The 54,517-nt window shown below is 63.1% G+C and carries 57 protein-coding genes, 1 tRNA gene and 1 pseudogene (1 of these 59 cut by a window edge); 19 read left to right on the top strand and 40 right to left on the bottom strand.

What is annotated here, in order from left to right:
• Positions 1 to 513, top strand: partial view of a hypoxanthine-guanine phosphoribosyltransferase gene (locus V7778_RS00295; protein WP_211521742.1) — the 3' portion only. The gene continues 72 nt to the left of window position 1, outside the view; only the last 513 of its 585 coding nucleotides appear in the window; its start codon lies beyond the left edge, outside the window; it ends in the stop codon at positions 511 to 513.
• A gap of 85 nt (positions 514 to 598) precedes the next feature.
• Here the strand turns inward: V7778_RS00295 and V7778_RS00290 are convergent, their stop codons facing one another.
• The 3 genes from V7778_RS00290 to V7778_RS00280 form a co-directional block, all read right to left on the bottom strand.
• Positions 599 to 1,552, bottom strand: coding sequence for an NAD(P)H-dependent flavin oxidoreductase (locus V7778_RS00290; RefSeq protein ID WP_335551365.1), 954 nt, complete (start codon positions 1,550 to 1,552; stop codon positions 599 to 601).
• A gap of 83 nt (positions 1,553 to 1,635) precedes the next feature.
• Complete coding sequence (locus V7778_RS00285; protein WP_335551364.1) at positions 1,636 to 2,544, bottom strand: MBL fold metallo-hydrolase; 909 nt, start codon at positions 2,542 to 2,544, stop codon at positions 1,636 to 1,638.
• Positions 2,535 to 2,729 (bottom strand): DUF1289 domain-containing protein, encoded by a 195-nt coding sequence (locus V7778_RS00280; protein ID WP_335551363.1) that lies wholly within the window; start codon positions 2,727 to 2,729, stop codon positions 2,535 to 2,537. The genes V7778_RS00285 and V7778_RS00280 overlap by 10 nt, the downstream gene beginning before the upstream one ends.
• 113 nt (positions 2,730 to 2,842) lie before the next feature.
• Between V7778_RS00280 and V7778_RS00275 the strand changes: the two genes are divergently transcribed.
• Positions 2,843 to 3,322 carry a hypothetical protein gene (locus V7778_RS00275; RefSeq protein WP_335551362.1) on the top strand — a complete coding sequence of 160 codons (480 nt, stop codon included), beginning with the start codon at positions 2,843 to 2,845 and terminating at the stop codon, positions 3,320 to 3,322.
• Here the strand turns inward: V7778_RS00275 and V7778_RS00270 are convergent.
• On the bottom strand, positions 3,319 to 3,765 hold the full coding sequence (locus V7778_RS00270) for a nuclear transport factor 2 family protein (RefSeq protein ID WP_335551361.1): 447 nt from the start codon (positions 3,763 to 3,765) through the stop codon (positions 3,319 to 3,321). The genes V7778_RS00275 and V7778_RS00270 overlap by 4 nt on opposite strands.
• Before the next feature lie 357 nt (positions 3,766 to 4,122).
• Between V7778_RS00270 and V7778_RS00265 the strand changes: the two genes are divergently transcribed.
• Complete coding sequence (locus V7778_RS00265) at positions 4,123 to 5,454, top strand: hypothetical protein (protein WP_335551360.1); 1,332 nt, start codon at positions 4,123 to 4,125, stop codon at positions 5,452 to 5,454.
• A gap of 28 nt (positions 5,455 to 5,482) precedes the next feature.
• Here V7778_RS00265 and V7778_RS00260 read toward each other — a convergent pair whose 3' ends face one another.
• Complete coding sequence (locus V7778_RS00260; RefSeq protein WP_335551359.1) at positions 5,483 to 5,938, bottom strand: thioesterase family protein; 456 nt, start codon at positions 5,936 to 5,938, stop codon at positions 5,483 to 5,485.
• A gap of 124 nt (positions 5,939 to 6,062) precedes the next feature.
• On the opposite strand from V7778_RS00260, the gene V7778_RS00255 reads away from it, so the two are divergent.
• Positions 6,063 to 7,103: an extracellular catalytic domain type 1 short-chain-length polyhydroxyalkanoate depolymerase gene (locus tag V7778_RS00255; RefSeq protein ID WP_335551358.1), complete on the top strand. Its 1,041-nt coding sequence runs from the start codon at positions 6,063 to 6,065 to the stop codon at positions 7,101 to 7,103.
• Here the strand turns inward: V7778_RS00255 and V7778_RS00250 are convergent.
• Positions 7,100 to 7,291, bottom strand: coding sequence for a cysteine-rich CWC family protein (locus V7778_RS00250; RefSeq protein ID WP_335551357.1), 192 nt, complete (start codon positions 7,289 to 7,291; stop codon positions 7,100 to 7,102). The two genes, V7778_RS00255 and V7778_RS00250, sit on opposite strands and share 4 nt — an antisense overlap.
• Before the next feature lie 180 nt (positions 7,292 to 7,471).
• Between V7778_RS00250 and argB the strand changes: the two genes are divergently transcribed.
• The 5 genes from argB to pabB all read left to right on the top strand — a co-directional run bounded on the left by argB (position 7,472) and on the right by pabB (position 11,819).
• A complete protein-coding gene (gene argB, locus V7778_RS00245) occupies positions 7,472 to 8,401 on the top strand; it encodes an acetylglutamate kinase (RefSeq protein ID WP_335551356.1) in 930 nt (309 codons plus the stop codon).
• A gap of 67 nt (positions 8,402 to 8,468) precedes the next feature.
• A tRNA-Thr gene (locus V7778_RS00240) sits at positions 8,469 to 8,543 on the top strand.
• Between the two features lie 93 nt (positions 8,544 to 8,636).
• The gene (locus V7778_RS00235; RefSeq protein ID WP_335551355.1) at positions 8,637 to 9,380 is read left to right on the top strand and encodes a pyrimidine 5'-nucleotidase; all 744 of its coding nucleotides are present in this window, start codon (positions 8,637 to 8,639) and stop codon (positions 9,378 to 9,380) included.
• Positions 9,381 to 9,407: 27 nt separating this feature from the next.
• Entirely contained in the window at positions 9,408 to 9,986 is a 579-nt protein-coding gene (gene slmA / locus V7778_RS00230; protein ID WP_335551354.1) for a nucleoid occlusion factor SlmA, read from the top strand.
• Positions 9,987 to 11,819 (top strand): aminodeoxychorismate synthase component I, encoded by a 1,833-nt coding sequence (gene pabB / locus V7778_RS00225; protein WP_335551353.1) that lies wholly within the window; start codon positions 9,987 to 9,989, stop codon positions 11,817 to 11,819. It abuts the gene before it with no gap.
• Between the two features lie 7 nt (positions 11,820 to 11,826).
• Here pabB and V7778_RS00220 read toward each other — a convergent pair whose 3' ends face one another.
• The 3 genes from V7778_RS00220 to V7778_RS00210 form a co-directional block, all read right to left on the bottom strand.
• On the bottom strand, positions 11,827 to 12,438 hold the full coding sequence (locus tag V7778_RS00220) for an OmpW/AlkL family protein (protein ID WP_335551352.1): 612 nt from the start codon (positions 12,436 to 12,438) through the stop codon (positions 11,827 to 11,829).
• 112 nt (positions 12,439 to 12,550) lie between these two features.
• Complete coding sequence (locus V7778_RS00215) at positions 12,551 to 13,138, bottom strand: glutathione peroxidase (protein ID WP_335551351.1); 588 nt, start codon at positions 13,136 to 13,138, stop codon at positions 12,551 to 12,553.
• A 2-nt stretch (positions 13,139 to 13,140) separates the two neighbouring features.
• Positions 13,141 to 13,563 carry a CoA-binding protein gene (locus tag V7778_RS00210; protein WP_335551350.1) on the bottom strand — a complete coding sequence of 141 codons (423 nt, stop codon included), beginning with the start codon at positions 13,561 to 13,563 and terminating at the stop codon, positions 13,141 to 13,143.
• 112 nt (positions 13,564 to 13,675) lie between these two features.
• Between V7778_RS00210 and V7778_RS00205 the strand changes: the two genes are divergently transcribed.
• On the top strand, positions 13,676 to 14,299 hold the full coding sequence (locus V7778_RS00205) for a peptidoglycan recognition protein family protein (RefSeq protein WP_335551349.1): 624 nt from the start codon (positions 13,676 to 13,678) through the stop codon (positions 14,297 to 14,299).
• A gap of 182 nt (positions 14,300 to 14,481) precedes the next feature.
• Here V7778_RS00205 and V7778_RS00200 read toward each other — a convergent pair whose 3' ends face one another.
• The 15 genes from V7778_RS00200 to V7778_RS00130 form a co-directional block, all read right to left on the bottom strand.
• Positions 14,482 to 14,841 (bottom strand): hypothetical protein, encoded by a 360-nt coding sequence (locus V7778_RS00200; protein ID WP_335551348.1) that lies wholly within the window; start codon positions 14,839 to 14,841, stop codon positions 14,482 to 14,484.
• Between the two features lie 167 nt (positions 14,842 to 15,008).
• Positions 15,009 to 15,431 carry a F0F1 ATP synthase subunit epsilon gene (locus V7778_RS00195; RefSeq protein WP_335551347.1) on the bottom strand — a complete coding sequence of 141 codons (423 nt, stop codon included), beginning with the start codon at positions 15,429 to 15,431 and terminating at the stop codon, positions 15,009 to 15,011.
• A 150-nt stretch (positions 15,432 to 15,581) separates the two neighbouring features.
• Positions 15,582 to 16,985, bottom strand: a complete 1,404-nt coding sequence (atpD, locus tag V7778_RS00190) for a F0F1 ATP synthase subunit beta (RefSeq protein ID WP_159699287.1) — start codon at positions 16,983 to 16,985, stop codon at positions 15,582 to 15,584.
• A gap of 101 nt (positions 16,986 to 17,086) precedes the next feature.
• Positions 17,087 to 17,962, bottom strand: coding sequence for a F0F1 ATP synthase subunit gamma (gene atpG, locus V7778_RS00185; protein ID WP_335551346.1), 876 nt, complete (start codon positions 17,960 to 17,962; stop codon positions 17,087 to 17,089).
• A 56-nt stretch (positions 17,963 to 18,018) separates the two neighbouring features.
• On the bottom strand, positions 18,019 to 19,560 hold the full coding sequence (gene atpA / locus V7778_RS00180) for a F0F1 ATP synthase subunit alpha (protein ID WP_335551345.1): 1,542 nt from the start codon (positions 19,558 to 19,560) through the stop codon (positions 18,019 to 18,021).
• A 72-nt stretch (positions 19,561 to 19,632) separates the two neighbouring features.
• Positions 19,633 to 20,166: a F0F1 ATP synthase subunit delta gene (locus V7778_RS00175; protein ID WP_335551344.1), complete on the bottom strand. Its 534-nt coding sequence runs from the start codon at positions 20,164 to 20,166 to the stop codon at positions 19,633 to 19,635.
• 2 nt (positions 20,167 to 20,168) lie between these two features.
• On the bottom strand, positions 20,169 to 20,639 hold the full coding sequence (locus tag V7778_RS00170; protein WP_335551343.1) for a F0F1 ATP synthase subunit B: 471 nt from the start codon (positions 20,637 to 20,639) through the stop codon (positions 20,169 to 20,171).
• Positions 20,640 to 20,717: 78 nt separating this feature from the next.
• A complete protein-coding gene (gene atpE / locus V7778_RS00165; RefSeq protein WP_211521739.1) occupies positions 20,718 to 20,963 on the bottom strand; it encodes a F0F1 ATP synthase subunit C in 246 nt (81 codons plus the stop codon).
• Between the two features lie 87 nt (positions 20,964 to 21,050).
• Positions 21,051 to 21,890 carry a F0F1 ATP synthase subunit A gene (atpB, locus tag V7778_RS00160; RefSeq protein WP_335551342.1) on the bottom strand — a complete coding sequence of 280 codons (840 nt, stop codon included), beginning with the start codon at positions 21,888 to 21,890 and terminating at the stop codon, positions 21,051 to 21,053.
• 2 nt (positions 21,891 to 21,892) lie between these two features.
• Complete coding sequence (locus V7778_RS00155; RefSeq protein ID WP_335551341.1) at positions 21,893 to 22,231, bottom strand: ATP synthase subunit I; 339 nt, start codon at positions 22,229 to 22,231, stop codon at positions 21,893 to 21,895.
• 423 nt (positions 22,232 to 22,654) lie between these two features.
• A complete protein-coding gene (locus V7778_RS00150; RefSeq protein ID WP_335551340.1) occupies positions 22,655 to 23,530 on the bottom strand; it encodes a ParB/RepB/Spo0J family partition protein in 876 nt (291 codons plus the stop codon).
• A 20-nt stretch (positions 23,531 to 23,550) separates the two neighbouring features.
• Entirely contained in the window at positions 23,551 to 24,321 is a 771-nt protein-coding gene (locus V7778_RS00145) for a ParA family protein (RefSeq protein WP_335551339.1), read from the bottom strand.
• 121 nt (positions 24,322 to 24,442) lie between these two features.
• A complete protein-coding gene (rsmG, locus tag V7778_RS00140) occupies positions 24,443 to 25,090 on the bottom strand; it encodes a 16S rRNA (guanine(527)-N(7))-methyltransferase RsmG (RefSeq protein ID WP_335551338.1) in 648 nt (215 codons plus the stop codon).
• Positions 25,087 to 27,018, bottom strand: a complete 1,932-nt coding sequence (gene mnmG, locus V7778_RS00135) for a tRNA uridine-5-carboxymethylaminomethyl(34) synthesis enzyme MnmG (RefSeq protein ID WP_335551337.1) — start codon at positions 27,016 to 27,018, stop codon at positions 25,087 to 25,089. The genes rsmG and mnmG overlap by 4 nt, the downstream gene beginning before the upstream one ends.
• Before the next feature lie 194 nt (positions 27,019 to 27,212).
• Entirely contained in the window at positions 27,213 to 27,983 is a 771-nt protein-coding gene (locus V7778_RS00130; RefSeq protein WP_335551336.1) for a sulfite exporter TauE/SafE family protein, read from the bottom strand.
• Positions 27,984 to 28,097: 114 nt separating this feature from the next.
• Between V7778_RS00130 and V7778_RS00125 the strand changes: the two genes are divergently transcribed.
• Positions 28,098 to 29,255: an iron-containing alcohol dehydrogenase gene (locus tag V7778_RS00125; RefSeq protein WP_335551335.1), complete on the top strand. Its 1,158-nt coding sequence runs from the start codon at positions 28,098 to 28,100 to the stop codon at positions 29,253 to 29,255.
• On the opposite strand, the gene V7778_RS00120 is transcribed toward V7778_RS00125, so the two are convergent.
• From V7778_RS00120 to V7778_RS00090, 7 genes are all read right to left on the bottom strand, one after another.
• Entirely contained in the window at positions 29,250 to 30,077 is an 828-nt protein-coding gene (locus V7778_RS00120) for an alpha/beta fold hydrolase (protein ID WP_335551334.1), read from the bottom strand. The genes V7778_RS00125 and V7778_RS00120 overlap by 6 nt on opposite strands.
• 35 nt (positions 30,078 to 30,112) lie before the next feature.
• Positions 30,113 to 31,090 (bottom strand): branched-chain amino acid ABC transporter permease, encoded by a 978-nt coding sequence (locus tag V7778_RS00115; RefSeq protein WP_211518797.1) that lies wholly within the window; start codon positions 31,088 to 31,090, stop codon positions 30,113 to 30,115.
• A gap of 1 nt (position 31,091) precedes the next feature.
• Positions 31,092 to 31,976 carry a branched-chain amino acid ABC transporter permease gene (locus tag V7778_RS00110; RefSeq protein WP_335551333.1) on the bottom strand — a complete coding sequence of 295 codons (885 nt, stop codon included), beginning with the start codon at positions 31,974 to 31,976 and terminating at the stop codon, positions 31,092 to 31,094.
• Between the two features lie 104 nt (positions 31,977 to 32,080).
• The gene (locus V7778_RS00105; protein WP_335551332.1) at positions 32,081 to 33,283 is read right to left on the bottom strand and encodes an ABC transporter substrate-binding protein; all 1,203 of its coding nucleotides are present in this window, start codon (positions 33,281 to 33,283) and stop codon (positions 32,081 to 32,083) included.
• Positions 33,284 to 33,309: 26 nt separating this feature from the next.
• Positions 33,310 to 34,017, bottom strand: coding sequence for an ABC transporter ATP-binding protein (locus V7778_RS00100; RefSeq protein WP_335551331.1), 708 nt, complete (start codon positions 34,015 to 34,017; stop codon positions 33,310 to 33,312).
• Positions 34,014 to 34,787, bottom strand: a complete 774-nt coding sequence (locus V7778_RS00095) for an ABC transporter ATP-binding protein (protein ID WP_335551330.1) — start codon at positions 34,785 to 34,787, stop codon at positions 34,014 to 34,016. Before V7778_RS00095 ends, V7778_RS00100 begins: the two co-directional genes overlap by 4 nt.
• Positions 34,788 to 34,969: 182 nt before the next feature.
• A complete protein-coding gene (locus V7778_RS00090; protein ID WP_335551329.1) occupies positions 34,970 to 36,604 on the bottom strand; it encodes a GMC family oxidoreductase in 1,635 nt (544 codons plus the stop codon).
• A gap of 1,241 nt (positions 36,605 to 37,845) precedes the next feature.
• Here V7778_RS00090 and aac(6') point away from each other — a divergent pair.
• A complete protein-coding gene (gene aac(6') / locus V7778_RS00085) occupies positions 37,846 to 38,289 on the top strand; it encodes an aminoglycoside 6'-N-acetyltransferase (protein ID WP_335551328.1) in 444 nt (147 codons plus the stop codon).
• Between the two features lie 22 nt (positions 38,290 to 38,311).
• Positions 38,312 to 39,106 carry a 5'-methylthioadenosine/adenosylhomocysteine nucleosidase gene (locus V7778_RS00080; protein WP_335551327.1) on the top strand — a complete coding sequence of 265 codons (795 nt, stop codon included), beginning with the start codon at positions 38,312 to 38,314 and terminating at the stop codon, positions 39,104 to 39,106.
• On the opposite strand, the gene ald is transcribed toward V7778_RS00080, so the two are convergent.
• On the bottom strand, positions 39,076 to 40,191 hold the full coding sequence (gene ald / locus V7778_RS00075) for an alanine dehydrogenase (protein ID WP_335551326.1): 1,116 nt from the start codon (positions 40,189 to 40,191) through the stop codon (positions 39,076 to 39,078). The two genes, V7778_RS00080 and ald, sit on opposite strands and share 31 nt — an antisense overlap.
• A gap of 204 nt (positions 40,192 to 40,395) precedes the next feature.
• Positions 40,396 to 44,052, bottom strand: coding sequence for a trifunctional transcriptional regulator/proline dehydrogenase/L-glutamate gamma-semialdehyde dehydrogenase (putA, locus tag V7778_RS00070; RefSeq protein ID WP_335551325.1), 3,657 nt, complete (start codon positions 44,050 to 44,052; stop codon positions 40,396 to 40,398).
• A 212-nt stretch (positions 44,053 to 44,264) separates the two neighbouring features.
• Here putA and V7778_RS00065 point away from each other — a divergent pair, with 212 nt between their 5' ends.
• Positions 44,265 to 44,720, top strand: a complete 456-nt coding sequence (locus V7778_RS00065) for an Lrp/AsnC ligand binding domain-containing protein (protein ID WP_211518786.1) — start codon at positions 44,265 to 44,267, stop codon at positions 44,718 to 44,720.
• 65 nt (positions 44,721 to 44,785) lie between these two features.
• On the opposite strand, the gene V7778_RS00060 is transcribed toward V7778_RS00065, so the two are convergent.
• Entirely contained in the window at positions 44,786 to 45,742 is a 957-nt protein-coding gene (locus V7778_RS00060; RefSeq protein ID WP_211522523.1) for a LysR family transcriptional regulator, read from the bottom strand.
• Positions 45,743 to 45,881: 139 nt separating this feature from the next.
• Here V7778_RS00060 and V7778_RS00055 point away from each other — a divergent pair, with 139 nt between their 5' ends.
• A complete protein-coding gene (locus V7778_RS00055; protein WP_335551324.1) occupies positions 45,882 to 46,166 on the top strand; it encodes a hypothetical protein in 285 nt (94 codons plus the stop codon).
• 525 nt (positions 46,167 to 46,691) lie between these two features.
• Here the strand turns inward: V7778_RS00055 and V7778_RS00050 are convergent.
• Positions 46,692 to 47,246: a DUF1003 domain-containing protein gene (locus V7778_RS00050; protein WP_335551323.1), complete on the bottom strand. Its 555-nt coding sequence runs from the start codon at positions 47,244 to 47,246 to the stop codon at positions 46,692 to 46,694.
• Positions 47,247 to 47,260: 14 nt separating this feature from the next.
• Between V7778_RS00050 and V7778_RS00045 the strand changes: the two genes are divergently transcribed.
• Positions 47,261 to 47,482 (top strand): ChaB family protein, encoded by a 222-nt coding sequence (locus V7778_RS00045; protein ID WP_335551322.1) that lies wholly within the window; start codon positions 47,261 to 47,263, stop codon positions 47,480 to 47,482.
• A 32-nt stretch (positions 47,483 to 47,514) separates the two neighbouring features.
• Here the strand turns inward: V7778_RS00045 and V7778_RS00040 are convergent, their stop codons facing one another.
• From V7778_RS00040 to V7778_RS00025, 4 genes are all read right to left on the bottom strand, one after another.
• Positions 47,515 to 47,775: a YfhL family 4Fe-4S dicluster ferredoxin gene (locus tag V7778_RS00040; RefSeq protein WP_335551321.1), complete on the bottom strand. Its 261-nt coding sequence runs from the start codon at positions 47,773 to 47,775 to the stop codon at positions 47,515 to 47,517.
• A 13-nt stretch (positions 47,776 to 47,788) separates the two neighbouring features.
• On the bottom strand, positions 47,789 to 48,289 hold the full coding sequence (gene coaD / locus V7778_RS00035; RefSeq protein WP_335551320.1) for a pantetheine-phosphate adenylyltransferase: 501 nt from the start codon (positions 48,287 to 48,289) through the stop codon (positions 47,789 to 47,791).
• A gap of 105 nt (positions 48,290 to 48,394) precedes the next feature.
• A complete protein-coding gene (rsmD, locus tag V7778_RS00030) occupies positions 48,395 to 49,039 on the bottom strand; it encodes a 16S rRNA (guanine(966)-N(2))-methyltransferase RsmD (protein ID WP_335551319.1) in 645 nt (214 codons plus the stop codon).
• Between the two features lie 51 nt (positions 49,040 to 49,090).
• A complete protein-coding gene (locus tag V7778_RS00025; RefSeq protein ID WP_335551318.1) occupies positions 49,091 to 49,984 on the bottom strand; it encodes a DUF6279 family lipoprotein in 894 nt (297 codons plus the stop codon).
• A gap of 25 nt (positions 49,985 to 50,009) precedes the next feature.
• Between V7778_RS00025 and glmU the strand changes: the two genes are divergently transcribed.
• Positions 50,010 to 51,386 carry a bifunctional UDP-N-acetylglucosamine diphosphorylase/glucosamine-1-phosphate N-acetyltransferase GlmU gene (gene glmU / locus V7778_RS00020; protein WP_335551317.1) on the top strand — a complete coding sequence of 459 codons (1,377 nt, stop codon included), beginning with the start codon at positions 50,010 to 50,012 and terminating at the stop codon, positions 51,384 to 51,386.
• A 205-nt stretch (positions 51,387 to 51,591) separates the two neighbouring features.
• Here glmU and V7778_RS00015 read toward each other — a convergent pair whose 3' ends face one another.
• Positions 51,592 to 52,062: an Lrp/AsnC family transcriptional regulator gene (locus V7778_RS00015; RefSeq protein WP_335551316.1), complete on the bottom strand. Its 471-nt coding sequence runs from the start codon at positions 52,060 to 52,062 to the stop codon at positions 51,592 to 51,594.
• A gap of 161 nt (positions 52,063 to 52,223) precedes the next feature.
• On the opposite strand from V7778_RS00015, the gene glmS reads away from it, so the two are divergent.
• Positions 52,224 to 54,053 (top strand): glutamine--fructose-6-phosphate transaminase (isomerizing), encoded by a 1,830-nt coding sequence (glmS, locus tag V7778_RS00010; protein ID WP_335551315.1) that lies wholly within the window; start codon positions 52,224 to 52,226, stop codon positions 54,051 to 54,053.
• A gap of 295 nt (positions 54,054 to 54,348) precedes the next feature.
• Positions 54,349 to 54,517, top strand: a pseudogene (locus V7778_RS00005) (transposase); the annotation flags it as partial.

Here is a 54,517-nt window from a genome sequence, read left to right as displayed (position 1 = left end):
GTCCAGGCCGCGGTGCGGCACGTCGCCGACCGCCTCAACGAACGCTTCGGCAAGGCGGGCGACCCCGCGTTTCCGCTGGTGCTGGGCGTGATGGGTGGCGCGGTGGTATTCACCGGCAACCTGCTGCCCCAGCTCGACTTCCCGCTCGAGTTCGACTACATCCACGTCAGCCGCTACGGTGACGAAGACCGCGGCGGCCAGATCGTGTGGAAGGTGATCCCGCGCCAGAACGTGGCCGGACGCACGATCGTGGTGGTCGACGACATCCTGGACGAGGGCGAGACCCTGGCCCATGTAAAGCAGCGCCTGCTCGACATGGGCGCGGCCGAGGTGATCGTGGCAGTGTTCGCCGACAAGGATTTGGGTCGCAAGAAGCCGATCCAGGCCGACCTGGTGGGGCTGACGGTGCCGAACGACTTCGTGGTCGGGTTCGGGATGGATGTGTATGGGTACTGGAGGAATCTGCCGGGTCTGTGGATTATTCGGCAGGAAGATTTGAAGCAGCCGGGTTAATACCACCAGCCTAAAAACCGTCATCCCCGCGCAGGCGGGGATGACGTTTACGAGCCGCGGGTGCAATCAACCCGCAACGAACAGCTTATAGCGCCAGCCGCCTGCGCGCCGCCGCATATTCCTGCTTCAAGCGCTCCACCATCTCCGCCACGGTCGGCACGTCATGCATCAGGCCCACGCCCTGCCCCGCGCCCCAGATATCGCGCCAGGCCTTGGCGCTGCCCGAACCGAAGCTCATCTTGCTCTTGTCCGATTCCGGCAGGTTGTCCGGATCCAGCCCCGCCGCCTCGATCGATTTCTTGAGGTAGTTGCCGTGCACCCCGGTGAACAGATTGGTGTACACCACATCCGCCGCGCTCGAGGTGACGATCGCCTCGCGGTATTCGTCGGTAACGTTGGATTCCTTGGTCGCCAGCCAGCGCGAACCGATGTACGCGAAGTCCGCGCCCATGGCCTGGGCGGCCAGGATCGCATCGCCGGTCGCGATCGAACCCGACAGCGCCACCGGGCCGTTGAAGAACTTGCGCACCTCGCCCACCAGCGCGAACGGCGACAAGGCGCCCGCATGGCCACCGGCGCCGGCCGCGACCAGGATCAGGCCGTCCACGCCCGCCTCCAGCGCCTTCTCGGCGTGGCGGATCGACACCACGTCGTGCAGCACGATGCCGCCGTAGCTGTGCACGGCGTCCAGCATTTCCTTCGGCGGCGCGCGCAGCGAGGAGATGATGATCGGCACCTGGTGCTTGACGCAGACTTCGACGTCATGCGCGAGGCGGTCGTTCGACTGGTGCACGATCTGGTTGACCGCGATTGGGCCCACCTTGGCCTCCGGGTTCGCTTCCTGGTAGTCGGCCAGCTCGCGCTGCAGATCGGTCAGCCAGGTGTCGAGCAGCTCGGCCGGACGGGCATTCAGCGCCGGGAAGGAGCCGACGATGCCGGCCTTGCACTGGGCCGCCACCAGCGCGGGACCGCTGGCGATGAACATCGGCGACGCGATGACGGGAAGGGACAGGTTTTGCAGCACGGGGGGCATCGTCATGGGATGGCTCTCGGATGGCGGTTGATCGGATCGGTCCGGGCATTATGCCCCGAAAAAAGAACGATCGTGCTAGATTTTTGATTCTAAACGTCGCGCAGCGTGTCCTTGTCCACAGACGCCGCCTCGGCGCGCACCAGCGCCTCGACAGCCCAGCGGGTCAATTCAACGGGCGACATGCCGAACTGTTCCCGCCCGACACGCTCGACCAGCGGAATCGAGGCCAGCAGCGCCGGCAGCTCCGCCAGCGCGATCGCTCCGCGCTCCAGCAGCAGGAACTTGAGCAGCACCTTGACCGCATTGCGGGCGTTGCGCAGGGGGTCGGCGCTCAGGTAGTCCAGCCGGGCCCTGGCCCGCGCCAGCGCGCCCGCCACATCGGTAAAGGCCGCACCGTGGCCGGGGATCACCACGCGCGCATCCAGGCCCGCGATCAGGTCCAGGGTGGCGCCCACCTCCGCGAAGCCCGGTTCGCCCGCCAGCTCAGGAAAGATCACGCCGAAGCCATCTTCCCACAGCGCGTCGCCAGCGACCAGCACGCCTTCCGCTGCACAGAAAAACAGCAGCGCATGCGGATCGTGACCCGGGGCGGCCAGCACGTTCCAGTGCAGGCCGCCCAGCACCAGGCTGTCGCCCGGCGCCAGGATAGCGTCGAAGGCGAAGCGCGGGCATTGCTGGCCGGTGGCGCGGAAGCTGAGCGCGTCCTCGTCCCAGGTGGCGACCTTGGGGGCGTCGGCCGCAGGAATGGCGACCCGGCAGCCCAGCGCGGCGCGCAGCAGCGCATTGCCGCCGCAATGGTCGGAATGCAGGTGGGTGTTCAGCAGCAGGTCGAGCGGACGGCCGGCCAGGCCGGTGCGTACCAGTGCCAGGGTCTGTTCGGCATGGGTCGCATAGCCGCTGTCGATCAGCGCCGTGTCATCGGGCCCAAGCAGGAGCACGCTGTTGGACGAGAGCCAGCCGCGCTCCAGGACGCGGATGCAGGGAGGAATCAATCCCACTGGATCTCGGCTTCGCGGCGGCGGATCTCGGCCCACACCGCGCGCTTATAGTCGTCGCTGGCCGTGCCCCAGGCGACGATCTCGTCGATGGTGCGCAGGCAGCCGCGGCACAAGCCGGTGTCGGGCGCCATCTGGCACACGTTGATGCAGGGCGAAGGAATCGGCGTGGGCAGTTCTTGGTTCATGTGCAGGAAATAAAAATGAAACCGGGACCCGCATTATCGCGCGTTCGGCTGGGGGACGCCGCGTGGGCGAGTCCGCCACTATACTGGCCTGCATGCGAATACCAAGGACCACGATGCCATCACGCTTCCTCCTCGCCGCCATCCTGCTCGGCGCCAGCTGCACCGCTTTCGCCCAGACCCTCAGCCCCGACGGCTACGGCAAGGTGCGCTTCGGCGACCGTCTCGCCACGGCGGAAAAGCGCGTCGGCCAGCGCGCCACGCCCCGGCCGCGCACCAGCGAGTGCGCGATCGTGCGCTTCAAGCGCTATCCGCGCGTGAGCTTCATGGTCGAACAAGGGCGCATCGTGCGCGCCGATGCGAAGACCATCGTACGCAACAGCGCGGGCGTCACCTCGGCCATGCAGGTCGAGGAAGTGCTGCGCCACCATCCGCATGCGCGCGTCGAACCGCACAAGTATGAGGCTGACGGCAAGTACATCATCCTGCGTAAGGGGACAAGCAAGGCGTTGATCTTTGAAACCAGCAAGAACAAGCCGAAGCGCGTGCGTGCTGGTCTGAAACCTGCTGTGGATTACGTGGAAGGCTGTTCCTAGCGGTGCACCTTGCTGAGTGACCGCTTGCGAGCGACTCGGTTCGGCGCCGGCTTGTCGATGCCGGCCCAACCAAGCGCTTCATCGCGTTCGACAAACGTACGGTATTCGACAATCAGCCCGTCATGAAACACAAACCCATCGGCGAATCGTCCGCCGATCCAGTCGGTGGCGTCTTTCAAGCGAACCCATGCATAAGCGAAGACGACGACCTTGTCTCCCTTGGCGAAAAACGCCTCGGGATCGCAGCTCCCCTCGGCCCAGGTTTCGCGCCCTGCCCTGACGTGCTCGCGCACTGCCTCGATGCCGCGATAGGTGCCTGCGGTTGGAAAACCCGGCGGTTCAATGCGCAGGATGTCGGGATCGAAGTCCTTGCTGATGGCTTGCATGTCGTTGCGATTGATTGCGGCATAGAACTGCTTGAGCGCTTCGACTTCGGTGCTCATTTATCTTCTCCGAGGCGATGGTGTTACGCACCATGAACAAGTCATGCCACGTGGCCTTACTGACAATCCGGAACTGCGTCGCCAGGGATGCTGCCATCTGATCGTTGGCCAGGCAATGCTGGAACTTCGTCGCTGAGCGTTTTTCGTGGACGCTCGTTCAACAGCCTGGCTGCTTCAGCATGCTCTGCCAGCAGTAGTCCTTCTCAGCATGGCGAAGAAAATCGCGTCAGGTAAAACCCACACCATCCACAAGCTAATCTATGTTAACTTAACTTGGTCGAATCACACTTCGTGTTGCGGACGGCTTCAGCACGGTGCTTGCATAATTGCAGCGGCGGCATGGTCAGGGAGCAAAAAATGACTAGGCAAAAAGCGATACTGATTTCTGGGTGTGATACGCACCACGCCTTGTTCGGCGAAACTCACACCTTTCGATACCTCGATGGATTTCTGCTATCACATCGATACATCTTCGCCGAAAGTACGGCTCGGCGCTTGTTTGACAAAGATGGCGAGGCCGAACAAGCAGGCGTTCCACTCAGCCGCATAATAGGAATTTTTCGGCAGCAATATGGGACTGAGCCGTGGTTCATCTGCGAGCAATGCGCCGATTATCTGGGTCTCGACCCCGTCGACAAGAAGGCCGCCCATGATGCAACCCTCGCCCGCCTGGCCTCACCGAACGTAGTCGGACACCTTCCCGCGATTGATGAGCGAGCGTCACCAGCACACAACGTCTTGGCCATCGGATATTCGTCACGCCTCATCCCTACCAAGGACGAGATGGCGTCGTTGACGGTCTTCTATGACCAGATATGGCTTCCTCATCCGTGCGACCTGTCGCCACGTGGAACAAAAAATCTCGCCTCCGTTTTTCGCCAAATAGCTGGTGCGAACTATGAAATACCGAATTTGCAAGCAGCGCGAGACCGGTACGCGGCCGCGTGTGGCGTTTGGCAGCCCCTTTTTGATGCCGGCATCCTGAAGATCATGCCGCCTTTCGAGATTCTTGCAGGACTGCTTGGCGATAACGACACAATCTCGCTAACGGATTATGCCGACTGGCACATGCGTTTGCCAAAGGAAGCGAGCCGCTTTGAGCGAGGCGTGAGCCAACTCGAATCCTTGATCCTCGCGCTCCATCGGCTCGATGCCAAGAAAACCCATCCGGAACTGTTTATATCAAATCCAAACGACAAGTCGACTGCGCGTTTGTCTGGCTTTCTCAACCAAGCCATCGTCGCAGCCCGCATTCCGATGTTGGCTACTCTCGACGCAAACCAGATTCTTGATTTGCGCGAAAGTGTGAATCAAGCGAAGGATGGGTACCGCCAGTACCTCTACCAACTCACTGATGACCTGGAACAACGCTTGTCATCAGGCGATAAAACCGAAGTGGAAGCAGCACGGAAAACGGCGGAAAGGAAAATTATTCCGGAATATGCCAACTATGTCCGCCAGCTCAAGGCACTCGAAATCGGGTTTGGTGCACGAATACTTGAGGCCGGTGGAAAATTTCTACAAATCGATGCTGCGCCGTGGACGCCAAAATTTTGGGGAGCCATACTTGAGTGCTTCAGCGCAGCGATCGCTACTACCGCGGAACATGACAAGGAAATTTATCTGTCAAATGAGAAACAGGCGTTTCACTACTTGGCAACGATTGAGAGGAACGTAGCAGGGCCTTAACTCATCCGATCCAGGAAGCCTCTCGCTATTACTTGTGTCGTGCGGTGCCATGCGTTGATTCACGATAGACATCCTGCTTGCGCGTCATCTTGTCCACAAAGCGCCCAGTATCGATCAGGCAGCGCTCATGCGTCCCTTCGCACACCTTCTCCACGTCGTCCCAGGCCTCGACCCGGAACAGCACCCGCCGCCCCTCCACTTCCAGCACCTCACCGCGGATCGTCAGCCTCATGCCCGGCGGCGTCGGCGCCAGATGACGAAAGTTGACCATGGTGCCCAGACTCTGCTCACGCGGCCAGTCCACGAAGTCCATCATCCCGTGCAAGCAGGCAAGTTCCATCATGCCAACCAGGTAGCCCGTGGCCAACACGTCCGGCATCTCCCGGCAAAACAAGGTATCGTGGTAAAGCTCAGGCACGGTGGCGCGTGCCGGCACGGTGTACTGCCATTCGAAGCAATGGCCAGGTTGGAAGCTAGGTTTCATGTCCGTAGAGTAACGCAAGCGCCAGCACTGTGCGCATCCTGAAAGGGGCCGTTCGACAACGCCTGCAAGGTTCGTGTAAGCGAGTGGGCCGAGATTGATCTCATGCACCGCACAAGGAGAGCACATGAAACTGAACAGGAAATTGCTTGCCCAGGTGCGCGCCGCGACTCGCACCTTGATGCGCAAGGGACCGGCAGGAACAGGGGCCGTGATCCAGGAAGCGATGAAGAACGCCACGGCGATACAGCGCGCGGCCATGCGCGACATGGCGGTGGTGATGCCGGCGATGCCGGCATTGAAGGATCTGCCGTTTACCGGAAGCGCCACGCTGCCGGGCAAGTTCGTCGACGGCAGCTATACCAACGAGGCCGGCAGCCGCGACTACAAGCTGTACGTGCCGAGCAGCTACACGGGCGATCCCGTGCCGCTGCTGGTGATGCTGCACGGCTGTACCCAGGACCCGGAGGATTTCGCCAAGGGCACCGGCATGAATGCGCTGGCCGAGGAGATGGCCTTCCTGGTGCTCTACCCGGCGCAGAGCAAAGGGGCGAATCCTTCGCGCTGCTGGAACTGGTTCAACGCGGTCGACCAGCAGCGCGGCCAGGGCGAACCCTCGATCATCGCCGGCATGACCAACACCGTCATGGCGCGCCACGCGGTCGACGCCGGCCAGGTCTATGTGGCCGGGCTGTCGGCGGGCGGGGCGATGGCGACCATCATGGGCACCTTGTATCCGGACCTGTACGCGGCGGTCGGCGTGCATTCCGGCCTACCCTTCGCCTCGGCCAATGACCTGTCGTCGGCGATGGCGGCGATGAAGGGCGACTTCCGGCGCGCCGAGGCGCCCGGCAGCGCGCTGCCCATCATCGTGTTCCACGGCGACCAGGACACCACCGTGCATCCGTCCAATGGCGAGGAGCTGGTGGCGCAGGTGGCGCGCCCACTGCGGCGACGCCCGGCGGTGGAACCGGGACGGGTGCCGGACGGCCACGCCTATACCCGCACCGTGCACCGCCACGACGACGGCACCGTGCATGCGGAGCACTGGGTGGTGCACGGCGCCGGTCACGCCTGGTTCGGCGGGAACGCGCTGGGCAGCTATACCGACGGCAGGGGGCCGGACGCAAGCCGCGAGATGCTGCGCTTCTTCCGCACGCGGCGCTAGGCGGCCGGCTGGACGCGCGCCCGCGCGGCCGCCTCGATGTGCGCGCGCAGGCAGGCCGGACACCAGCAGCCGATGGCTTCCTGGGGCACGGGCACTGCCGGCGGCAGCGCGGTGCACCAGCAGGGCTCGGCCGCGCCGTCCGCCATGGCGCAGCCGAAGATGGCGCCGCAACGCGTGCAGACGCTCATCGGTGTGCCCCTGAGGCGCTTGAAGAAGTTAACGGTTTATAAAGATGTGATTTCACGGTGGCGAGCCCTCGGTGCGACCTGCCATAAAATACAACAAGACGCCCTATAATCTGCACAAGTTTTACGCTAATTGCACGGCGTTTGCCTGTAAAATCTCGCGACATTATTTTCGGACCCTCCATGAACGCTCATCTGACCAGCCTGACGACCGAAGAACAGACCAGCGACCTCACCAAGGTCTCGCCTCAGATCAAGGCGCAGATCCTGGCCGAGGCGCTTCCGTATATTCGTAACTTCCACGGCAAGACCATCGTCATCAAATACGGCGGCAACGCCATGACCGACGAGCGCCTGAAGCACGGCTTCGCGCGCGACGTCATCCTGCTCAAGCTGGTCGGCATGAACCCGGTGGTGGTGCACGGCGGCGGTCCGCAGATCGACAACGCGCTCAAGAAGATCGGCAAGCAGGGCACCTTCGTGCAGGGCATGCGCATCACCGACGAAGAGACCATGGAAGTGGTCGAGTGGGTGCTGGGCGGCGAAGTCCAGCAGGACATCGTGATGCTGATTAACCACTACGGCGGCCAGGCAGTGGGCCTGACCGGCAAGGACGGCGGCCTGATCCGCGCACGCCGCATGGCGATGCCAGACCGGGACAAGCCGGGCGAGTTCCTCGACATCGGTTTCGTGGGCGAGATCGACGCCATCAACCCGGCGGTGGTCAAGGCGCTGCAGGACGACGCCTTCATCCCGATCATCTCGCCGATCGGTTTCGGCCAGGACGGCCAGGCCTACAACATCAATGCCGACGTCGTCGCCGGCAAGATCGCCGAGATCCTGAAAGCCGAAAAGCTGATCATGATGACCAACATCGCCGGCGTGCAGGACAAGAACGGCAAGCTGGTCACCGACCTGTCGGCACGCGAGATCGACGAGATGTTCGCGGACGGTACGATCTCGGGCGGCATGCTGCCGAAGATCTCGTCGGCGCTGGATGCGGCGAAGTCGGGCGTCAATACCGTGCACATCATCGACGGCCGTATCGAACACAGTTTGTTGCTGGAAGTCTTGACGGAACAGGCTTTTGGCACTATGATCCGGTCGCACTAAAACATTCGCGGCAGGTAACTGCCTCAAATGTTCGTCACGGCGGGCACTGCCCACCGCGACTCTACCCGCCCTTGTAGCTCAGTGGTAGAGCACTCCCTTGGTAAGGGAGAGGCCACGTGTTCAATCCACGTCAAGGGCACCATTCTCTCCCCCTCCCCATCGTCGAGCTCCGCTGCGCAGTCGCGTCCGGATGGCTATAATCGCATGTTGCAACCATTTTGCTTCATGCATAACCGTGGCTACTTCGACTTTCCGCGCGCCGGTCTGGCTGTTTGACCTGGACAATACGCTGCACGACGCCTCGTACGCCATCTTCCCGGCGATCAGCGCCAACATGAACATCTATATCGCCCGCGTACTGGGCGAGAACGGCATGCCCGCCAACCAGGCCGCCGTCGATGCCGCGCGCCTGGGCTACTGGAAGCGCTACGGCGCCACCCTGCTCGGCATGATCCGCCACCACAAGGTACGCGCCGCCGACTTTTTGCACGAGACCCACGACATCGGCCCGCTGGACCGCATGATGCGCGCCGAGCGCGGCCTGGCGCGCCTGCTGCACCGCCTGCCGGGCCGCAAGATCCTGCTGACGAACGCGCCCACGCGCTACTCCACCGAGATCGTGCGCCGCCTGAAGCTGCACAATCACTTCAGCCAGCACATCGCGATCGAAGACATGCACGTGCACGGCCAGCTGCGTCCCAAGCCCTCCAAGCTGATGCTGCGCCGCCTGCTGCGCCGGCATAACGTCGCCGCGCGCCGCTGCGTGCTGGTCGAGGACACGCTGGCCAACCTGAAAAGCGCCAGCCAGCTCGGCCTGCGCACGGTCTGGGTGACGCAATACCTGCGCATGAGCGATCCGGTTGGGCGCGCCGGGCCGCGAAAGGCGCCGGTGCCGCGGACCCTGAAACGCCCCGGTTACGTCGATGTCAAAGTAAAATCCGTGCGGCAACTTCCCGCACGCCTGCACCGGCTGCGCTAATCACGACCACCATTCATTAGGACTACCATGGCAAGCACGAAGCCAGGCCAGCGCAAGCTGCAAATCCTCCAGGCCCTGGCCTCGATGCTCGAGCAGCCGAAAGGCGAAAGGATCACCACGGCGGCGCTGGCGGCGCGCCTGTCGGTGTCCGAGGCCGCGCTGTACCGCCACTTCGCCAGCAAGGCCCAGATGTACGAAGGCCTGATCGAGTTCATCGAGTCGACCGTGTTCGGCCTGATCAACCAGATCAGCGAGCGCGAGGAAGGCGGCGTGGAGCAGGCCCAGGCCATCCTGCAGATGCTGCTCGGTTTCGCCGCCAGCAACCCGGGCATGACGCGCGTGCTGATCGGCGACGCGCTGGTGGGCGAGGACGAGCGCCTGCAGCTGCGCATGAACCAGTTCTACGACAAGATCGAACTGGCCTGCAAGCAGGCGCTGCGCGTGGCCGTGACCCAGGGCCACGGTACCGAAGCCGACGTCGCCGCGCGCGCCAGCCTGCTGGTCAGCTACGTCACCGGCCGCTGGCACCGCTTCGCCAAGAGCGGCTTCAAGCAGAACCCGGCCGAAGGCACGGCCTTGCAGCTGTCGCTGCTGCTTGCCGCCTGAATGGATACGCCGGAAGTCTTCGCGCTGCTGGACGACGCCTCCGCCACCCAGGAGGCGGGCTCGCGGCTGTATAACGGCCATGCAGGCACCTTGCGCTGCGATCAGGGCTCGGAGTGGCCGCAACTGCTGGACGCGCTCCAGGAGGCGCTACAACGCGGCCTGTACGCCGTGCCGCTCCTGAGCTATGAGCTGGGCGCGCATCTGCAAGGCCTGCCCGCCAGGCCGCTCGCCGGCCCCCTGGCCCAGGTGCTGCTGTTCACCCAGTGCGAACGCATGACGGCGCCCCAGGTCGAAGCCTGGCTCGCCACCCGCAGCGCCGGCGCAGGGTCGAGCGGCGCGGCCGGCGTGGCCGGCATCCATGCCAACGTCGACGAAGCCGCGTTCACCGATGCGATCAATCGTATCCGCGACTACATCGCCGCCGGCGACACCTACCAGGTCAACTACACCTACCGCCTGCGCTTCGAAGCCTTCGGGCCGCTGTTCGGCCTGTACGCACGCCTGCGTGCACGCCAGCCGGTGCCTTACGGCGCCCTGGTGTCCCTGCCCGACGGCGGCGCCCTGCTGTCCTTCTCGCCCGAGCTGTTCGTGCGCCACCAGGCCGGCACCTTGCTCGCGCGGCCCATGAAAGGCACGGCGCCGGCCAGCGGCGACGATGCCGTCGACGAGGCGCGCGGCAAGGCGCTGGCGCAAGACACCAAGAACCGCGCCGAGAACCTGATGATCGTCGACCTGCTGCGCAACGACCTGGGACGGGTGGCGCAGACCGGCAGCGTGCAGGTGCCCGCGCTGTTCGACGTGAAGCGCTACGGCGCGGTGCTGCAGATGACGTCCACGGTGCAGGCGCGCCTGCGCGAGGACGCCGGCCTGCAGGACATCTTCGCCGCGCTCTACCCCTGCGGCTCGATCACCGGCGCGCCCAAGCGGCGCACGATGGAAATCATCCACGAGCTGGAGCCGGATGCGCGCGGCATCTATACGGGTTCGATCGGCTGGTTCGATCCGCCCGCGGACGGCCGCCCTTTCGGCGACTTCTGCCTGTCGGTGCCGATCCGCACGCTGGCCCTGCAGCCGCAAGAGAACGGCGTGCGGCGCGGAGAACTCGGTGTCGGCGCGGGCATCGTCTACGACAGCGACCCGCAATCGGAATTCGCCGAATGCCAGCTGAAGGCGCGCTTCCTGACCGGCCTGCACAACGACTTCGAGGTCTTCGAGACCCTGCGCGCGTCCTGGGACGACGGACCGCGCCACCTGGAGCAGCACCTGGACCGCATCGAAGGCTCGTGCGCATGTTTCGCCCTGCCCTTCGACCGCGACGCGGCGCGGCGCATGCTGGTGGACGCCTGCCTGGCGCTGCCGCATGGGCAGTTGTACCGCCTGCGCCTGTCGAATTCGCATGCACAGGGCTTGCAGCTGCAATCAGGCGCGATGACGGAGCTGCACGAGCCGGTCACGGTCCTGCTGGCGCCAGAACCAACTAGTTCGAACGACGTCTTCCTGCGCCACAAGACCAGCATCCGCGGCCGCTACGACGCGGCCTGGAAAGCGGCCGAGGTACGGGGCGCCTTCGACATGCTGTTCTTTAACGAGCGGGACGAGCTGACCGAAGGGGGGCGCAGCAATGTGTTCGTGCGCTTCGGAGACGTCTGGTACACGCCGCCGCTGTCCTCGGGCGTGCTGCCGGGCGTGATGCGCGGCGTGATGCTGGCGGCGCCGGCCTGGCATGCCAGCGAGCGCGTGATCACGCGCGCGATGCTGGCGCAAGCCGACGACCTGGTCGTGTGCAATGCCTTGCGCGGCCCGATGCGGGCCGTGATCGCCGGCGGCGCTTGATTCCGCCCTAGAAGCGGTATCCGGCGCCGATTCCGAACAGCACCGGATCGATCTTGGCCCGGCTGGCCATCGAGCCGCCCACGAAGACGTCGCTGCGAATCGTGATCTTCTTCACGTCCACGTTCAGCGACCAGCGCTCGTCCAGGCGGTAGTCGAATCCCGCCTGCACCGATGCGCCCCAGCTGTCCTTCTCCAGGCCGCCGGCGCCGTCAAGCAGCTTCACGCTTGAGATGCGGGTGTAGTTCACGCCCATCCCGACATAGGGTCGGAAGCTGGCGGCGGGCAGGAAGTGATACTGGAGGCTCAGGGTCGGCGGCAGGTGGCGGAACGAACCGATGCGGGCGCCATCGAGATAGACCTTGTGCTTCTGTGGATACGTCAGCACCAGCTCGGCGGCGAGTTGCGGTGCGAAGAAGTAGCTGATGTCGATCTCGGGGATGGTCTTGCTGCTGACGCCAATGCGGTCTGCGGCACCCGTGCCGCCAAGCGGGCTGGAATGGTCCACCGGATCGAGATGAACGGCGCGGGCGCGCAGCAGCCATGGTGATTCCTGTCCCATGGCCTGGGAGGCAGCCACGGCGATCAGGACAGCCATCAAGGTTTTCGTCGTCGTGCTCATGTTTTTCTTACCTTTCGTCATGTCATAAGGACGTAGGTAAGCTTATTGATGCGACGCAAAAAAAACATTGATGCAGATCAAAATAACCACATCAGCAGTGTGGTTATAGAGCTTACATATTGAGCGCTTGCTCGATCTTGCCGACCACTTGCGGATCTTCCGGCGTCACCTTGCTCGGGAAGTGCTCGATCACCTTGCCGTCACGGCCGATCAGGTATTTGGTGAAGTTCCACTTCGGTTCCTTGCCGGTGATCTTGGCCAGCTCCGCGTGCAGCGGATTGGCTTGCGCCCCGGAGACCACACTCTTGGCGAACATCGGGAACTTGACGCCGTAGGTGTTGAAGCAGAAGTCGGCGATCTCCTTCGCGGAGCCCGGCTCCTGCTTGCCGAAGTCGTTCGACGGGAAGCCCAGCACCACCAGGCCGCGGCCGCCGTATTTGGCGTAGATCTTTTCCAGGCCTTCATACTGCTTGGTGTAGCCGCAGTAGCTGGCCGTGTTCACCACCAGGACCACCTTGCCGGCGTACTGGCACAGGTCCTGCGGCGCCTCGTCCTGCAGGCGCTTGAAGTTGTGCTTGAGGATGGCCGGGCAGCTCATGGGCCGTGCGGCTTGCGGGGCGCTGGCGGCCTGCTGCGCCGGCACCGGCTGGCTGAGGATGGCGGCCGCGAAGGCCAGGGAGAGCGGGGCGAGCTTGGTCATGGTCAGGCGTTCAGAGTGCGGTGTTCGATCTTGATGCAGTGGTTCATGACCACGTCCAGTCCGGCGGCGCGGGCCAGGTCGGCGGCCGCCTGGTTCTCGATGTCGAGCTGCATCCACAGGCAGCCGGCGCGCACCGCGATGGCGTCGCGCGCGATCGGCGGGATGTCCTCGGACTTGCGGAAGCAGTCGACGATGTCGATGCGCTGGCCGCTGGCCGCCAGGGCGTCGGCGGCTTCCTGCAGGGTGGCGTGCACAGTCTCGTCGAGGATGGTCTGGCCGGCATAGCTCGGGTTGACCGGAATGATCTGGTAGCCGGCGTTTTTCAGGTATTCGGCGACGCCATGGCTGGCGCGGTCGGGCTTGTTCGACAGGCCGACGATGGCGATGGTCTTGCTGTCCTTGAGGATCTGGGGGATGCTTCGCATGGTGAGTGTGAGTAGTTCAAGATTCGCTGTTAGCTTATCAGGTTTGCATCACGGCTGGCGTGGCGCGTGCAAACGTGGAAAGATGCGGTTTCCATCCTTTCCAAGCCCTCCCATGCGCCTCCCTGCCCTTCTCTGCCTTGCCGCCGCCCTGCTTGCGGCTTCCCCTGTCCACGCCCAGCAAGCGCTGGCGGAGGTCGAACGCGCCATCGTGCCCGTGGAGACTTGGGGTGGCAGCCCGGTGGACTCCTCGAAGGCGCGCCGCCACACCATCACCCGGATTACCCTGCACCACCAGGGCGAGCCCTTCCTTCCCGGGACCGACCCGCAGGCCTACCTGCGCCGCCTGCAGTCCTGGTCGCGCGCCAGCAAAGGCTGGCTCGACATCCCCTATCACTATGTGATCGACCTCGACGGCAAGGTGTATGCGGCACGGCCGATCGAGTTCGCGGGCGATACCAATACCGAGTACGACCCGGCGGGGCATGCCTTGATCGAGGTGGTGGGTAATTTCGAGGAAGTGGAGCCGAACCGGCGGCAGCTGGATGCGGTGGTGGAGGTGATGGCGATGCTGGCGAAGAAGTACGGGGTGTCGCTGGATGATATTCGCAGTCATCGGGATTATTCGGACAAAACCGTGTGTCCGGGGGCGAATCTGTACCGGTATGTGAAGGAGGATTATTTCCGGCACAAGGTGGCCTTGTGGCTGGCGGGGGAGCAGGCACGGGCCTCGCAGTGAAGTGGTGCAAGCATGCATCTCACTGCGCTGCGGAACTGGGTCCCCGCCTTCGCGGGGATGACGTTGTTTTAGTTTGCGGGCCACTTCAACAATCGCGGGTCGGCACCCGCCGCACGTTATCCCCGCGAAGGCGGGGACCCAGGTTCGCCGCATTAAGTTAGCACTTACTTTCCAGTGAAATCTCAAGGCATCCGGGCCGACGCCAAAAACAACCACATCACCGTAATGATGACGATCCCCGTCACCGTCACACACGACCAGGTAAAGAACCACGCCGACAACACCGTCGCCTGCATCACCCGCTCGAACAAGATCCCCAGGGTGAAATCGCAAGCCGCCAGCACCGACCAGCGCCGCATGTACAGCGGCAGGTAACGGCTCATGCGCTGGTTATGCTGGCGCACCGCATGCCGCTCATACAAATCGCGCGCCGCGTTCACGTCGCGGAACAGCCAGTCGAAGAACAGGAAGCGGTACAGGGTGCGGCCGAACGACGCTTCCTGCGGCGCGGCGTGTTCTTCGCGGTGTGGTGGAATGCCCATGGCTGACTCATTGGTGTCTGTGCCAAGCGGGCACCAGGCCATACTAAGCCCGAATCCGCCGCAGCCACGGTGCGCCGGGTAACAGTGCACAGGTATCGCAGCGATCGGACTTGCCAGTAAAAAAGGCAGCCCGAAGGCTGCCTTTCTGTGCTGCTGCACGAAGCGGCTTAACGGCCCTTCGAACGCAGCTTCTGGATCGCTGCCAGCTGCGCGATCGCCGCGGCCATTTCGGCCTGGGCTTTCGCGTAGTCGATCTTCGATTCCTTGTTCAGCATCAGCTCTTCAGCCTGCTTCTTGGCTTCCAGTGCCTTCGCTTCGTCCAGGTCGCCACCGCGGATCGCGGTGTCGGCCAGCACGGTCACGCCGTTCGGCTGCACTTCGAGGATACCGCCGGCGACGAAGACGAACTCTTCGCCACCGCCGGCCACCTGGATTCGCACAGCACCCGGCCTGATGCGCGTGATCAGCGGGGTGTGCTTCGGGTAGATACCCAGCTCGCCCGATTCACCCGGCAACGCGACGAATTCGGCCAGGCCGGAGAAGATCTGCTCTTCGGCCGAGACCACGTCCACTTGAATAGTGTTTGCCATGTCTTTCCTTCAGTTTAAGAAGTCAGCTGCAGAAATCTCGGATAACCTGCTGCGCGTTGCCGTTTTGGGTGGCGATGCTCGCTGTACTAGCGTACAGCTGCGCTTCTCACCCAAAACTGCCGCCGCTCGCGACGGTTCTCCGAAATTTCTTTAGGCAGCCAGCTTCTTGGCTTTCTCGATTGCTTCCTCGATGGTGCCGACCATGTAGAAGGCCTGTTCCGGCAGGTGGTCCAGTTCGCCCGACGCGATCATCTTGAAGCCCTTGATCGTGTCTTTCAGCGAAACGTACTTGCCCGGCGAGCCGGTGAACACTTCAGCGACGTGGAACGGCTGCGACAGGAAACGCTGCATCTTACGAGCGCGTGCGACGACCAGCTTGTCTTCCGGCGCCAGTTCGTCCATGCCCAGAATCGCGATGATGTCGCGCAGTTCCTTGTAGCGCTGCAGGGTGCCCTGCACGGCGCGCGCGGTGTTGTAGTGCTCTTCACCGACGACCAGCGGGTCCAGCTGGCGCGAGGTCGAGTCCAGCGGATCCACTGCCGGGTAGATACCCAGCGAAGCGATGTCACGCGACAGAACGACGGTCGAGTCCAGGTGGGCGAAGGTGGTTGCAGGCGACGGGTCGGTCAAGTCATCCGCAGGGACGTACACGGCCTGGATCGAGGTGATCGAACCGGTCTTGGTCGAGGTAATACGCTCTTGCAGGCGGCCCATTTCTTCGGCCAGGGTCGGCTGATAGCCCACCGCCGACGGCATACGGCCCAGCAGTGCCGACACTTCGGTACCGGCCAGGGTGTAGCGGTAGATGTTATCCACAAAGAACAGAACGTCCTTGCCTTCGTCACGGAAGGCTTCCGCCATGGTCAGGCCGGTCAGCGCGACGCGCAGACGGTTGCCCGGCGGTTCGTTCATCTGGCCGTAGACCATCGCCACTTTCGAGTTGGTCGGGTTTTCCAGGTCGACGACCTTGGCGTCCGCCATCTCGTGGTAGAAGTCGTTACCTTCACGGGTACGCTCACCCACGCCGGCGAACACGGACAGACCCGAGTGCGCCTTCGCGATGTTGTTGATCAGTTCCATCATGTTGACGGTCTTGCCGACGCCGGCGCCGCCGAACAGGCCGACCTTACCGCCTTTGGCGAACGGGCAGACCAGGTCGATGACCTTGATGCCGGTTTCCAGCAGGTCGGTCGACGGCGACAGCTCGTCGTAGGCAGGCGCATCGCGGTGGATCGATGCCATGCGCTCGTGGCTGACCGGACCGCATTCGTCGATCGGGTTGCCCAGCACGTCCATGATGCGGCCCAGGGTCGGGGTGCCGACCGGAACCATGATCGGGTTGCCGGTGTTCTGGATGATCATGCCGCGGCGCAGGCCTTCCGAGCTGCCCAGTGCAATGGTACGGACCACGCCGTCGCCCAGCTGCTGCTGGACTTCCAGGGTCAGTTCCGAACCTTCCATTTTCAGTGCGTCGTACACTTTCGGCATGGCGTTACGCGGGAATTCCACGTCGACCACGGCGCCGATACACTGAACGATTTTGCCATCAGCCATTTTCGTTCCTTCAGATATAGTTAAATTCTTTTTGACTTTGATCGGTTGGGGGCAGAGTACCGCTCGCTTTGCTCGCTTAACTCTTTCCCCAAAGCGCTTACTTAGACGGCTGCTGCGCCGGAAACGATCTCGGAGAGTTCTTTGGTAATCGCTGCCTGGCGGGTCTTGTTGTAGACCAGCTTCAGGTCGCTGATGACACTACCGGCGTTGTCGCTTGCGGCCTTCATCGCCACCATGCGTGCCGATTGCTCGGACGCCAGGTTTTCGGCCACGGCCTGGTACACCAGCGCTTCGACGTAACGCACCAGCAGCTCGTCGATGACGACTTGCGCTTCCGGTTCGTAGATGTAGTCCCAGCTGATACCGCCGGCGTCTTTTTCCAGGTGCTTTGCCGGCAGCGGGAGCAGCTGCTCGACCATCGGTTCCTGCTTCATCGTGTTGATGAACTTGGTGTAGCACAGGTAGACAGCGTCGAGCTTGCCTTCCTGGTACGCGTCCAGCATCACTTTGACCGGTCCGATCAGCTTGTCCAGGTGCGGCGTATCGCCGAGCTGGGTCGCTTGCGACACGACCTTCATGCCCATGCGGTTCAGGAAGCCCAGGCCCTTGTTGCCGATGGCAACCGCCTCGACGGTGTTACCCGCCTGCTCCATCTCGCGCGCCTTCAGCGTCACCTGGCGCAGCACGTTGGTGTTCATGCCGCCGCACAGACCCTTGTCGGTCGTGACGACGATGAAACCCACGGCCTTCGCCTGCACGTGCTTGGCTTGCGCCATGAACGGGTGCGTATATTCCGGGTTTGCGCCGGCAAGGTTGGCGGTGATGGTACGAACCTTGTCACTGTAGGGACGGGCGGCGCGCATGCGATCCTGCGCCTTGCGCATTTTCGATGCGGCGACCATTTCCATCGCCTTGGTGATCTTCTTCGTATTCTCTACGCTCTTGATCTTGCCACGAATCTCTTTGCCTACTGCCATGAGTCCTTACTCCTTCCACGCGCCGGCGCCGCCTTCAAGGCAGCGCCGGCCCGAGATTAAAATGCGCCGGATTTCTTGAAATCAGCAATGGCAGCCGACAGCGCAGCTTCGCCGTCCTTGTCCAGTTGCTTGGTTTCGTCGATCTTCGACAGCAGGGAAGCGTGGCTCGACTTCAGGAAGTTGTGCAGACCGTGCTCGAACGGCAGCACTTTCTTGACTTCGATGTCGTCCAGGTAGCCTTTGTTGACGGCGAACAGCGATGCGGCCATCAGCGAGGTCGACAGCGGCGAGAACTGCGGCTGCTTCAGCAGCTCGGTCACGCGGGCGCCGCGGTCCAGCTGCTTGCGGGTCGACTCGTCCAGGTCCGATGCGAACTGCGCGAACGCAGCCAGTTCACGGTACTGCGCCAGGTCGGTACGGATACCGCCCGACAGGCCCTTGATGACTTTGGTCTGGGCTGCGCCACCGACGCGCGACACCGAGATACCGGCGTTGATCGCAGGACGGATACCGGCGTTGAACAGCGAGGTCTCCAGGAAGATCTGGCCGTCGGTAATCGAAATCACGTTGGTCGGCACGAAGGCCGAGACGTCGCCTGCCTGGGTTTCGATGATCGGCAGTGCGGTCAGCGAGCCGGTCTTGCCGGTCACGGCGCCGTTGGTGAACTTCTCGACGTAGTCGGCGTTCACGCGTGCTGCGCGCTCGAGCAGACGGCTGTGCAGGTAGAACACGTCGCCCGGATACGCTTCGCGGCCCGGCGGACGGCGCAGCAGCAGGGAGATCTGGCGGTAAGCGACAGCCTGCTTCGACAGGTCGTCGTACACGATCAGCGCGTCTTCGCCGCGGTCGCGGAAGTATTCGCCCATCGCGCAGCCCGAGTAGGCCGAGATGTACTGCATCGCTGCCGATTCCGAAGCGGAAGCGGCGACCACGATGGTGTACTCCATCGCGCCATGCTGTTCCAGCGAGCGGACGATGTTCTTGATGGTCGATGCCTTCTGGCCGATTGCGACGTACACGCAGGTGACGCCCTGGCCCTTCTGGTTGATGATCGCGTCGACAGCGACAGCCGATTTACCGGTCTGGCGGTCGCCAATGATCAGCTCACGCTGGCCACGGCCGATCGGTACCATCGCGTCGATCGACTTGATGCCGGTCTGCATTGGCTGCGAGACGGATTCACGCGCGATGACGCCCGGCGCGATCTTTTCGATCGGGGCGGTCAGCTGTGCGTTGACCGGGCCCTTGCCGTCGATCGGCTGGCCCAGTGCGTTAACCACGCGGCCACGCAGTTCCGGACCGATCGGCACTTCCAGGATGCGGCCGGTGGTCTTGACGGTGTCGCCTTCGGAGATGTGCTCGTAGGCGCCCAAGATGACGGCGCCGACCGAGTCGCGCTCGAGGTTCATCGCCAGGCCGAAGGTGTTGCCCGGGAATTCCAGCATCTCGCCCTGCATCACGTCCGACAGGCCATGGATGCGGCAGATACCGTCGGCAACGGAGATCACCGTGCCTTGATTGCGAACTTCAGCCGAACCTTCCAGACCCTGGATGCGGCTCTTGATCAGTTCGCTGATTTCAGAAGAATTAAGTTGCATGAGTGCTAACTCCAAATGTTTTTGATGCGTAGGGCAAGGGCGCGGGGCCGGCGAGTGCTGTCAGATTCCTGATTACGACACCAGCGCAACATGCATCTGTTGCAGCTTGGCGCGTACCGAGGTATCGAGCACTTCGTCGCCGACGACCACGCGCACACCACCGATCAGCGTAGGATCAACGGTCACCGACGGGTTCAGCTTGCGGCCAAATTTCTTTTCCAGCGTAGCGACCAGCTGGGCCAGCTGGTCGCCCGAGAGCTCGAAGGCGCTGACGATGTGCGCATCGGCGGCGCCTTCGTTGGCGTTCTTCAGTGCCGCGAACTGGGCGGCGATTTCGGGCAGCAGGTTGACGCGGCCGTTTTCGGCCAGCATCGCGATAAAGTTCTTCGCTTCAGCGTTCAGCGGCGACTTGACCAGGGACGCAATCGCGTCGGCCAGCTGGGCAGCGGTGACCTTCGGGTTGGCGGCGAAAGCCTGCACGTCCGGATTGGCGCCAACTTGGCCCAACTCGGCAGTGACGGCCGACCAGGCAGCCATGTCGCCCGACTGGGCAACACGGAACAGCGCTTCGGCGTAAGGGCGGGCGACGGTTGCGAGTTCAGCCATGATCAGAGCTCGGTCGACAGTTTCGACAGCAGGTCGGCGTGAGCCGCTGCGTTCACTTCGCGCTTCAGGATCTGCTCGGCGCCCTGGACGGCGAGGGTCGCCACCTGGCCGCGCAGTTCTTCGCGGGCACGGGTCACTTGCTGCTCGGCATCGGCCTTGGCGGCAGCGACGATACGGGCTGCTTCCTCGGAGGCGGTACGCTTGGCTTCTTCGATGATGGCTGCGGCACGCTTTTCGGCGTCGGCAATGCGCTTCTGGACTTCGTCACGGGCGCCAGCCAGTTCGGTCTGCACGCGCTTTTCGGCGGCGGCCAGGTCGGCCTTGCCGCGGTCGGCGGCGGCCAGACCATTCGCGATCCTCTGTGCGCGCTCGTCGAGCGCTTTCATCAGCGGCGGCCACACGAACTTCATGGTGAACAGCGCCAGGATGAAGAAGACAGCGAACTGTGCAAACAGGGTTGCATTAAGGTTCACGGTATTTTCCCTCTTACAGAAACACGGATGCCGAACCAGGAACTGGTTCGGCCATTCAGGACGTCAAACCGCTGGGTCTTAGACCGCGGTGAACGGGTTGGCGAATGCGAACAGCATTGCGATACCAACACCGATCAGGAATGCCGCGTCGATCAGGCCAGCCAGCAGGAACATCTTGGTCTGCAGGGTGTTCATCAGTTCAGGCTGACGTGCCGAAGCTTCGAGGTACTTACCGCCCATGATTGCGATACCGATACATGCGCCGATAGCGCCGAGGCCGATGATCAAACCGCAAGCCAGTGCAACAAAAGAAACGTCAGTCATGATTACTCCAAAAAGTTAATTTAAAAACTAGATTAAAAACTACAACTTCGTTACAACCACTATCTTGTTCGATGCTTGCGGCGCCGATCAGTGGCCTTCATGGGCCTGACCGAGATACACCAGCGTCAGCATCATGAAGATGAATGCCTGCAGGAACACGATCAGGATGTGGAAGATCGCCCAGATGGAACCAGCAATTACGTGGCCGACGACGCCAAAGACGGTCGCAGTCGAGCCCAGCAGTGCGATCAAGAGGAACAGCAGCTCACCGGCAAACATGTTGCCGAACAGTCGCATACCGAGCGACACCATTTTTGCTGCGTATTCGATGATGTTCAGGAGCAGGTTGAACGGCGCCATGTAGATGCCGAACGGGGCTGCGAACAATTCGTGGATCCAGCCGCCCAGGCCCTTGATCTTGATGCCGTAGTAAATCATCAGGGCCAGCACGCCCAGCGAGATGCCGATGGTGCCGTTCAGGTCGGCGGTCGGGACCACGCGGTGATACGGGAACAGGTGCTCGACGCCCAGCGCCGCGAAGGCCGCCGAGAACAGGTCGACCGGCAGGAAGTCCAGCGAGTTCATCAGGGCGACCCAGACGAACACGGTCAGCGCGGCAGGGGCGATGAAGCTGCGATCGCCATGGACGATGGACTTCGACTGGTCTTCGACCATTTCCACCAGCAGCTCGACGGCGGCCTGGAAGCGGCCCGGGACGCCCGAGGTGGCGCGGCGCGCGGCCATCCACATGATCAGGCTGCCGAGCACACCCATGGCGATCGACCAGAAAATGGTGTCCAGGTTGACGACCGAAAAATCGACCGGGCCATTCTGGTGACCGTTCGACAGGTGGCCCAGGTGGTGCTTGATGTATTCTGAAGCGGTGGGCGCGTGGTGTGCTGCGCCTTCTACGGTTGGAGTCGCCATTGTCAATGCCTAAATAATAAGAATATGTAACTCTTCAGTGCCACGATGAACCCGCCCAGCAGGGCCAGCCAGTTCAGATCGCGGTACAGCCACGCCGTCGCTCCCAGGAGCGCCAGGGTCATTGCAATCTTTATAAATTCCCAGATGAAAAATGCGACGGGGTTGGCCCCGCCCACTTTCGTTGATGCGGCAAACAGGCGTACCGCCATAATTCCGTTGGGCACGACACAGCACAAACCGCCCAGTACTGCCGAAAACATCGCAGGCCATCCCCCCAGCAGTGCGGCGACGAGGCCGGCAACTACCGTTGCGATCAACTGCAGGGAAACGATGCGCAGCATATTTTTCTAGTCTCGCGCCCGCGCATGTGGACGATTTGCGATGTGGTAATTACATGAATCAGCGGGATTATAAGTGGTTATACGGACATGAGTCAAACGATTCGCAACTTATAACTCGCGCGTAAAGATGACGCAATTGTCACAAACCACTGGAAGATTGTGCAATCTTTTCAGTTACTTAAGTGCGCGCGGCTGCTGACCCTTGAGTTAACAATCTGTGGGTTTTATACAAGACTTGCGGCACGCTGGGGCGGTGCGGACCTTGTTTCTCTGATAGGGGAAGTTTCTGCAGGGAAGCGAGGTATGCATGGCTGATGGGATGCTCGGACGGGGAATCCGTCCACCCTGCGGCATGAGCTGTTTGGACGCGTCGGCAGGTAAGCTGCCGACGCGTTCAAGCAATTGATGTGTTGTCGAAATGCATCAGGCACGCAGCCGCGCCAGCACGCCATCGAGGATATCGAGGTCGGCGAAGTCGATGATCAGTTGCCCCTTGCCTTTTGCGCCCATCTTGAACATGACGGGCGTCGCCAGCTTGTCCGAGAGCTCTTCTTCCAGGCGCACGATGTCGCCCGCCTTTTCCTTGGCCCGCGGCGCCGCGGCCGGCGCGTTCTGTTCCTCGATTGCGCGCGCCACCAGCTTCTCGGTCTCGCGCACCGACAGGCGCTTGGCGATCACGTGGTTGGCCAGGGCGATCTGGTTCGCGCTGTCCACCGCCAGCAGGGCGCGGGCGTGGCCCATGTCGATATCGCCCGCCATCAGCATGGTCTGCACCGGCTGCGCCAGGTTGATCAGGCGCAGCAGGTTCGACACCGCGCTGCGCGAACGGCCGACCGCCGCCGCCGCCTGTTCATGGGTGAAGTTGAAATCCGAGATCAAACGCTGGATGCCCTGCGCTTCTTCGAGCGGATTCAGGTCTTCGCGCTGGATGTTCTCGATCAGGGCCATCGCCGCGGCAGCCTGGTCATCGACGTCGCGCACCAGGACCGGGATTTCCTCCAGGCCGGCCATCTGGGCGGCGCGGAAGCGGCGTTCGCCGGCGATGATCTCGTACGCTGCGGCCGAACCCGCGGGCAAGGGACGCACCAGCACCGGCTGCATGATGCCCTGGGTCTTGATCGAGGAGGCCAGCTCGCTGAGCGAGCCTTCGTCCATGCGGGTGCGGGGCTGGTACTTGCCGGCCTGGATCTGGCCGACCGGCAGCGCCGACGGATTGTTCGCCACTGGCGCAGGCTCGCTGTCGCCGCCGAGCAGCGCGTCGAGACCGCGGCCGAGTCCTTTCAGTTTTTTGGTTGCCATGTTGTTCTAGCTCTAAGTGATTACATTGTCTTGATGCGCTCGACCATCTCGGCGCCGAAAGCGATGTACGCCTGCGCGCCCTTCGAGGACGGATCGAACACCACGCCCGGCATGCCGTAGGACGGCGCTTCGGCCAGGCGCACGTTGCGCGGGATGATGGTCTTGAATACCTTGTCGCCGAAGTGCTGCTCGAGCTGGCTCGAGACCTGCTGCGACAGCGTCATGCGCGGATCGAACATCACGCGCAGCAAGCCGATGATGCGCAAGTCGGTGTTCAGGTTGGCATGCACCTTCTTGATCGTGTTGACCAGGTCGGACAGGCCTTCGAGCGCGTAGTACTCGCACTGCATCGGGATGATCACGCCGTGCGCGCCGCACAGGCCGTTCAGGGTGAGCAGCGAGAGCGCGGGCGGGCAGTCGATCAGGATGAAGTCGTAGTCCGCATCGACCTTGGCCAGCGCGTCCTTCAGGCGGCGCTCGCGGTTATCCAGCGCGACCATCTCCACTTCGGCGCCGGCCAGCTCGCGGTTGGCGGGCAGGACGTCGAAGCGTCCGGACTCCGAGCGCAGGCGCGCGGCGGATACGTCCGCCTCGCCCAGCAGCACCTGGTAGATCGATGCCTCCAGTTCCGCCTTGTTGATGCCCGCCCCCATCGTGGCGTTGCCCTGGGGGTCGAGGTCGACCAGCAGCACGCGCTGATTCAGCTTGGCCAGGCCTGCCGCCAGGTTGACGGAGGTCGTGGTCTTGCCGACGCCCCCTTTTTGATTCGCAACGCAAAATATCTTCGCCATCTATTCTTTCCGTGAACGCGACAACAAGACGCTATACCGTTCATACCGTACAAACCGTTGCAACGATTTATAAGATATAAACGGTATAAACTATTTATACCATTTATACTTTGTATACTGTTTAAACGTTTCTCTCGATGAACACGAGATGGCGTTCCGCTCCCAGCCTTGGCACCTGCAGGGGCTGCAAATCCGTCACTTTCCATTCCGCGGGGAGCCGCTCCCGTTCCTCGCTGGGGGCCACGCCTTTCAAGGCGATGAATTTGCCACCCTCCGCCAGCAGGTGTCCCGACCACTCCACGAAATCCGACAGGTCGGCGAAAGCACGCGAGGTGATGACGTCGAATTTGTCGCTCACCTCCAGCTCCTGCACCTTTTTCGTGTACACGGTGACGTTCGCCAGTCCCAATTCGGCCTTTACCTGCGTGAGGAAGGCGGTTTTCTTGTGCACGGTGTCGATCATCGACACCTTCATGCCTGGCCGTGTGATGGCCAGTACGATGCCGGGCAGCCCGCCCCCTGCTCCCACGTCCAGCACATTGCGTGCGCTGGAAAACGCCGGCACCGCCGCCAGGGAATCCAGCAGATGGTGGGTCACCATCTGCATCGGGTCGCGCAGCGACGTCAGGTTGTAGACCGAATTCCACTTGGCCATCAGATGGACGTAGTCGAGCAGCTGCTGTTGCTGCTGCGCCGGCACGTCCAGTTTCATCTCGGCGATGCCCTCGGCAAGGACTTGCTCCAGCGCGTTGCGGTCGAATCCCCTCATTGCGCCTGCTCCGCCGGTGCGTTGGTGAAGCCCTTGGCACCACGCTTTTTCAGGTGCACCAGCAGCAGAGAAATAGCCGCCGGAGTCACGCCCGAGATACGCGAAGCCTGGCCCAGGGTCTCCGGACGCTGCTTGTCCAACTTCTGGCGCACTTCGATCGACAGGGCCGCGATCTCCAGGTAGTCCAGGTTTTCGGGCAGCTTGAGGTTTTCGTAGTGCTCGTGACGCTCCACTTCGCGTGCCTGGCGGTCGATGTAGCCGGCGTACTTGATCTGGATTTCCACCTGCTCCTTGACGGCCGGATCTTCCACGCCAGGGCCGGCCAGTGGCTGACCTTCGTTGCCGGTCATGGACATCAGGGTGGCGTATTCGACGCCCGGGCGGCGCAGCAGGTCCGCCAGGTTGTACTCGCGCTCGATCGCCTGCCCCACCACGCGCTCGGATTCGGCGGCGGCCAGGATGCGCGGGTTGACCCAGGTGGAACGCAGGCGCTCCAGTTCGCGGGCCACGGATTCGCGCTTGGTCTCGAAAGCGGCCCACTGCGCGTCACCCACCACGCCCAGCTGGCGGCCGATCTCGGTCAGGCGCATGTCGGCATTGTCCTCGCGCAGCGACAGGCGGTATTCCGCGCGGCTGGTAAACATGCGGTAAGGTTCGGCCACGCCCTGGGTAGTGAGGTCGTCGACCAGCACGCCCAGGTAGGCTTCCGAGCGGCCCGGGGTCCAGGCGTCCTTGCCCTGGGTTTGCAGGGAGGCGTTCAAGCCGGCCAGCAGGCCCTGGGCCGCGGCTTCCTCGTAGCCGGTGGTGCCGTTGATCTGGCCGGCGAAGAACAGGCCCTTGATGGCCTTGGTCTCGAGCGAGGCCTTGAGGCCACGCGGGTCGAAATAATCGTATTCGATGGCGTAGCCGGGACGCAGGATAAAGGCGTTTTCCAGGCCGCGCATCGAGCGTACCAGGTCCAGCTGCACGTCGAACGGCAGGCTGGTCGAGATCCCGTTCGGGTAGAACTCGTTGGTGGTCAGGCCTTCCGGTTCCAGGAAGATCTGGTGCGACTCCTTCGACGCGAAGCGGTGGATCTTGTCCTCGATCGAGGGGCAATAGCGCGGGCCGACGCCTTCGATCACGCCGGTGTACATCGGGCTGCGGTCCAGGCCGGAGCGGATGATGTCGTGGGTCTTTTCATTGGTGTGCGTGACCCAGCACGGCACCTGGCGCGGGTGCATGGCGACGTTGCCCATGTATGAAAACACCGGCACCGGATCGAGGTCGCCCGGCTGCTCGGCCAGCACCGAAAAGTCGATGCTGCGGCCATCGATGCGGGGCGGCGTGCCGGTCTTCAGGCGGCCCTGCGGCAGCTTGAGTTCCTTCAGGCGCGAAGACAGCGAGGCGGCGGGCGGATCGCCTGCGCGGCCGCCGGAATAATTCTGCAGGCCGACGTGGATCTTGCCATCGAGGAAGGTACCTGCCGTCAAGACCACGGCGCGGGCGCGGAACTGCAGGCCGATCTGGGTAACGGCGCCGACCACGCGGTCGCCCTCCACCATCAGGTCGTCCACCGCCTGCTGGAACAGCCACAGGTTGGGCTGGTTTTCCAGGCGCGAACGGATTGCCGCCTTGTACAGCACTCGGTCGGCCTGGGCGCGGGTGGCGCGCACGGCCGGTCCCTTGGACGAGTTCAGGATGCGGAACTGGATGCCGGCCTCGTCAGTGGCGATGGCCATTGCGCCGCCGAGGGCATCGACTTCCTTGACCAGGTGGCCCTTGCCGATACCGCCGATGGATGGGTTGCAGGACATCGCCCCGAGGGTCTCGATGTTATGCGTGAGCAGCAGGGTCTTTTGACCGGTGCGAGCGGACGCGAGCGCAGCTTCAGTACCGGCATGGCCGCCGCCGACGACGATCACGTCGAATTCAGTAGGAAATAGCATGATGGGAGCAAAGCGAGGAGACTAATGCGCGATTATAGATTCTTTTTTCTTGTGGGACTCTCAACCGGCGCGGAAAACGACGAATTTTGTTCCACGTGAAACAGTACTCGACAATATTGTCAGTTGGTTCCACGTGGAACAATCAATAAAAAAGCCGGGACGAGCCCGGCTTCATTGTTTCACGTGGAACAGCGCTACCACCCAATCTTGGTGAAAGCATCGTAAGCGGTCCTCAAAATCAGCCCGCTGACCACGCAAAGGAAGAGCTTACGCACGAAGCCGCTACCGTGCTTCAGCGCCAGCCTGGTGCCGATCAGCGAGCCGACAATCTGGCAGCCCGCCATCATCAGGCCGACCTGCCACAGCAAATGGCCGCTGTACCCGAACCAGAGCAGGGCCGAGAAATTGCAGGCCACGTTGACGATCTTGGCTGCGGCCGAGGCACTGAGGAAGTCGAAACCGAAGAAACGCACGAACAGGAAGATCAGGAAGCTGCCGGTACCCGGGCCGAAGAACCCATCGTAGAAACCGATCGACGCGCCAATGCCGATCGCCCAATAGCGTTCTGCCTTGCCGCTATGGACCGGCGCATGGACCGAACCGAGATCCTTTTTCTTGAAGGTGTAGACGGCGACCGCCACCAGGATGATCGGCAGCAGCGTACGTACAAAGTCGGCCGGCACGCGGGTGACCGTCCAGGCGCCGGCGAACGACAGTACGAAGGCGGCCAGGGCAGCAGGCGCCGCGGTGCTCCACGCGACCCGCACTCGGCGCGCGTAGTTCACCGCAGCGGTGCTGGTGCCGAAGATGCTGGCCAGCTTGTTGGTGCCGATCAGGGTGGCCGGCGCTTCTTTCGGCAGGATGGAAAAGATGGCGGGAACCTGGATCAGGCCGCCGCCGCCGACCACGGCATCGACCAGCCCGGCGGCGAACGCGGCCGCGCCGAGCCATACGAAATCAATCATGGGAACTTTCGGATTGGTGCTGAGCGAGCATTTTAAGCCAAGCCCACTTCCCGAGTGCAAGCCCAACACGGCGCGGATGCGGTAAGCTCTAGAGAGAACACCAAGGAGACCAGCATGACCGCTTTCGCCTTCAGTACCGTCGCCAGCATCCTGTCCGAACCGGGGGCCGGCGCCAGGTTGGGACAACTGCTTGCCGAGCGCTTTCCGGGAACGAGGCGCCCCCTCTTCGTGACGGACGCCGGCTTCCTGGCCACCGGCCTGATGGAGCCCGCCCGCCTCGACCTGCAGCGCCACGGCATGCTGCCGGCGGTCTTCTCGGAGGTTGTCGCCGACCCGCCGGACAGCGTGGTGCTGCAGGCGGTCGAGGCTGCGCGCCGGCACGGGGCCGACCTGGTGATCGGCTTCGGCGGCGGCAGTTCGATGGATGCCGCCAAGCTGGTGGCCGTGCTCGCGGAGAGCGGCCAAGCCCTGGACGAGATCTATGGCATCGGCAAAGTCAGCGGACACAGGCTGCCGCTGGTCCAGGTCCCGACCACGGCCGGCACCGGTTCGGAAGTCACCAACATCGCCATCGTCACCACAGGTGCAACGACCAAGACCGGCATCGTCGCCTCCCAGCTGTATGCCGACATGGCCGTGCTCGACGCCAGCCTGACCCTCGGCCTGCCCCCGAGAATCACGGCCGCCACCGGCATCGATGCGATGGTCCATGCCATCGAGGCCTATACCAGCCGCCACAAGAAGAACCCGCTGTCGGACGCCCTCGCGCGTGAGGCATTGGGGTTGCTGTCACGCAACTTACTGCCGGCCTGCCAACGCGGCCAGGATGTGCAGGCAAGGCAAGCCATGCTGCTCGGCGCCTGCCTGGCCGGACAGGCGTTTTCGAATGCGCCGGTGGCCGCGGTCCATGCGCTGGCCTACCCGATCGGCGGCATGTTTCACGTGCCGCATGGGCTGTCGAACTCGCTCGTCCTGCCGCATGTCCTCGCATTCAACCTGCCCCAGGCCGCGTCCAGCTACGCGGAACTGGCGGACATCCTCGCGCCGGAGGCGGGCGGCAGCGACGAAGCACGGGCGCGCGCCCTCATTGTTGCGACGCAACAAACAGCGGAAATGACGGGAATCGAGACCAGCCTGCGCCAGGTCGGCATTGCCGAATCCGACCTCGACCGGATGGCCGATGACGCGATGCTGCAACCCAGGCTATTGGGAAACAACCCGCGCGAGATGACGCGCGAGCATGCGCGGGCGATCTATGCGGCCGCTCTATGAGCGCGCGCCGGTCAGGTATTCGATCAGGAGGGCGTTGACCTTGTGCGTGGCGGACAGCTGCATCCAGTGCCCGACGTCGTCCAGGCGTTCGTAGCGGAATCCGGCGCGGCAGTATTCGGCGGAATCGAGCATCTGCTTTTCGCCGAGCGCCGGGTCGCGGTCGCTCCAGACCCCCATCACCGGCACTTCCACCGGGCTCCAGCGGCGCGCCGAGCCCAGCTTGAGGTTGGCGCGGTAGTAGTTGAGCGCCGCGGTCAGGCGCCCTTCCGGCTCCAGCGCCGCCAGCCACAACTGCTGCTGCTCCTTGTTGCGCGTCAGCTGGCGCAAGAAGGACCAGTCATTGGCCTTGATCGCCTGCTCGGCGACGACCGGCATCAGGAAGCCCTGGATGTACCAGAAGCGCATCTGCTGCTCCATGCCCGCGTTGGCGATCGCCGCAGGATGGCCGGTCGACAGGGCGACGAAACGCTCGACCCGGTGGGGCGCATCCATGCAGACTTGCCAGCCGACCAGCCCGCCCCAGTCGTGGCCCACGAGCGCGGCTTTTTCGATACCGAGCACGTCCATCAAGCCGAGCACGTCGGCGCGCAGGAATTCGATGGCATAGGCGCCGGTGCTGGACGGCGCTTCGGTCTTGCCGTAGCCGCGCAGGTCGGGCGCGATGACCCGGAAACCGGCCGCGGCCAGGGCCGGGATCTGCTTGCGCCAGATGATGTGGGTATCAGGGAAACCGTGCAGCAGCAGCACGGGCGGTCCCTCCCCCATGCTGACGTAATGCATGTCCAGACCGTTGACCGTGGCGTGATGCGAATCGAAACCCATGCTTTTCCTGAAGCAGCGCGTGAAGACCAGGCTGCTCAGGCATTCGCTTTGGGCTTCTTGGCGAGCAGAGCAGCAATTTCTCCCACAATACCACGGCGGAACGAGAGGACGCAGACAATAAAGATCAGTCCCGTCACCATGCCCACCGACTCGCCCAGCGCGCCGAACCAGGCGATCCCGAGCGACTCCGACAGCCAGGCGCCAAGGTCGCCCAGCTTGTTTTCCAGGGCGATGATGAGGAAGGCGCCGAGCACCGGCCCGGCCAGCGTCCCCATGCCCCCTACCAGCGTCATCAGGACCACCAGGCCCGACATGGTCCAGTGCACGTCGGTCAGCGTCTCGAAGCCCAATACGACCGTTTTGGTGGCTCCTGCGAGCCCTGCCAGGGCCGCGGACAGGACGAAAGCCAGCAGCTTGTAGCGGTCGACCTCGTAGCCCAAGGAGACGGCGCGCGCCTCGTTCTCCTTGATCGCCTTGAGCACCTGGCCGAAGGGCGAATGCACGGTGCGCAGGATCAGGGCGAAGCCGGCCGCGAACAGCGCCAGCACCACGTAGTACATGACCAGGTCATTGGACAGGTCCAGCGCCCCGAACAGGCGCCCGCGCGGCACGCCCTGCAGGCCGTCCTCGCCATGGGTGAAGGGCGAGCGCAGGGCCGCGAAATACACCATCTGGGCCAGCGCCAGGGTGATCATCGAGAAGTAGATGCCCTGGCGGCGGATCGCCAGCGCGCCGATCACCAGGCCGAGCAGGCTGCTGGCCAGCACGCCGAGCACGATGCCCAGCTCGGTCGGCAGGCCGACCACGGTCAGCATATGCCCGGTCACGTAGCCGGCGCTGCCGAAAAAAGCGGCATGGCCGAAGGACAGCAGGCCGGTGAAGCCGATCAGCAGGTTGAACGCGCAGGCGAACAAGGCGAAGCACAGCAGCTTCATCAGGAACACCGGATAGGCGAAGTATGGCGCCGCCAGCGCCGCCGCCAGGAAGACCAGGTAGACGATTTTCTTGTTCATCTCATTTTTCCTTGCCGAACAGCCCGGCCGGGCGCAGCAGCAGCACGATGACCATCACGACGAACACCACCACTTCCGAGCCTTCCGGATAGAACACCCGGGTCAGGCCCTCGATCACGCCCAGCCCCAGGCCGGTGAGGATGGAACCGAGGATCGAGCCCATGCCGCCGATCACGACCACGGCGAACACGACGATGATCAGGTTCGAGCCCATCAGCGGCGTCACGTTGATCACGGGCGCCGCCAGCACGCCCGCCAGGCCCGCCAGGGCCACGCCGAAGCCATAGGTCAGGGTGACCATCAGCGGCACGTTGACGCCGAAGGCCTCGACCAGCTTGGGGTTCTCGGTGCCGGCCCGCAGGTAGGCGCCCAGGCGGGTCTTTTCGATCACGAACCAGGTGCCCAGGCAGACCACCACCGAGGCCACCACGACCCAGGCGCGGTAGTTGGGCAGGATCATGAAGCCGAGGTCGGTGGCGCCGGCCAGCTGTTCCGGCACGTCCAGGGTCTGGCCGGAAACGCCGAAGAAGGAGCGGAACACGCCTTCCAGCAGCAAGGTGATGCCGAAGGTCAGCAGCAGGCCGTAGAGGTGGTCCAGCTTGTACAGCCAGCGCAGCATGCTGCGCTCGACCAGGATGCCGAAGGCGCCCACCAGCAGCGGCGCCAGCACGAGCATCATCCAGTAGTTCAGGCCGAAGCTGGACACGCCGATGTAGGCGGCGAAGGCGCCCACCATGTACAGGGCGCCGTGCGAGAAGTTGATCACGTTGAGCAGGCCGAAGATGACGGCCAGGCCCAGCGAGAGCATGGCGTAGAAGGAGCCGTTGACCAGGCCCAGCAGGAGCTGGCTCATCAGGGCCTGGAGGGGGATGCCGAAGATTTCCATGGAGTTGCTTCTATGAGCGCTGCGGGTGTGCTGGGAAACTTGGGCCCCCGCCTTCGCGGGGGTGACGTGCCGAGGCTGGAGGTGCTAAGTGCGCAAGGGTCCGCTTATTTCCACAAGGAGCACTTGGTTTCGGCTTTCTTGGTGTAGGCCTGGTCGCCCGGGATGGTGGCGACGACCTTGTAGTAGTCCCACGGGTACTTCGATTCCGCCGGTTTCTTGACCTGCATGAGGTACATGTCGTGGACCATGCGGCCGTCCGGGCGGATGCTGCCGTTCTTGGCGAACATGTCGTTGACCGGGGTCTTCTTCATGTGGGCGATCACCTTGTCGGCGTCGTCGGTGCCGGTGGCCTTGACCGCGTTCAGGAACTGGGTCGCGGCGGAATAGTCGCCCGCCTGCAGCATCGAGGGCTGCTTCTTCATCTTGGCGAAGTAGCGCTTCGACCAGGCGCGGGTGTCGGCGTTCATGTCCCAGTACCAGCCATCGGTCAGGTACATCCCCTGGGTGGTGTTCAGGCCCAGGGTGTGGATATCGTTGATGAAGACCAGCAGACCGGCCAGCTTCATCTTCTTCGACAGGCCGAACTCGTTGGCCGCCTTGACCGCGTTGATCATGTCGCCGCCGGCGTTGGCCAGGCCCAGCACCTGCGCCTTGGACGACTGCGCCTGCAGCAGGAAGGACGAGAAGTCCGAGGCCGACAGCGGGTGCTTGACGCTGCCCACCACGGTGCCGCCATTGGCCTTGACCACGTCGGCGGTGTCCTTCTCGAGCGACTGGCCGAAGGCGTAGTCGGCGGTCATGAAGTACCAGGACTTGCCGCCCTGCTTGAGCATGGTGGCGCCGGTGCCGCGCGCCAGCGCCACGGTGTCGTAGGCGTAGTGCACGGTATAGGGCGTGCACTGCTCGTTGGTCAGCTGGGCCGTGCCGGAGCCGATCGCGATGAAGACCTTTTTCTTTTCCGCCGCAACCTTGGCCATGGCCAGGCTGGCGCCCGAGTTGGTGCCGCCGATCAGCAAATCGACGCCCTGTTGGTCGAACCATTCACGCGCCTTGGAAGCGGCGATGTCGGGCTTGTTCTGGTGGTCGGCGGTGATCAGCTGGATCTTCTTGCCGTTGATGGCGCCGCCCGCGTCGGCGATCGCCATCTGGATCGCTTCGATGCCGCCTTTGCCGTCGACGTCCGAATACACGCCGGACAGGTCGGTGATGAAACCGATCTTGATCACGTCGCCCGAGATCTGGGCATGGACAGGCAGGGAAAAACCGGCACTGGCAGCCAGGGCCAGGGTGATGGCACGCAGTTTCATACTAGTCTCCGTTGTTATCTGAAAAATCACACACCCAGGAGCTCGGTGAGCACCGGCATCCTGGCTTCGAGTTCGGCCGCGGCGATCGTCTCGACGACCTGGCCATGCTCCACCACGTAAAAGCGGTCCGCCAGCTTTGCCGCGAAGCGGAAATTCTGTTCCACCATGACGATGGTGTAGCCCTTGGACTTGAGGGTCGTGATCATGCGCGCCAGGGCCTGCACGATGACCGGCGCCAGGCCTTCCGAGATCTCGTCCAGCAGCAGCAGGCGCGCGCCGGTGCGCAGGATGCGCGCCACCGCCAGCATCTGCTGCTCGCCGCCCGACAGGCGCGTGCCCTGGCTGTGGCGGCGCTCGTAGAGGTTGGGGAACATGGCGTAGATCTCGTCCACGCTCATGCCTCCTGCGCTTGCGTTCAGGCGCGGCGGCAGCATCAGGTTTTCCTCGGTCGACAGGGACGAGAAGATGCCCCGCTCTTCCGGGCAATAGCCGATCCCGAGGTGGGCGATGCGGTGGGTCGGCAGGCCGATCGCCTCCACGCCATTCACCCGGATCGCGCCGCTGCGCCGTCCCGTCAGGCCCATGATGGCGCGCAAGGTGGTGGTGCGGCCGGCGCCGTTGCGGCCCAGCAGGGTGACGACTTCGCCCGGGTTCACGCTCAGGCTGATACCGTGCAGGATGTGCGATTCGCCGTACCAGGCGTGCAGGTCGCGGATCTCGAGTGCGGGGGTCATCCGTGGGCTCCCTGCAGCTCGGCGTCGGTGGTGCCCATATAGGCCTCCATCACCTGCGGATTGCGCGCCACCTCGGCATAGCTGCCCTCCGCCAGCAGCGCGCCGCGCTGGAGCACCGAGATGCGGTCGCAGATGCCCGACACGACGTTCATGTTGTGCTCCACCATCAGGATGGTGCGCCCTGCCGACACCTTCTTGATCAATTCGGTAACCCTGTGGACATCTTCATGGCCCATGCCCTGGGTCGGTTCGTCCAGCAGCATCAGTTCCGGCTCCATGGCCAGGGTCGTGGCGATCTCGAGCGCCCGCTTGCGGCCGTAAGGCAGGTCGGCCGTCAGCACGTCCGCACAGCCCTCCAGGCCGACCTCGGCCAGCAGTTCCATGGCGCGGCCGTTCAGGCTTTCGAGCGAGCGTTCGCTGCGCCAGAAGTGGAAGCTGGTGCCGAGCCGGCGCTGCAGGCCGATGCGCACGTTCTCGAGCACGCTCAGGTGGGGAAAGACCGCCGAGATCTGGAAGGAGCGGATCACCCCCATGCGGGCGATCTGGGCCGGCCGGGCGCCCGTGATGTCCTTGCCGTTGAACAGGATCTGCCCGGAGCTCGGCACCAGGAACTTGGTGAGAAGATTGAAACAGGTGGTCTTGCCGGCGCCATTGGGGCCGATCAGCGCGTGGATATGGCCGCGCTGGACCTTGAGGTTGACGTTGCTAACTGCCGTGAATCCCTTGAATTCCTTGGTCAGATCCCTTGTCTCCAGGATGACATCCGCCATTGGCTCTCCCACGTACTACTGTGAAGGCAACATTGCTCAACAAATAATACCTACAAGGACAGGTGCTCACAATACGCTGACGCTAGCGTGTGCATGTTTCATGTCCGGCGGACGCGCAAGGCGGGTGTGCAGTTTTGCACAGGCAATCCCCGGGCTATTCACGCATTTATGCACAGACTTATTCACGTCCCGTGCGCAAGTTTGCCCAGGATATCGGCGGCCGTCTTTTCCGCGATCATGATCGTGGGGGAATTCGTGTTGCCCGAGGTGATAAAGGGCATGATCGAGGCGTCGACCACGCGCAGTCCGCGCACGCCATGTACGCGCAGGCGGCTGTCGACCACGGCCAGCGGATCGTCCGCGCGTCCCATGCGGCAGGTGCCGACCGGGTGGAAAATCGTGGTGCCGATCATGCCGGCGGCCTGGGCCAGCTCTTCTTCCGTCCGGTATTGCGGGCCGGGCAGGTATTCCTGGGGCCGGTAGCGGGCCAGGCCGGGCGCGGCCACGATGCGTCGGGTCAGCTGGAGGGCAGCCGCGGCGGTCCGGCGGTCGGCCTCGGTGCTCAGGTAGTTCGGCGTGATCTTCGGCGCCGCGTAGCTGTCGCCGGATGCGATGCGCACATGGCCGCGCGAGCTCGGCTGCAGGTTGCACACGCTCGCGGTAAAGGCCGGGAAGCGGTGCAGCGGGTCGCCGAACTTGTCCAGCGACAGCGGCTGGACGTGGAATTGCAGGTCCGGCGCGCCCAAGCCGGGCCGCGAGCAGGCAAAGGCGCCCAGCTGCGACGGCGCCATCGACATCGGACCGCTGCGCAGCAGCGCATATTCGAGGCCGATCCAGGCCTTGCCGAACCAGTTCGACGCCCGCGTGTTGAGGGTCGGCGCGCCCTGCACCTTGAAAATCATGCGCAACTGCAGGTGGTCCTGCAGGTTTTCGCCCACGCCCGGCGCATCGACCAGGGGCGCGATGCCGTGGTCGCGCAGCAGTCCCGCCGGCCCGATGCCCGACAGCTGCAGGATCTGGGGCGAGCCGATCGCGCCCGCCGCCAGCAGCACTTCGCGCCGGGCCGAGGCGGTGAAGGCGCGGCCGCCGCCGGTGAACTGCACGCCGTGGCAAAGCTTGCCCTGCTCCGTGTCCGTAAACAGCAGGCGCTCGACGTGACAGCCGGTCATCACGGTCAGGTTCTCGCGCTGGGCCGCCGGCGTCAGGAAGGCGCGCGCCGTGTTGAGACGGATGCCGCGGCGCTGGTTGACCTCGAAATAGGCGGAACCTTCGCCGCCGCCCGCATTCAGGTCCTCGATCTTGGGAATCCCTTCCTGCTCGGCCGCGTCACGGAAGGCGTCCAGGATCTTCCACGACAGGCGCTGGCGCTCGACCCGCCATTCGCCGCCGGCGCCGTGGACCTCGCTGGCGCCGCCATGGTGGTCTTCACTGCGCTTGAACAGCGGCAGCACCCCCTCCCAGCGCCAGGAGGGATCGTCCGTCAGCTCGGCCCAGCGGTCGTAGTCGGTCTTCTGGCCACGCATGTAGATCATGCCGTTGATCGACGAGCTGCCGCCCAGCACCTTGCCGCGCGGGTAGATCAGCGACCGTCCGCCCAGGCCGGCATCCGGTTCGGTCCGGAACAGCCAGTCGGTGCGCGGATTCCCGATGCAGTGCAGGTAGCCGACCGGGATATGGATCCACAGGTAGTCGTCGCGGCCGCCTGCTTCGATGATCAGGACCTTGAGCTCCTTGTTCGCCGTGAGCCGGTTGGCCAGTACGCAGCCGGAGGTGCCCGCTCCGACGATGATGTAGTCGTAGTCGCCAGCCGACTCCACGCTCAAGGCACCCGAATGCGCATGCCGCCGGGCTCCGGCATGCAAAAAGCGGGCAACAACGACAGCGCAGCGAAGTCCAATTTGCCTCCGACCGTGGTTCGATGGATGGAGCTTACCAGATCGACACGGGAAGTCTAGAGCTCATCTGTGGATAACCGACTTGATATCCACAGGTATCGTTTGTGCAAAACTCGGCTTTTTTACACAGGCAAAAATCTTGTCCAGATTTGCCACCAAGAACTTTGCGTGCCGGTGCACTGGCTTATGCGGCGCATAAGCTGCTGATTTTTCGTAGGTTAACCGGCTTGTCCACAGGAATGGGTTGGCGTTAACTACTACTACCAAACTTGTATACAGATTCTGGTTGTAAACCCGAGAAGCTTCCGAAAAATTTTTTTTTGGCTCGGACGTTGCAACTTTGCACATCCCAAGCCTGCATCGCCAACCCCGCGTTCGCCTCGCCCAGCTCCCTCGCGAACACGGGAAAAACAGTGTGACCTTGCACGCTCTGTGGAAAACCGCATGAATATCCACAGGATCGAATGTGCAAAAACGACTGTCGGCCAGCACCACCAATTTCTATCCAAGTTTCCTACAAGGTAAAAACAAGCCTTGTCCCGCAGGTAAACGCAAGCGTAAACAATTGATCTTGTGAGAAAAATCGGGTTTATCCACAAACCCTGGGCCGTTTACTATTACTACCAACTTTGTATACATACTTTTAAATAAACAACAAAAGCATGTTCTTCTACGTGCCCGCTCAACAACCGTGACGGCATCAAGCAAAAAAACGTCTGCCCAAAAAACAAGCATGAGCTGCCCGTCCTGGACCGAACGCAAACCGCGGCACATCCGTTTCCGTCCCGATCACCAGGTATTGATCACGCTGTCCCATGTCTTGAAGACCCAAAAACACGACTGCGCGCTCCAGGCTGTGGAAAAGCTACTGCATATCCACAGGATCAGATGTGCAGAACGTCCTGTTCGACGACTCGGCCGTTTTTTGTCCACGTTTCGTGCAAGCCGGGAACAAGCTTTGTCCCGCAGGTAAACGCATGCGTAAGCGATTGATGTTGTGGAGTAAACCGGTTTTATCCACAGACAATCGACCGTTTACTATCACTACCAAGCTTGTATACATATTCTTTAAGTAAACAACAGAAGCAAAGGCGGACAAACAGCCGCCAGGGCGATGCGCTTCTGCTAATCTCCGAAGCTAAGTCATCACGCTGAGCTTCCTCATGACCATCATCAAGCGCTGTACAAGCGCGGAACAAGCCGGCTGGCTCGCGCTGCGCATGGCCTTGTGGCCTGCGGAAAGCAGCGAACACCTGCCTGAAATGCAGGACAACTGTGCACAACCGGAACGTTATGCACAGTTCCTTGCTTATTCCGACGCCGGCGAAGCCCAGGGACTGGTCGAAATCGCGCTCAGGAGCGATTACGTGAACGGCACCGACAGCTCGCCGGTCGGCTTCCTGGAAGGCTTGTACGTCGCTCCGGGCTTCCGCAAGCAGGGCATTGCCCGTTTATTGGTCGACAAAGCCCAGCAATGGGCGCGCGAACAGGGTTGCAGGGAGCTGGCGTCCGATGCACTGCTGGACAATACGGCCAGCCAGGCCATGCACCTGGCGCTAGGATTCGAAGAAACCGAGCGCGTGGTGTACTTCCGCAAACCGCTTTGAACGAGAAAATAGACCAGCCACCATGCGATTAGGGATCATCAGCGCACTGCACGAAGAACAGGCAGGGCTCGTGGAAGCCATGAGAGGGCCCTCCAGGCTCATCCATGGCATGCGCGACTACGTTGCCGGACAACTGTGGGAAATCGACGCTGTGTGCGTCCTGTCGCGAATTGGGAAGGTTGCGGCCGCCATGACCGCGACAACCCTTGTGGAAAAGTTCGGAGTTACCCACATCCTCTTCACCGGCGTGGCCGGTGCGGGGGACAGGACGGTGCAAGTGGGCGACATCGTGGTAGCGGAATCGCTGGTCCAGCACGACATGGATGCGAGCCCCCTGTTTCCCCGCTTCGAAGTGCCCTTGACCGGGCAAACCCATTTCCAGCCCGATGCGCCACTGTCGATGCGCCTGGTGGGGGCGGCCCAGGATTTCCTTGAACTGGACTTCCTGGACGCGGTCGGCGAAGGAGAACGGCGCGCGTTCGGGCTTGCACGGCCGCGCGTGCACCGCGGCCTGGTGGCCAGCGGCGACCAGTTCGTGAACGACCGGCTGCGCCTGGAAGCGATGAATGGCCTGCTGCCCGGGCTGGTGGCGGTGGAGATGGAAGGCGCCGCGGTGGCCCAGGTATGCCACGAGCTGGGCGTGCCCTGCGCCGTGATCCGCGCGATTTCCGACAACGCCAATGAAAACGCGGCGCCCGACTTCATGCGTTTCGTGAAATCGGTCGCCGCGCAGTATGCCTTCCACATCACCCGGCGCCTGTGCCGGGACCTGAAGGAAGCGCCGCTTCAGCCCAGGAGCGATTCGGCCGGCACGTAGTCGTAGCCCAGGTCGCGCGCCACGGCTTCGTAGGTGACCTTGCCCTGGCAGACGTTCAGGCCGTGGCGCAGGTGGACATCGTCCGCCAGCGCCTTGCGCCAGCCCTTGCCCGCCAGCGCCACGGCGTGGCCGATGGTGGCGTTATTCAGGGCAAAGGTGGAGGTGCGCGCCACCGCGCCCGGCATGTTCGCCACGCAGTAGTGGATCACGCCATCCACCACGAAGGTCGGATCGGCATGGGTGGTCGCATGCGAAGTCTCGAAGCAGCCGCCCTGGTCGATCGCCACGTCCACGATCACCGCGCCCTTCTTCATGCGCGCCACCATGTCGCGGGTGACCAGCTTCGGCGCCGCGGCGCCCGGCACCAGCACGCCGCCGATCACCAGGTCGGCCGACAGCACCGCCTGTTCCAGCGCGTGGGCGTTCGAGTACAGGGTCGAGATGCGGTTGCCGTAGACCAGGTCGAGCTGGCGCAGGCGATCGACGTTCTTGTCCAGCACCGTCACGCGCGCGCCGAGGCCGGCCGCCATCTGCAGCGCATTGGTGCCGACCACGCCGGCGCCGATGATGACCACATGGCCGGCTTCGACGCCGGGCACCCCGCCCAGCAGCAAGCCCATGCCGCCCTTCGACTTTTCCAGGTGGCTGGCGCCGGCTTGAATGGACATGCGCCCGGCCACTTCGCTCATCGGCGCGAGCAGCGGCAGGCCGCCGCCGGGGCCGGTGATGGTTTCGTAGGCGATGCAGATGGCGCCCGACTTGACCAGCGCCGCGGTCTGTTCGGGATCGGGAGCCAGGTGGAGGTAGGTGTAGAGCAGCTGGTCCTTGCGCAGCATCGCGCATTCGGCCGCCTGCGGCTCCTTGACTTTCACGATCATTTCCGCGCGCTCGAAGATCTCCTTCGCCGTCTCGACGATGGCGGCGCCTGCCGCCACGTACTGCTCGTCGAGCAGGCCGATCTCCGCGCCCGCGTTCTTCTGCACGAGCACCTGGTGCCCGCGCGCGGTGAGTTCGCGCACGGACGGGGGCGTGAGGCCTACCCGGTATTCGTGGTTCTTGATTTCCTTTGGAACGCCAACCAGCATGTCTACCTCCAAGTTGTAAGGAGCTGTTCGTAGGGCCGGCGGGTCTCCCGCCGACGCGGTGACCGTTAACGGAGGATCCGCCACGAAGGCCGATCTTGCGACACGACTCACCACGTCGGCGGCATCGCCGCCGACCCTACAGCTCTCGTAGTAATACCTCTCCTGCTACCTCGCTTCGTTAATGCGTTGATACTTCGTCGATTCTTACAGCCCCAGCGTCATCAGGCTTGCGTTGCCGCCAGCCGCCGTCGTGTTGACGCACACGGCCCGCTCGGCCACCAGGCGCCACAGGTCGATCGCCTCGCCGGTCCTGGTGTCCACGATACCCACGATCGCGCCCGGACGCGCCGCCAGCTGCGCGCGCAGCGAGCCGGCCAGGCCGCTTTCCAGCATCGCAACCTGGAACTCTTCCGCGCCCAGTTCCGCCTGGCCGACGAAGCGCACGCGCTCCTTCACCAGCACCGGCAAGTTGGCCGGAATCTCCTGCGCACCGGCCAGCACCAGCGCACGGTTGCCCGTGGCCAGCGCCGCGGCCAGCTGGTTGAGCAGGCCGGCGGGGGTAGCAGGGGCGCACAGCACGGTGCCGCGCGAGGTGAAGGACAGCTGGTTGCGCTCGCCCGTCGGACCCGGCAGGTCGATCGTCACGCCGGTCAGCGCGGAATGGCCATAGGGTTCGGCCAGCGCCGCGATGTCCTGGTGGCCGCTGCCGCGCAGCCAGCCGAGCAGCGCTTCCAGCCCGGCTTCGGGAGCGCGCTGGTGCTGCCGCTGGTGCTGCATAAGGGGCGCGGCGGCGCGCTGCAGGCGCTTCAGGTAGAGCGGACCGCCGGCCTTCGGGCCGGTGCCGGATTTACCTTCGCCGCCGAAAGGCTGCACGCCCACGACCGCGCCGACGATGTTGCGGTTCACATAGATGTTGCCCACGTGCGCACGCTCGACGATGAAGTCGATGGTCTCGTCGATGCGCGAGTGCACGCCCAGGGTCAGGCCGTAGCCGGTGGCGTTGATCGCGTCGATCACCTGCGGCAGCTCGGCGCGGCGGTAGCGCACGACGTGCAGCACCGGGCCGAAGACTTCCTGCTTCAGCTCCGCCAGCGAGGCGATTTCGAGCACGGTCGGCGGCACGAAGGTGCCGCCTGCGTTCACGGCGGCCGGCAGCGCGAGCGCGAAGTGGCTGCGCGCGGTGGCCTTCATGCGCTCGATGTGGGCCAGCAGGTTGCGCTGGGCTTCCGCATCGATCACCGGGCCGATGTCGGTCGCCAGGCGGTCCGGGCTGCCGACAACCAGCTCCTGCATCGCGCCCTTGAGCATCTTGATGGTCTTGTCGGCGATGTCGTCCTGCAGGAACAGCACGCGCAGGGCCGAGCAGCGCTGGCCGGCGCTGTCGAAGGCCGAGCTCAGGACGTCCTGCACCACCTGCTCGGGCAGCGCCGAGGAGTCGACGATCAGGGCGTTCTGGCCGCCGGTTTCGGCCACCAGCGGAATGTCGATGCCTTCTTTTTCGGCACGCGCGGCCAGGGTGCGGTTGATCAGCTGGGCCACTTCGGTGGAACCGGTGAAGATCACGCCGCGAATGCGGGTATCCGCGGTCAGCGCCGCGCCGACCACTTCGCCGCGGCCCGGCAGCAGCTGCAGGGCCGCGCGCGGGGCGCCCGCCTCGAGGAACAGCTGCACCGCGCGGTACGCGATCAGCGGAGTCTGCTCCGCCGGCTTGGCCAGCACCACGTTGCCGGCCACCAGGGCGGCGGCCACCTGGCCGGTGAAGATCGCCAGCGGGAAGTTCCACGGGCTGATGCAGGTTACGGGCCCCAGCGCGCCGTCAGCGTTCGCGCTGCGTGCCTGGACCGCGTAGTAGCGCAGGAAGTCGACCGCTTCGCGCAATTCGGCGATCGCGTTCGGCAGCGATTTGCCGGCCTCGCGCACGGCGAGGGCCATCAGCTCGACGCCGTGCTGTTCGAACAGGTCGGCGGTGCGCTCCAGGATGGCGGCGCGCGATGCGGCCGGGGTGGCGGCCCACTCGCCGGCAAAGGCGGCGGCCGCGGCCAGCGCGGTCTCGACGTCGGCGCGCGAGGCTTCATGCACGTGGCCGACGACGTCGTGCTTCTGTGCCGGGTTGACGATGTCTTCCCAAGCCGACTGCATGAATTCGCCGGCGAAAAGAGGCGTCGCGTTGTACTGGCGCTGCTGGGCCAGGCCTGCGGTCACCTGGCGCAGCACGTCTTCGTTGACCAGGTCGTAGCCGGCGGAATTCTTGCGCTCGGCGCCGAACAGGTCCAGCGGCAGGGCGATCGCCGGGTGCGGACGGGCGCCGTGCAGGCGCGCCTGCTCGAAAGGATCGGCCAGCAGCGAGTCGATCGGCACGCTCTCGTCCACGATCTGGTTCACGAAGGACGAGTTGGCGCCGTTTTCCAGCAGGCGGCGCACCAGGTAGGCGAGCAGGGTTTCGTGCGAGCCGACCGGGGCGTAGATGCGGCAGGGCTTGTCCAGCTTGTCCTTGCCGACCACCTGGTCGTACAGGGTCTCGCCCATGCCGTGCAGGCACTGGAATTCGTAGTTGCTGACGCCTTCGGCCTTGGCCCAGGTGTAGATCACCGACAGCGAGTGCGCGTTATGGGTGGCAAACTGCGGGTAGATCAGGTCGGTGGCGCCAAGCAGCTTGCGTGCGCAGGTGAGATACGAAACGTCGGTGTACACCTTGCGGGTATAGACCGGATAGCCCGGCATGCCGTCCACCTGGGCACGCTTGATCTCGGCGTCCCAGTAGGCGCCCTTCACCAGGCGCACCATGAACTTGCGGCCGCTGCGCTTGGCCAGGTCGACCACGAAGTCGATCACGAAGGGGCAGCGCTTCTGGTAAGCCTGGACCACCAGGCCGATACCCTCGAAACCGGCCAGCTCGGGGTCGACAGCGAGTGCTTCCAGCATGTCGAGCGAGATCTCGAGGCGGTCGGCTTCCTCGGCGTCGATGTTGATGCCGATGTTGTACTGCTTGGCCAGCAGGACCAGGCTGCGCACCCGCGGCAGCAGTTCGCCCATCACGCGGGCATATTGCGCGCGGCTGTAGCGCGGGTGCAGGGCCGACAGCTTGATCGAGATGCCCGGGCCGTCCTTGATGCCGCGGCCGTTCGAGGCCCGGCCGATCGCGTGGATCGCGGTTTCATAGGAGGCGTAGTAGTTCTTCGCATCGCTTTCCGTCAGCGCGGCTTCGCCCAGCATGTCGTAGGAGTAGCGGTAGCCGCGGGTTTCGTTGTCGCGGCTGTTCTTCAGCGCTTCGTCGATGGTCTGGCCGGTGACGAACTGGTTGCCCAGCATGCGCATCGCCAGGTCCACGCCCTTGCGGATCAGGGGTTCGCCGCCCTTGGCGATGAGGCGGGTGATGGCCGAGCCCAGGCCTTTTTCGCTATTCGTGTTGACCAGCTTGCCGGTGATGAGCAGGCCCCAGGTGGCGGCGTTCACGAACAGCGAGGGCGATTCACCCAGGTGCTTGCGCCAGTCGCCCTTGCTGATCTTGTCGGCGATCAGGCGGTCGGCGGTGTCGCTGTCCGGAATGCGCAGCAGCGCTTCGGCCAGGCACATCAGCGCCACGCCTTCTTCGGACGACAGCGAGAACTCGTGCATCAGCGCGTCCACGCCCGAGGCGCGGGTGCGCTTTTCGCGCACGCTCGAGACCAGGCGGTGGGCCAGCATGTAGGCGTCGCCGTTGGCGCTGGCGCCCTGGGCCAGCAGCCACTGCACGGCGTCGGTTTCATCGCGGCGGTAGGCGCTGGTGATGGCGGCGCGCAGCGGCGACTGGTCGCGCTTGACTTCGGCCTGGAGCGCATCGAACGGAACAAAGGTGGAGGCCGGGGAAGCGGCAATCTGCATGGTGACTCTTCAATCGAAAAAGGGCATCGGGACCACCGCGTAGCAAAAGCGCCGCACCGCAAGGGGGCGGCCGGCGCATGTCATGACACGGTGAATTGATTCGATTGTAGAAGGAATTCTTCTGGATTAATTCTGTTTTTACGACAGACTAGCAATAGATAGTTTTTGGTGCGACAATCTGACCGAATAATATTTATAACGGAGAGAGACCGATGCTGGACAAGATCAGTAAGAAAATTCTGGCCGAATTGCAGAATGACGGGCGAATCAGCAACGTCGAGCTGGCCGCGCGGGTGAATTTGTCGCCCGCCGCCTGCCTGGAACGGGTGCGCAAGCTGCACGAGTCCGGCTATATCCAGGGCTACACGGCCCAGCTCAATCCCCAGCTATTGGATGTGTCGCTGCTGGTCTTCATCGAGGTGGTACTGGATCGTACCACTCCTGAGGTCTTCGATGCATTCAAACAGAGCGTGCAGATGATTCCGGAAGTGCTGGAGTGCCATATGGTGGCCGGCGGCTTCGATTACCTGGTCAAGGCGCGGGTGAAGGACATGGCGGCTTACCGCGAATTCCTGGGCAAGACCCTGCTGCAGAAGGGCGTGCGCGAGACGCATACCTATGCGGTGATGGAAGAGGTCAAGAATACGACCAAGCTGCCGATTCGTTGATCGACGACACCGATATTGTTTGAACCGCCGTAGGGTTGGCGGCTCCGTCGCCAACCCTACGAACCTCACACCACCTTGCGCGCGCCCGTCTTCGGCGCGGCGCTCTCCGCCATGCTTTCCAGGTTCTTGCGCAGCCAGCGGTGCGCCGGGCTGCGCCCGTCGCGCTCGTGCCAGAGCATGTCCAGGTGCACGGCCGGCAGCTGGAAAGGCAGCTCGCGCCACACCAGCGCGTCGGTCATGCCGGTCGAGACCATCAGGTGCTTCGGCAGCACCGTGATCAGGTCCGAATTCGCCACCACCCGCCCCGCCGTGAAGAACTGGTTCACGGTCAGCAGGATGCGGCGCTCGCGGCCGATCTGGGCCAGGGCCTCGTCGACCAGGCCATGGGCCCGGCCCGAGAAACTCACCAGGAGGTGGTTCGCCTTGCAATAGGTGTCGAGGTCCAGCTTTTCCTTGGCCAGCGGGTGGTCCTTGCGCATCACGCACACATACACGCCCGAATACAGGCGCTCATGACGGATCGGCGAACCGGTCTCGTAGGACAGCTGGGCCGCCACGCCCGGGAAGAAACCCACCGCCAGGTCGATGTCGCCGCGCAGCAGCATGGGACGCGGTTCGCGCGTGGTGAGCGGCACCATGCGGATGTTCACGCCCGGCGCCTCGCTCTCGATCGAACGCATCAGCGACGGCAGCCACAGGGCGGCGGTGGCGTCGGCCATCGCCATGCGGAAGGTGGCCTGGGCCTTGGACACATCGAAGGTTTCCGGCATCACGGCCGCTTCCAGCGCCGCCAGGGCCTGGCGCACGGCCGGCCACAGGGCCTCGGCGCGCGGTGTCGGCTTGACGCCGTAGGCGGTGCGGATCAGGAGTTCGTCGCCCAGGCTTTCCCGCAAACGCTTGATCGCATTCGAGACGGCCGGCTGTGTCATCGCCAGGTGGCCGGCGGCGCGGGTCAGGTTTTGCTCGGTCATCACCGCGTCGAACACGCGCAGCAGATTCAGGTCAAGCGTCAGGAAGCTCATGGCAATTCGGAAGGACTGTTGTGTGTACACAAGTGTACATCAAATCATTCACAAACAGTATAAGTGCTATCAACAATCGGAATTAGATTTATATGTTGCGTTGCACTATATTTCGTATCATACCGTATTGATCTGAATCATGTCCGCCACCTCTACTTTACTCCAGACCGCCGCGACCGTGCCTTACGGCCAGGTGTTCAGCACGACCGTCTACCTGTCGCTGCTGGGTGGCGCCCTCATGTTCTTCCGTCCTCTGCTGGTCGGCATCGGCCGCGCCCTGTTCCTGACCGTGCGGCCACGCCGCAGCAAGGCCGAGCTGGCCGCCCGCCAGGTGCGGCGCGATGCCCTGGCAGCCACGCACCGCGCCACCGGTCTGAACGAGGTCGACGCCGCCGAAGTGCGCGCCATGGCCTGCCGGCACTAACAAAGACTGTTTCTCCGTATAGCGCGGTGTCCGGAAACGGATGCCGCGCTTTTTTTTCGTCCCGTCTCCCCGTCAGGCCGCCATTTTGCGGCGTTCCAGCTTCCGCCTCGCCCTTCATCCCGCCAGTGACGACTGATCAGGTCGTGTTCTTTCGTGACTCTTCGTCACCGGGCTTTTCTCGCGCATGTGATTTAACAAATATGACAAAGAGTAGATATTGATGGGCAGAAGCTCTATGAACAATGTCGAAATTTGTCGACTTGATAGGTCGATAAGGCTGGAGATAGGGCAACATTGAGCGAAATTAGAAGTATCGTCCGAGGTAAATATTTTTACCGAAAAAATAGACAACTTAAGCGATGATAGTGCATGTTTGCCGGAACGTTGTTCGCATAAAGGGTCAGATATAACGAATTTCACATTAAAGAATAACAAGGAAGTTATTTTCGGTAAAAACGCCGAGCGATCGACATCAATGGCTTGCGCCAGCCCCCTTGACCGGTTTTCCGACCGGTCACCAGTGAATTATTTACGCTCGCTGTCGAGTCCGTCCGCTTCCCGCTCGATGACGGAAATGACGGCCTTGGTGTCGGTGCGCCGGGCCAGTTCGTCGGCTTCGCGGTCGGGCTTATCCTGGACCCCTGGCAGGTCGCGCCGCAGCTCCTCCAGCATCTGGATGATCTTGCTGGTCTTCTCGTCGGCCAGCAGGCTGACCTGCAGGTCGAGGTGGGCGTGGTGGTTGGCGAGCCTGGACATGCGGTTCTGGCGAATCAGCACCGCGGTGGAAATGATGAAGGCGTTCAGGCCGATCAGGCCCTGGAGCCAGAAGAAGGGAGGTTCGTCGAGCTGGGGAAAATCGAGATTGGGTGCGACAAGGTTCCAGGCGATCCAGCACACTGCGAACACGAGATTGGCGGCGACATAGGCCGGCGTGCCCAGCATCAGGCTGACCCGTTCGAAAAATGCCTGTGCCGGCGACAGCTGCTCCTTCTTGCGCTCGTGAAAATCGGCGATGACGCCGAGATTTTCATGCACGGAAGACGGAAGCTTGCCTGTCAGTTCGTCGTCTGGAGCATCCATGAAAGGAGCATAGCATGCCCTATCGGTCGATTTTCGAGCTGCCGCCGAAGGTGCGCGCCAACCTGCCGCAATATGCGCACGAGACTTATCAACAGGTATTCAACGAGGCCTGGGACCAGTACGCCGACCGCGGCGAGGCGCGCGAGCAAAGTGCGCACCTGCTGGCCTGGAAAACGGCGGTGAAGAGGAAGTACAGGAAGAACGAGGAGACCGGCGACTGGGAACCGGCCGGGTGAGGCGAATCAGGCCGCGCAGTCAGGCCGCGAAATCAGGCTACATTCTTGGCGGCGGTCAGGCGCTCATACTTGAGCATGAGCTGCTCGCGCGATTCGCGCCAGTCGGGGTGCAGCGGAATGCAGGAGACCGGGCAGACCTGCTGGCACTGCGGTTCGTCGAAATGGCCGACGCATTCGGTGCACTTGTTCGGATCGATCTGGTAGAACTCCGCGCCCATCGAGATTGCTTCGTTCGGGCACTCGGGCTCGCACACGTCGCAATTGATGCAGTCGTCGGTAATCAACAGAGACATTGTAAAAACTCGCTCAGGCTTTCGGTGCGGCCGCCATGGTGGCGATCTTCTTTTGCAGCCAGCGGTCGACCGAGGGGAAGACAAACTTCGACACGTCGCCGCCCAGCACCGCGATCTCGCGCACGATGGTGCCCGAAATGAACTGGTACTGGTCGGACGGGGTCAGGAACATGGTTTCGACATCCGGCAGCAGGTAGCGGTTCATGCCCGCCATCTGGAACTCGTATTCGAAATCGGACACGGCGCGCAGGCCGCGCACGATCACGCGCGCATCGTGTTCACGCACGAAATCCTTGAGCAGTCCGGAGAAACTCTCGACCTGCACATTCGGGTAATGGCCCAGCACTTCCTTGGCAATCTCGAGCCGTTCGTCGAGGGTAAAGAACGGACGCTTGTTCTTGCTGTCGGCGACGCCGACGATCAAGCGGTCGAACAGGCCGGATGCGCGACGCACCAAATCCTCGTGACCGCGGGTCAGCGGATCGAACGTACCTGGATAAACGGCTACAACCATTGCGGCTCCTGAAATCACCTTATTGGAAGGCGCATTATGCCTGAAATTCCGGCAGCCGCCCCAGCGTGGGGCGGCTTTTGCCCAATTATTGGGCAGGATTCCGGCTTAGGTTTTGTTTTTATGCAACTTGAGCAGGTGGTAATAGACCATGCCCGCCTTGTCGGCGCGCACAGCCTCCCAGCCTTGCAGCCATTCCGGGGTCGCGTCGCCCTCTTCCAGCGGCAGGATCGCCTCGGCTTCGGCATATACCATGCCGTCTTCCTTCAGCAGCGCCGCGCACAGCGGCAGGGACTTGGCCAGCAGCTCCTGCTGGTAGGGCGGGTCGAGGAAGATCACGTCGAAGCGCTGGCCGCGGGCCGCCATGTCGCGCAGGGCCGCCAGGGCATCGGCGCGCAGGATGCTGATGTTGCCGGCCTTGAGCTTGTCGCGGTTGGCTTCGAGCTGGCGGACCGCCGGGCCATGGCTGTCGATCATGGTCACCGAAGCGGCGCCGCGGCTGGCAGCCTCGAAGCCCAGGGCGCCGGAGCCGGCGAAGGGATCGAGCACGCTGACGCCCGCCCAGTCGCCGCCGAGCTGGTGGTTGATCCAGTTAAAGACGGTTTCGCGCACCCGGTCCGGGGTCGGGCGCAGGCCGAGGGCGTCGACCACGGGGAGGAGACTGCGTTTCCAGGCGCCGCCGATGATGCGGACCTGGTGCTGGGCCATGCGCGGGGCGCCATGGGGCTTGGGAGAGGCGGACTTTTTCTGCATGGCCGGGACTATAGCATGGGCCTTGCGCCTTCTTTTTCGCCAGCTTCCCTGTTACTTGCCGGCCGCCAGCGCCTGGAAATCCTGGATCCAGCCCTGCATGCGCTGCTGGGCGTGGGCCTTCTGCGCCGGCGTGGCCATGCGGATCGCGGTCAGGATGTATTTCGTGGTCTGGTCGATGTAGGTGTCATAGAAGACCTTGCGTTCGGGTGACTCCATGCGGCCGAAGAACTCGCGCAGCATGGCCTGGATCTGGGCAGCCGTTTGCTCGCGGTTCAGTTTTTCCTGCTGCACCTTGCGCAGCAAGGCCAGGATGCGCCGCTGGCGGTACTGGCGCTCCTCGAGGAAGACCTGGTTGTCGAGCGGCCGCGCGTCCGAGGCGCGGCGCATCGCCTTTTCCTGGTCGCTGGTGAAGTTGCCGAACCAGAGTTCGAACTGCTCCATCGATTTCTTGAAGCGGGCCTTCTGGCGTTTTTCCGTGTCGCCGGACATGAACTTGCGGCGGTATTCCTCGTTCTTGCTGTTGAACTTGCGCTCGATATTGCCGATCTGCTCGGGCGTGATGCTCATGGCCAGGGTGGTCATTTCAGGAACGGCGCGCAGCGCCATGCGTTCGCCGCGCACGCGCAGCTCGCGGTAGGCATGGGCCAGGTCGGCCTGGGTGGGATTGCCGGCCAGCTGGCGCTGGAAAGTTCCCAGCAGGGCGGCATAATCCTTGAGCTGGGTTTGGCGATGCCATTGGAACAGATTGTCGATGTCGCGCTTGGCGATGTCGGTTTGTCGTCCCTCGAAGTCGACATAGGCGTCCAGCCACCAGTACAGTAGGGTATCGCCCTGGTTGTAGGTGAAGCGGATGGTGCTGCAGCCTGCCATCAGCGCCAGCAGCGCGATCGCAAGCAAGGCAAACGTGCGGCGGAACAGGGAATCTGGCGTGCTAAAATTTTTCATATTTTCAACTTTTTGAGAACGGCTTATGAACGTAGTGATCCTCGCCGCCGGCATGGGAAAGCGCATGCAATCCGCACTGCCGAAAGTTCTGCACCCACTGGCTGGGAAGCCGCTGTTGCAGCATGTCATTGATACCGCGCGCAGCCTGAAGCCGAGTAAATTATGCGTGATTTACGGGCACGGGGGCGCAGCGGTGCCCGAGATGGTGGGCAAGCTGGCAGAATCCACCGGCGCCGCGATCGACACCGCGCTGCAGCAGCCGCAGCTGGGCACCGGCCACGCCGTGATGCAGGCCGTGCCGCAAATCGATGAAAACGTGCCGACCCTGGTGCTCTACGGCGACGTGCCGCTGACCACCGCCGATTCGCTGCGCCGCCTGGTCGAGGCCGCCGGCAGCGACAAGCTGGCGATCCTGACCGTCGAGCAGGCCAATCCTTTCGGCCTGGGCCGCATCGTGCGTGAAAACGGCAACATCGTGCGCATCGTCGAGGAAAAGGACGCCAACGAGGCCGAGCGTGCCATCCGCGAGATCAACAGCGGCATCATGGTCATCCCGACCCGCCGCCTCAAGAGCTGGCTGGAATCGCTGTCGAACAACAATGCCCAAGGCGAGTACTACCTGACCGACATCGTGGCCAAGGCCGTGCTTGAAGGCGTGCCGGTCGTGTCCGCCCAGCCGTCGGCGGAATGGGAAGTGGCGGGCGTCAACAGCAAGGTCCAGCTGGCCGAGCTCGAGCGCCGCCATCAGTTAAATATCGCTATTGCCCTGCTGGAAAAAGGCGTGACCCTGATGGATCCGGCCCGCATCGACGTGCGCGGCGAGCTGGTGTGCGGCCGCGACGTCGTGATCGACGTCGGCTGCGTGTTCGAGGGCCGGGTGGAACTGGCGGACGGCGTGACCGTCGGCCCGAACTGCGTGCTGGTCAATACCAGGATCGGCGCCGGCGCCACTATCAAGCCGTTCTGCCACCTCGAAGACGCGGTGGTCGGCGACAAATCGCAGATTGGTCCGTATGCCCGCCTGCGTCCGGGTACCCAGCTGGGCGAGGACGTGCATGTGGGTAACTTCGTCGAGATCAAGAACAGCACCGTGGCGGCGCATTCGAAGGCCAATCACCTGGCCTACGTGGGCGACGCCACCGTGGGTTCGCGCGTCAATATCGGCGCCGGCACCATCACCTGCAATTACGACGGCGCCAACAAGTTCCGCACCGTGATCGAAGACGACGCCTTCATCGGCAGCGACAGCCAGCTGGTGGCGCCGGTCACCGTGGGCGCGGGCGCGACCCTGGGCGCGGGCACCACCCTCACCAAGGATGCGCCGGCCGGCAAGCTGACCATCTCACGTCCCAAGCAAATGACGGTGGAAAACTGGAAGCGCCCGGTGAAGGTGAAGAAGTAATCCACCGGATACCGACAGGGTAATCACAGGAAGAACACAAGAAAAACACAGGGTAATCACATACTTATCCTGTGCCCTATCAAGTGGTCTTCCACAAAGTTATCCACAGAGCGGAAATAAGCGCAGACGCTACCCCCGTCATTCCCGGACTAGGCGTCCCCCTTGGCGGGAACCCAAGTTTGCGTGAGCCGCAAATAGCCCTGAATTACACCGCAATCCTCGTATCAAACTTGCTCCGATACGTAGAAAAATACGCCTTCACATTCCGCACGTTCGCATGCGACGTGAACAGCCGATGCGCCAGCGCATGATAGGCCGGCATATCCGGCACCTGCACGATCAGCACGAAATCCGGCCCCGGCGCAACCCGATAACACTGCATCACCGCGCTTTCCAGCGCCGCCAGCTTCTCGAACTGGTTCATGCGCTCGGCCGCCTGCACGTCGAGTGTGATCTCGACGATGGCGGTCAGGCGCGCTCCGACCTTGTCCGGATTCACGATCGCCACCTGACGCTCGATGACGCCCGCCTCGCTCAGCTGCTTGACGCGGCGTAGGCAAGTGGGTGGCGACACATGCACCAGTTCCGCCAGTTCGGCGTTCGTATGCGATGCATCAGTCTGCAATGTATTCAGGATGCGACGATCAAGATCGTCGAGGATGTATTCTTCAGTCATGTCGTGAAATATTCTTAAAATATTGTCGATGAAATGAAAGAAAATTTCATCTTTGTTGAGACGTGAAATAATCTAACAAAAACGGTCAGATTCTGAAAGCTTATTTCATGAGGCTTGCTCTAGGATAGCTTTCGTTAACAATCTTTAATAGAGGTAAAGCCATGTGCGGTATCGTCGGTGCAGTCGCCCAGCGCAACATTACTCCCGTCCTGATCGAAGGCCTCAAGCGCCTCGAGTACCGAGGCTATGATTCCTGCGGCGTCGCCGTGCACCTGGATGGCCGCCTGACCCGCTCGCGCAGCACCTCACGCGTGGCCGACCTCGAAACGCAAGTGCGCGAAGCGCGCCTGGACGGCTTCACCGGCATCGCCCACACCCGCTGGGCCACCCACGGCGCCCCGGCGTCGCACAATGCCCACCCGCACTTCTCGCCGACCGAACAGAACGCGCGCATCGCACTTGTCCACAACGGCATCATTGAAAACCACGACGAGCTGCGTCAGGAATTGACCGGTCTCGGCTACGTCTTCCAGAGCCAGACCGACACCGAAGTCATCGCCCACCTGGTCGACCACATGTACAACGGCGACCTGTTCGACACCGTCCAGCAAGCCGTCAAGCGCCTGCATGGCGCCTACGCGATCGCCGTGTTCTGCCGCGAAGAGCCGCACCGCGTGATCGCCGCCCGCCAGGGTTCGCCGCTGATCGTCGGCGTCGGCGAGAACGAGAATTTCGTTGCCTCGGACGCGATGGCGCTGGCCGGCACCACCAACCAGATCATCTACCTGGAAGAAGGCGACGTGGTCGACCTGCAGCTGGCCCGCTACTGGATCGTCGACGCCGAGGGCCGCTCGGTCGAGCGCGAAGTCAAGACCGTGCACGCCCACACCGGCGCGGCCGAGCTGGGCCCTTACCGTCACTACATGCAGAAGGAAATCTTCGAGCAGCCGCGCGTCATCGGCGACACCCTCGAAGGCGTGACCGGCATCATGCCGGAACTGTTCGGCGACGGCGCCTACGGCGTGTTCAAGGAAATCGACCGCGTGCTGATCCTGGCCTGCGGCACCAGCTACTACGCCGGCCTGACCGCCAAGTACTGGATCGAATGCATCGCCAAGGTCCCGGTCAACGTCGAAATCGCCAGCGAATACCGCTACCGCGACAGCGTCCCTCACCCGCAGACCCTGGTCGTGACCATCTCGCAAAGCGGCGAGACGGCCGACACCCTGGCCGCGCTGAAGCACGCGCGCAGCCTGGGCATGCCGCACACCCTGACCATCTGCAACGTCTCCACCAGCGCCATGGTGCGCGAGTGCAAGCTGGCCTACATCACCCGCGCCGGCGTCGAAGTCGGCGTGGCCTCGACCAAGGCCTTCACCACCCAGCTGGCTGCGCTGTTCCTGCTGACCCTGACCCTGGCGCAAGTCAACGGCCGCCTGAGCGACGCCGAAGAAGCCGAGCACCTCAAGCAGATGCGCCACCTGCCGGTCGCGCTGTCCTCGGTGCTGGCGCTCGAGCCGCAGATCATGGCCTGGGCCGAAGAATTCGCGCGCAAGGAAAACGCCCTGTTCCTGGGCCGCGGCATGCACTACCCGATCGCCCTGGAAGGCGCGCTCAAGCTCAAGGAAATCTCCTACATCCACGCCGAAGCCTACCCAGCGGGCGAGCTGAAGCACGGCCCACTGGCGCTGGTGACCGAAGAGATGCCGGTCGTCACGATCGCCCCGAACGATGCGCTGCTGGAAAAGCTGAAGTCGAACATGCAGGAAGTGCGCGCCCGCGGCGGCCAGCTCTATGTCTTCGCCGACGTCGACTCGCGCATCACCTCGGGCGACGGCCTGCATGTGATCCGCCTGCCGGAGCACTATGGCGAGCTGTCGCCGATCCTGCACGTGGCGGCGTTGCAGCTGCTGGCCTACCACACCGCACTGGCGCGCGGCACCGATGTGGACAAGCCGCGCAACCTGGCGAAGTCGGTGACGGTGGAATAAGGTTTTCCACAATCATTGCTTGCCAGAACAGGTTAAATATAGTCCGTCAACTGCAATTTATGTTTGTCACATTGCAGTAAAGTTTGTCAAATCTGAAGATTGAATCCAGGTCTCAGAAATTTGTAGATGTAGTAGCCCATGTGTGCGCGATTGCTCACATGGGCTATTTTTTTTGGAGCTAATGTCCAGAGCAGTCGAAGTTCTGGCAGGATATAACTGCTTCCGATGGTAATCCCCCCACAAAAAGAGCGCGATAAGAAGTAGAATTTTCTACTTAAGACACAGGAAGCTCTACATGAAGAGGTCCCGCTACCGACAGCCAGATCATCGCCATCCTCAAGCAAGCAGAAACCGGCAGCCCAGTACCGGAGCTGTGCCGCGAGCACGACATTAGCAATGCCACGTTTTACAAGTGGCGCTCCAAGTTTGGCGGCATGGACGCCTCGTTGATGGCACGGATGAAT

The sequence above is a fragment of the Massilia sp. DD77 genome (assembly GCF_036961685.1).
Lineage (GTDB): Bacteria > Pseudomonadota > Gammaproteobacteria > Burkholderiales > Burkholderiaceae_D > Telluria.
Note: the sequence above shows the minus strand (reverse complement) of the source record. Positions and strands in the feature narration are given on the sequence as shown.

Excerpts from the sequence above, each read along its gene's own strand:
- V7778_RS00290 (WP_335551365.1), bottom strand. The coding sequence starts at position 1,552 with ATGACGATGCCCCCCGTGCTGCAAAACCTGTCCCTTCCCGTCATCGCG.
- V7778_RS00280 (WP_335551363.1), bottom strand. The coding sequence starts at position 2,729 with ATGAACCAAGAACTGCCCACGCCGATTCCTTCGCCCTGCATCAACGTG.
- V7778_RS00275 (WP_335551362.1), top strand. The coding sequence starts at position 2,843 with ATGCCATCACGCTTCCTCCTCGCCGCCATCCTGCTCGGCGCCAGCTGC.
- V7778_RS00270 (WP_335551361.1), bottom strand. The coding sequence starts at position 3,765 with ATGAGCACCGAAGTCGAAGCGCTCAAGCAGTTCTATGCCGCAATCAAT.
- V7778_RS00265 (WP_335551360.1), top strand. The coding sequence starts at position 4,123 with ATGACTAGGCAAAAAGCGATACTGATTTCTGGGTGTGATACGCACCAC.
- V7778_RS00260 (WP_335551359.1), bottom strand. The coding sequence starts at position 5,938 with ATGAAACCTAGCTTCCAACCTGGCCATTGCTTCGAATGGCAGTACACC.
- V7778_RS00255 (WP_335551358.1), top strand. The coding sequence starts at position 6,063 with ATGAAACTGAACAGGAAATTGCTTGCCCAGGTGCGCGCCGCGACTCGC.
- V7778_RS00250 (WP_335551357.1), bottom strand. The coding sequence starts at position 7,291 with ATGAGCGTCTGCACGCGTTGCGGCGCCATCTTCGGCTGCGCCATGGCG.
- argB (WP_335551356.1), top strand. The coding sequence starts at position 7,472 with ATGAACGCTCATCTGACCAGCCTGACGACCGAAGAACAGACCAGCGAC.
- slmA (WP_335551354.1), top strand. The coding sequence starts at position 9,408 with ATGGCAAGCACGAAGCCAGGCCAGCGCAAGCTGCAAATCCTCCAGGCC.
- pabB (WP_335551353.1), top strand. The coding sequence starts at position 9,987 with ATGGATACGCCGGAAGTCTTCGCGCTGCTGGACGACGCCTCCGCCACC.
- V7778_RS00220 (WP_335551352.1), bottom strand. The coding sequence starts at position 12,438 with ATGAGCACGACGACGAAAACCTTGATGGCTGTCCTGATCGCCGTGGCT.
- V7778_RS00215 (WP_335551351.1), bottom strand. The coding sequence starts at position 13,138 with ATGACCAAGCTCGCCCCGCTCTCCCTGGCCTTCGCGGCCGCCATCCTC.
- V7778_RS00210 (WP_335551350.1), bottom strand. The coding sequence starts at position 13,563 with ATGCGAAGCATCCCCCAGATCCTCAAGGACAGCAAGACCATCGCCATC.
- V7778_RS00205 (WP_335551349.1), top strand. The coding sequence starts at position 13,676 with ATGCGCCTCCCTGCCCTTCTCTGCCTTGCCGCCGCCCTGCTTGCGGCT.
- V7778_RS00200 (WP_335551348.1), bottom strand. The coding sequence starts at position 14,841 with ATGGGCATTCCACCACACCGCGAAGAACACGCCGCGCCGCAGGAAGCG.
- V7778_RS00195 (WP_335551347.1), bottom strand. The coding sequence starts at position 15,431 with ATGGCAAACACTATTCAAGTGGACGTGGTCTCGGCCGAAGAGCAGATC.
- atpD (WP_159699287.1), bottom strand. The coding sequence starts at position 16,985 with ATGGCTGATGGCAAAATCGTTCAGTGTATCGGCGCCGTGGTCGACGTG.
- atpG (WP_335551346.1), bottom strand. The coding sequence starts at position 17,962 with ATGGCAGTAGGCAAAGAGATTCGTGGCAAGATCAAGAGCGTAGAGAAT.
- atpA (WP_335551345.1), bottom strand. The coding sequence starts at position 19,560 with ATGCAACTTAATTCTTCTGAAATCAGCGAACTGATCAAGAGCCGCATC.
- V7778_RS00175 (WP_335551344.1), bottom strand. The coding sequence starts at position 20,166 with ATGGCTGAACTCGCAACCGTCGCCCGCCCTTACGCCGAAGCGCTGTTC.
- atpE (WP_211521739.1), bottom strand. The coding sequence starts at position 20,963 with ATGACTGACGTTTCTTTTGTTGCACTGGCTTGCGGTTTGATCATCGGC.
- atpB (WP_335551342.1), bottom strand. The coding sequence starts at position 21,890 with ATGGCGACTCCAACCGTAGAAGGCGCAGCACACCACGCGCCCACCGCT.
- V7778_RS00155 (WP_335551341.1), bottom strand. The coding sequence starts at position 22,231 with ATGCTGCGCATCGTTTCCCTGCAGTTGATCGCAACGGTAGTTGCCGGC.
- V7778_RS00150 (WP_335551340.1), bottom strand. The coding sequence starts at position 23,530 with ATGGCAACCAAAAAACTGAAAGGACTCGGCCGCGGTCTCGACGCGCTG.
- V7778_RS00145 (WP_335551339.1), bottom strand. The coding sequence starts at position 24,321 with ATGGCGAAGATATTTTGCGTTGCGAATCAAAAAGGGGGCGTCGGCAAG.
- rsmG (WP_335551338.1), bottom strand. The coding sequence starts at position 25,090 with ATGAGGGGATTCGACCGCAACGCGCTGGAGCAAGTCCTTGCCGAGGGC.
- mnmG (WP_335551337.1), bottom strand. The coding sequence starts at position 27,018 with ATGCTATTTCCTACTGAATTCGACGTGATCGTCGTCGGCGGCGGCCAT.
- V7778_RS00130 (WP_335551336.1), bottom strand. The coding sequence starts at position 27,983 with ATGATTGATTTCGTATGGCTCGGCGCGGCCGCGTTCGCCGCCGGGCTG.
- V7778_RS00125 (WP_335551335.1), top strand. The coding sequence starts at position 28,098 with ATGACCGCTTTCGCCTTCAGTACCGTCGCCAGCATCCTGTCCGAACCG.
- V7778_RS00120 (WP_335551334.1), bottom strand. The coding sequence starts at position 30,077 with ATGGGTTTCGATTCGCATCACGCCACGGTCAACGGTCTGGACATGCAT.
- V7778_RS00115 (WP_211518797.1), bottom strand. The coding sequence starts at position 31,090 with ATGAACAAGAAAATCGTCTACCTGGTCTTCCTGGCGGCGGCGCTGGCG.
- V7778_RS00110 (WP_335551333.1), bottom strand. The coding sequence starts at position 31,976 with ATGGAAATCTTCGGCATCCCCCTCCAGGCCCTGATGAGCCAGCTCCTG.
- V7778_RS00105 (WP_335551332.1), bottom strand. The coding sequence starts at position 33,283 with ATGAAACTGCGTGCCATCACCCTGGCCCTGGCTGCCAGTGCCGGTTTT.
- V7778_RS00100 (WP_335551331.1), bottom strand. The coding sequence starts at position 34,017 with ATGACCCCCGCACTCGAGATCCGCGACCTGCACGCCTGGTACGGCGAA.
- V7778_RS00095 (WP_335551330.1), bottom strand. The coding sequence starts at position 34,787 with ATGGCGGATGTCATCCTGGAGACAAGGGATCTGACCAAGGAATTCAAG.
- V7778_RS00080 (WP_335551327.1), top strand. The coding sequence starts at position 38,312 with ATGCGATTAGGGATCATCAGCGCACTGCACGAAGAACAGGCAGGGCTC.
- ald (WP_335551326.1), bottom strand. The coding sequence starts at position 40,191 with ATGCTGGTTGGCGTTCCAAAGGAAATCAAGAACCACGAATACCGGGTA.
- putA (WP_335551325.1), bottom strand. The coding sequence starts at position 44,052 with ATGCAGATTGCCGCTTCCCCGGCCTCCACCTTTGTTCCGTTCGATGCG.
- V7778_RS00065 (WP_211518786.1), top strand. The coding sequence starts at position 44,265 with ATGCTGGACAAGATCAGTAAGAAAATTCTGGCCGAATTGCAGAATGAC.
- V7778_RS00060 (WP_211522523.1), bottom strand. The coding sequence starts at position 45,742 with ATGAGCTTCCTGACGCTTGACCTGAATCTGCTGCGCGTGTTCGACGCG.
- V7778_RS00055 (WP_335551324.1), top strand. The coding sequence starts at position 45,882 with ATGTCCGCCACCTCTACTTTACTCCAGACCGCCGCGACCGTGCCTTAC.
- V7778_RS00050 (WP_335551323.1), bottom strand. The coding sequence starts at position 47,246 with ATGGATGCTCCAGACGACGAACTGACAGGCAAGCTTCCGTCTTCCGTG.
- V7778_RS00045 (WP_335551322.1), top strand. The coding sequence starts at position 47,261 with ATGCCCTATCGGTCGATTTTCGAGCTGCCGCCGAAGGTGCGCGCCAAC.
- V7778_RS00040 (WP_335551321.1), bottom strand. The coding sequence starts at position 47,775 with ATGTCTCTGTTGATTACCGACGACTGCATCAATTGCGACGTGTGCGAG.
- coaD (WP_335551320.1), bottom strand. The coding sequence starts at position 48,289 with ATGGTTGTAGCCGTTTATCCAGGTACGTTCGATCCGCTGACCCGCGGT.
- rsmD (WP_335551319.1), bottom strand. The coding sequence starts at position 49,039 with ATGCAGAAAAAGTCCGCCTCTCCCAAGCCCCATGGCGCCCCGCGCATG.
- V7778_RS00025 (WP_335551318.1), bottom strand. The coding sequence starts at position 49,984 with ATGAAAAATTTTAGCACGCCAGATTCCCTGTTCCGCCGCACGTTTGCC.
- glmU (WP_335551317.1), top strand. The coding sequence starts at position 50,010 with ATGAACGTAGTGATCCTCGCCGCCGGCATGGGAAAGCGCATGCAATCC.
- V7778_RS00015 (WP_335551316.1), bottom strand. The coding sequence starts at position 52,062 with ATGACTGAAGAATACATCCTCGACGATCTTGATCGTCGCATCCTGAAT.
- glmS (WP_335551315.1), top strand. The coding sequence starts at position 52,224 with ATGTGCGGTATCGTCGGTGCAGTCGCCCAGCGCAACATTACTCCCGTC.